Origin of the sequence: Glutamicibacter sp. BW77, from assembly GCF_002332285.1 — a bacterium.
Classification (GTDB): Bacteria; Actinomycetota; Actinomycetes; order Actinomycetales; family Micrococcaceae; genus Glutamicibacter; species Glutamicibacter bergerei.
This window is the reverse complement of the sequence record NZ_NRGT01000073.1, coordinates 241,840-299,510: the sequence shown is the minus strand read 5'-3', so window position 1 is coordinate 299,510 and position 57,671 is coordinate 241,840. Positions and strand designations below refer to the sequence as shown.

Annotated in this window: 53 protein-coding genes and 4 tRNA genes (2 of these 57 only partly in view); 28 read left to right on the top strand and 29 right to left on the bottom strand. The window is 55.5% G+C overall.

The genetic code is table 11. The annotated features are described in order from the left end of the window. Positions 1 to 277, bottom strand: partial view of a pyruvate dehydrogenase (acetyl-transferring) E1 component subunit alpha gene (pdhA, locus tag CIK74_RS13790; RefSeq protein ID WP_141392965.1) — the beginning only. 842 nt of this gene lie to the left of the window's left edge; 277 of the gene's 1,119 nt are visible here — the first part of the coding sequence; the start codon lies at positions 275 to 277; its stop codon lies beyond the left edge, outside the window. A 152-nt stretch (positions 278 to 429) separates the two neighbouring features. On the opposite strand from pdhA, the gene CIK74_RS13785 reads away from it, so the two are divergent. Next, positions 430 to 918, top strand: a complete 489-nt coding sequence (locus tag CIK74_RS13785; RefSeq protein WP_096256756.1) for an Lrp/AsnC ligand binding domain-containing protein — start codon at positions 430 to 432, stop codon at positions 916 to 918. Positions 919 to 929: 11 nt separating this feature from the next. Here CIK74_RS13785 and CIK74_RS13780 read toward each other — a convergent pair whose 3' ends face one another. Then, complete coding sequence (locus CIK74_RS13780; protein ID WP_170947886.1) at positions 930 to 1,445, bottom strand: MarR family winged helix-turn-helix transcriptional regulator; 516 nt, start codon at positions 1,443 to 1,445, stop codon at positions 930 to 932. A 130-nt stretch (positions 1,446 to 1,575) separates the two neighbouring features. On the opposite strand from CIK74_RS13780, the gene CIK74_RS13775 reads away from it, so the two are divergent. Then, positions 1,576 to 2,109, top strand: coding sequence for an NADP oxidoreductase (locus tag CIK74_RS13775; protein WP_096256754.1), 534 nt, complete (start codon positions 1,576 to 1,578; stop codon positions 2,107 to 2,109). Positions 2,110 to 2,126: 17 nt separating this feature from the next. Then, positions 2,127 to 3,170 carry an LLM class flavin-dependent oxidoreductase gene (locus tag CIK74_RS13770; RefSeq protein ID WP_096256753.1) on the top strand — a complete coding sequence of 348 codons (1,044 nt, stop codon included), beginning with the start codon at positions 2,127 to 2,129 and terminating at the stop codon, positions 3,168 to 3,170. Between the two features lie 96 nt (positions 3,171 to 3,266). On the opposite strand, the gene CIK74_RS13765 is transcribed toward CIK74_RS13770, so the two are convergent. Further along, on the bottom strand, positions 3,267 to 4,889 hold the full coding sequence (locus CIK74_RS13765; RefSeq protein WP_096256752.1) for a sodium/solute symporter: 1,623 nt from the start codon (positions 4,887 to 4,889) through the stop codon (positions 3,267 to 3,269). After that, positions 4,889 to 5,233, bottom strand: a complete 345-nt coding sequence (locus CIK74_RS13760) for a DUF485 domain-containing protein (protein WP_096256751.1) — start codon at positions 5,231 to 5,233, stop codon at positions 4,889 to 4,891. The genes CIK74_RS13765 and CIK74_RS13760 overlap by 1 nt, the downstream gene beginning before the upstream one ends. A 198-nt stretch (positions 5,234 to 5,431) precedes the next feature. On the opposite strand from CIK74_RS13760, the gene CIK74_RS13755 reads away from it, so the two are divergent. The 5 genes from CIK74_RS13755 to CIK74_RS13735 all read left to right on the top strand — a co-directional run bounded on the left by CIK74_RS13755 (position 5,432) and on the right by CIK74_RS13735 (position 10,345). Next, the gene (locus CIK74_RS13755) at positions 5,432 to 6,619 is read left to right on the top strand and encodes a histidine kinase (RefSeq protein WP_096256750.1); all 1,188 of its coding nucleotides are present in this window, start codon (positions 5,432 to 5,434) and stop codon (positions 6,617 to 6,619) included. Between the two features lie 20 nt (positions 6,620 to 6,639). Further along, a complete protein-coding gene (locus tag CIK74_RS13750) occupies positions 6,640 to 7,356 on the top strand; it encodes a LytTR family DNA-binding domain-containing protein (protein WP_096256749.1) in 717 nt (238 codons plus the stop codon). Then, entirely contained in the window at positions 7,353 to 7,724 is a 372-nt protein-coding gene (locus CIK74_RS13745) for a hypothetical protein (RefSeq protein ID WP_229677046.1), read from the top strand. Before CIK74_RS13750 ends, CIK74_RS13745 begins: the two co-directional genes overlap by 4 nt. After that, positions 7,721 to 9,190: a cation acetate symporter gene (locus CIK74_RS13740; RefSeq protein ID WP_096256747.1), complete on the top strand. Its 1,470-nt coding sequence runs from the start codon at positions 7,721 to 7,723 to the stop codon at positions 9,188 to 9,190. Before CIK74_RS13745 ends, CIK74_RS13740 begins: the two co-directional genes overlap by 4 nt. Positions 9,191 to 9,745: 555 nt before the next feature. Then, positions 9,746 to 10,345: a hypothetical protein gene (locus CIK74_RS13735; protein WP_096256746.1), complete on the top strand. Its 600-nt coding sequence runs from the start codon at positions 9,746 to 9,748 to the stop codon at positions 10,343 to 10,345. Positions 10,346 to 10,419: 74 nt separating this feature from the next. Here the strand turns inward: CIK74_RS13735 and CIK74_RS13730 are convergent, their stop codons facing one another. The 6 genes from CIK74_RS13730 to rpsB form a co-directional block, all read right to left on the bottom strand. Beyond that, on the bottom strand, positions 10,420 to 10,998 hold the full coding sequence (locus tag CIK74_RS13730) for a DivIVA domain-containing protein (protein ID WP_096256745.1): 579 nt from the start codon (positions 10,996 to 10,998) through the stop codon (positions 10,420 to 10,422). A gap of 137 nt (positions 10,999 to 11,135) precedes the next feature. After that, a complete protein-coding gene (locus CIK74_RS19095; protein WP_240520547.1) occupies positions 11,136 to 12,635 on the bottom strand; it encodes a phosphatidate cytidylyltransferase in 1,500 nt (499 codons plus the stop codon). After that, positions 12,635 to 13,192, bottom strand: coding sequence for a ribosome recycling factor (gene frr, locus CIK74_RS13720; RefSeq protein ID WP_096256744.1), 558 nt, complete (start codon positions 13,190 to 13,192; stop codon positions 12,635 to 12,637). Before frr ends, CIK74_RS19095 begins: the two co-directional genes overlap by 1 nt. Positions 13,193 to 13,306: 114 nt before the next feature. After that, entirely contained in the window at positions 13,307 to 14,029 is a 723-nt protein-coding gene (gene pyrH, locus CIK74_RS13715) for a UMP kinase (protein ID WP_096256743.1), read from the bottom strand. A 170-nt stretch (positions 14,030 to 14,199) separates the two neighbouring features. Then, positions 14,200 to 15,036 carry a translation elongation factor Ts gene (gene tsf / locus CIK74_RS13710; protein WP_096256799.1) on the bottom strand — a complete coding sequence of 279 codons (837 nt, stop codon included), beginning with the start codon at positions 15,034 to 15,036 and terminating at the stop codon, positions 14,200 to 14,202. Positions 15,037 to 15,178: 142 nt separating this feature from the next. Next, entirely contained in the window at positions 15,179 to 16,057 is an 879-nt protein-coding gene (rpsB, locus tag CIK74_RS13705) for a 30S ribosomal protein S2 (RefSeq protein WP_096256742.1), read from the bottom strand. A gap of 407 nt (positions 16,058 to 16,464) precedes the next feature. Between rpsB and CIK74_RS13700 the strand changes: the two genes are divergently transcribed. Beyond that, positions 16,465 to 16,986, top strand: coding sequence for a M23 family metallopeptidase (locus CIK74_RS13700; RefSeq protein ID WP_096256798.1), 522 nt, complete (start codon positions 16,465 to 16,467; stop codon positions 16,984 to 16,986). 94 nt (positions 16,987 to 17,080) lie between these two features. On the opposite strand, the gene CIK74_RS13695 is transcribed toward CIK74_RS13700, so the two are convergent. From CIK74_RS13695 to CIK74_RS13675, 5 genes are all read right to left on the bottom strand, one after another. Beyond that, a tRNA-Ile gene (locus CIK74_RS13695) sits at positions 17,081 to 17,154 on the bottom strand. Between the two features lie 99 nt (positions 17,155 to 17,253). Next, a complete protein-coding gene (locus CIK74_RS13690; protein WP_096256741.1) occupies positions 17,254 to 18,435 on the bottom strand; it encodes a glycosyltransferase in 1,182 nt (393 codons plus the stop codon). Between the two features lie 53 nt (positions 18,436 to 18,488). Then, positions 18,489 to 19,403: a DMT family transporter gene (locus CIK74_RS13685; RefSeq protein WP_096256740.1), complete on the bottom strand. Its 915-nt coding sequence runs from the start codon at positions 19,401 to 19,403 to the stop codon at positions 18,489 to 18,491. A 91-nt stretch (positions 19,404 to 19,494) separates the two neighbouring features. Then, complete coding sequence (locus CIK74_RS13680) at positions 19,495 to 20,334, bottom strand: phage holin family protein (protein WP_096256739.1); 840 nt, start codon at positions 20,332 to 20,334, stop codon at positions 19,495 to 19,497. Positions 20,335 to 20,866: 532 nt separating this feature from the next. Then, positions 20,867 to 20,939, bottom strand: a tRNA-Asn gene (locus CIK74_RS13675). A gap of 269 nt (positions 20,940 to 21,208) precedes the next feature. Between CIK74_RS13675 and CIK74_RS13670 the strand changes: the two genes are divergently transcribed. Continuing rightward, positions 21,209 to 22,132: an isoprenylcysteine carboxylmethyltransferase family protein gene (locus CIK74_RS13670; RefSeq protein ID WP_240520546.1), complete on the top strand. Its 924-nt coding sequence runs from the start codon at positions 21,209 to 21,211 to the stop codon at positions 22,130 to 22,132. A 54-nt stretch (positions 22,133 to 22,186) separates the two neighbouring features. Here CIK74_RS13670 and CIK74_RS13665 read toward each other — a convergent pair. The 3 genes from CIK74_RS13665 to CIK74_RS13655 form a co-directional block, all read right to left on the bottom strand. Next, positions 22,187 to 22,259 (bottom strand) — tRNA-Asn (locus CIK74_RS13665). An 82-nt stretch (positions 22,260 to 22,341) separates the two neighbouring features. After that, positions 22,342 to 23,427 carry a glycosyltransferase family 1 protein gene (locus tag CIK74_RS13660; RefSeq protein ID WP_096256738.1) on the bottom strand — a complete coding sequence of 362 codons (1,086 nt, stop codon included), beginning with the start codon at positions 23,425 to 23,427 and terminating at the stop codon, positions 22,342 to 22,344. A 47-nt stretch (positions 23,428 to 23,474) separates the two neighbouring features. Then, positions 23,475 to 24,746 carry an MFS transporter gene (locus CIK74_RS13655; RefSeq protein ID WP_170947885.1) on the bottom strand — a complete coding sequence of 424 codons (1,272 nt, stop codon included), beginning with the start codon at positions 24,744 to 24,746 and terminating at the stop codon, positions 23,475 to 23,477. Positions 24,747 to 25,064: 318 nt separating this feature from the next. Here CIK74_RS13655 and CIK74_RS13650 point away from each other — a divergent pair, with 318 nt between their 5' ends. The 8 genes from CIK74_RS13650 to CIK74_RS19085 all read left to right on the top strand — a co-directional run bounded on the left by CIK74_RS13650 (position 25,065) and on the right by CIK74_RS19085 (position 36,218). Further along, entirely contained in the window at positions 25,065 to 26,585 is a 1,521-nt protein-coding gene (locus CIK74_RS13650) for an aspartate aminotransferase family protein (RefSeq protein WP_096256736.1), read from the top strand. Next, positions 26,582 to 27,934 carry a SidA/IucD/PvdA family monooxygenase gene (locus CIK74_RS13645; protein ID WP_096256735.1) on the top strand — a complete coding sequence of 451 codons (1,353 nt, stop codon included), beginning with the start codon at positions 26,582 to 26,584 and terminating at the stop codon, positions 27,932 to 27,934. Before CIK74_RS13650 ends, CIK74_RS13645 begins: the two co-directional genes overlap by 4 nt. A gap of 13 nt (positions 27,935 to 27,947) precedes the next feature. Next, the gene (locus CIK74_RS13640) at positions 27,948 to 30,293 is read left to right on the top strand and encodes a GNAT family N-acetyltransferase (protein ID WP_096256734.1); all 2,346 of its coding nucleotides are present in this window, start codon (positions 27,948 to 27,950) and stop codon (positions 30,291 to 30,293) included. 169 nt (positions 30,294 to 30,462) lie between these two features. Further along, entirely contained in the window at positions 30,463 to 31,665 is a 1,203-nt protein-coding gene (gene bioB / locus CIK74_RS13635) for a biotin synthase BioB (RefSeq protein ID WP_096256796.1), read from the top strand. A 165-nt stretch (positions 31,666 to 31,830) separates the two neighbouring features. Then, complete coding sequence (locus tag CIK74_RS13630) at positions 31,831 to 32,853, top strand: LLM class flavin-dependent oxidoreductase (RefSeq protein ID WP_096256733.1); 1,023 nt, start codon at positions 31,831 to 31,833, stop codon at positions 32,851 to 32,853. Between the two features lie 151 nt (positions 32,854 to 33,004). Beyond that, positions 33,005 to 33,442 (top strand): 6,7-dimethyl-8-ribityllumazine synthase, encoded by a 438-nt coding sequence (locus tag CIK74_RS13625; protein ID WP_096256732.1) that lies wholly within the window; start codon positions 33,005 to 33,007, stop codon positions 33,440 to 33,442. A 368-nt stretch (positions 33,443 to 33,810) separates the two neighbouring features. Next, positions 33,811 to 35,667 (top strand): MFS transporter, encoded by a 1,857-nt coding sequence (locus CIK74_RS13620; RefSeq protein WP_096256731.1) that lies wholly within the window; start codon positions 33,811 to 33,813, stop codon positions 35,665 to 35,667. Continuing rightward, positions 35,664 to 36,218, top strand: coding sequence for a TetR/AcrR family transcriptional regulator (locus CIK74_RS19085; RefSeq protein ID WP_096256730.1), 555 nt, complete (start codon positions 35,664 to 35,666; stop codon positions 36,216 to 36,218). Before CIK74_RS13620 ends, CIK74_RS19085 begins: the two co-directional genes overlap by 4 nt. A gap of 71 nt (positions 36,219 to 36,289) precedes the next feature. On the opposite strand, the gene CIK74_RS13610 is transcribed toward CIK74_RS19085, so the two are convergent. Next, entirely contained in the window at positions 36,290 to 37,099 is an 810-nt protein-coding gene (locus CIK74_RS13610) for a DUF4352 domain-containing protein (protein WP_096256729.1), read from the bottom strand. 329 nt (positions 37,100 to 37,428) lie between these two features. Further along, a complete protein-coding gene (locus CIK74_RS13605; protein ID WP_096256728.1) occupies positions 37,429 to 37,746 on the bottom strand; it encodes a thioredoxin family protein in 318 nt (105 codons plus the stop codon). Between the two features lie 176 nt (positions 37,747 to 37,922). Here CIK74_RS13605 and CIK74_RS13600 point away from each other — a divergent pair, with 176 nt between their 5' ends. Beyond that, the gene (locus tag CIK74_RS13600; RefSeq protein WP_096256727.1) at positions 37,923 to 38,771 is read left to right on the top strand and encodes a hypothetical protein; all 849 of its coding nucleotides are present in this window, start codon (positions 37,923 to 37,925) and stop codon (positions 38,769 to 38,771) included. Positions 38,772 to 38,848: 77 nt separating this feature from the next. Here the strand turns inward: CIK74_RS13600 and CIK74_RS13595 are convergent. From CIK74_RS13595 to dusB, 4 genes are all read right to left on the bottom strand, one after another. Further along, a tRNA-Asn gene (locus CIK74_RS13595) sits at positions 38,849 to 38,921 on the bottom strand. Positions 38,922 to 38,975: 54 nt separating this feature from the next. After that, entirely contained in the window at positions 38,976 to 40,856 is a 1,881-nt protein-coding gene (gene dnaG / locus CIK74_RS13590; RefSeq protein ID WP_096256726.1) for a DNA primase, read from the bottom strand. Positions 40,857 to 40,924: 68 nt separating this feature from the next. Then, positions 40,925 to 42,208 carry a deoxyguanosinetriphosphate triphosphohydrolase gene (locus tag CIK74_RS13585; protein ID WP_096256725.1) on the bottom strand — a complete coding sequence of 428 codons (1,284 nt, stop codon included), beginning with the start codon at positions 42,206 to 42,208 and terminating at the stop codon, positions 40,925 to 40,927. Positions 42,209 to 42,245: 37 nt separating this feature from the next. Beyond that, entirely contained in the window at positions 42,246 to 43,442 is a 1,197-nt protein-coding gene (gene dusB, locus CIK74_RS13580) for a tRNA dihydrouridine synthase DusB (RefSeq protein WP_229677035.1), read from the bottom strand. Between the two features lie 102 nt (positions 43,443 to 43,544). Here dusB and CIK74_RS13575 point away from each other — a divergent pair, with 102 nt between their 5' ends. The 6 genes from CIK74_RS13575 (at position 43,545) to CIK74_RS13550 (ending at position 50,224) form a co-directional block, all read left to right on the top strand. Next, on the top strand, positions 43,545 to 44,012 hold the full coding sequence (locus CIK74_RS13575) for a hypothetical protein (protein ID WP_141392963.1): 468 nt from the start codon (positions 43,545 to 43,547) through the stop codon (positions 44,010 to 44,012). 2 nt (positions 44,013 to 44,014) lie between these two features. Then, complete coding sequence (locus tag CIK74_RS13570; RefSeq protein ID WP_096256723.1) at positions 44,015 to 45,679, top strand: DUF5671 domain-containing protein; 1,665 nt, start codon at positions 44,015 to 44,017, stop codon at positions 45,677 to 45,679. A gap of 369 nt (positions 45,680 to 46,048) precedes the next feature. After that, entirely contained in the window at positions 46,049 to 47,194 is a 1,146-nt protein-coding gene (locus tag CIK74_RS13565) for an iron chelate uptake ABC transporter family permease subunit (protein ID WP_240520545.1), read from the top strand. Further along, positions 47,191 to 48,273 carry an iron chelate uptake ABC transporter family permease subunit gene (locus CIK74_RS13560; protein WP_096256722.1) on the top strand — a complete coding sequence of 361 codons (1,083 nt, stop codon included), beginning with the start codon at positions 47,191 to 47,193 and terminating at the stop codon, positions 48,271 to 48,273. Before CIK74_RS13565 ends, CIK74_RS13560 begins: the two co-directional genes overlap by 4 nt. A gap of 56 nt (positions 48,274 to 48,329) precedes the next feature. Next, positions 48,330 to 49,157, top strand: coding sequence for an ABC transporter ATP-binding protein (locus CIK74_RS13555; protein ID WP_096256793.1), 828 nt, complete (start codon positions 48,330 to 48,332; stop codon positions 49,155 to 49,157). A 77-nt stretch (positions 49,158 to 49,234) separates the two neighbouring features. Then, positions 49,235 to 50,224: an ABC transporter substrate-binding protein gene (locus CIK74_RS13550; protein WP_170947884.1), complete on the top strand. Its 990-nt coding sequence runs from the start codon at positions 49,235 to 49,237 to the stop codon at positions 50,222 to 50,224. A 249-nt stretch (positions 50,225 to 50,473) separates the two neighbouring features. On the opposite strand, the gene CIK74_RS13545 is transcribed toward CIK74_RS13550, so the two are convergent. The 3 genes from CIK74_RS13545 to CIK74_RS13535 all read right to left on the bottom strand — a co-directional run bounded on the left by CIK74_RS13545 (position 50,474) and on the right by CIK74_RS13535 (position 53,874). After that, positions 50,474 to 51,460: a DMT family transporter gene (locus CIK74_RS13545; RefSeq protein ID WP_229677033.1), complete on the bottom strand. Its 987-nt coding sequence runs from the start codon at positions 51,458 to 51,460 to the stop codon at positions 50,474 to 50,476. A gap of 96 nt (positions 51,461 to 51,556) precedes the next feature. Continuing rightward, on the bottom strand, positions 51,557 to 52,483 hold the full coding sequence (locus CIK74_RS13540) for a GNAT family N-acetyltransferase (RefSeq protein WP_096256720.1): 927 nt from the start codon (positions 52,481 to 52,483) through the stop codon (positions 51,557 to 51,559). 5 nt (positions 52,484 to 52,488) lie between these two features. Next, the gene (locus CIK74_RS13535; RefSeq protein ID WP_096256719.1) at positions 52,489 to 53,874 is read right to left on the bottom strand and encodes a glycine--tRNA ligase; all 1,386 of its coding nucleotides are present in this window, start codon (positions 53,872 to 53,874) and stop codon (positions 52,489 to 52,491) included. Positions 53,875 to 54,075: 201 nt separating this feature from the next. On the opposite strand from CIK74_RS13535, the gene CIK74_RS13530 reads away from it, so the two are divergent. After that, positions 54,076 to 54,303 (top strand): RNA-binding S4 domain-containing protein, encoded by a 228-nt coding sequence (locus CIK74_RS13530; protein WP_105678708.1) that lies wholly within the window; start codon positions 54,076 to 54,078, stop codon positions 54,301 to 54,303. 70 nt (positions 54,304 to 54,373) lie between these two features. On the opposite strand, the gene CIK74_RS13525 is transcribed toward CIK74_RS13530, so the two are convergent. Continuing rightward, on the bottom strand, positions 54,374 to 55,039 hold the full coding sequence (locus tag CIK74_RS13525) for a dienelactone hydrolase family protein (RefSeq protein ID WP_096256717.1): 666 nt from the start codon (positions 55,037 to 55,039) through the stop codon (positions 54,374 to 54,376). A gap of 201 nt (positions 55,040 to 55,240) precedes the next feature. On the opposite strand from CIK74_RS13525, the gene CIK74_RS13520 reads away from it, so the two are divergent. Then, positions 55,241 to 55,630, top strand: coding sequence for an SHOCT domain-containing protein (locus CIK74_RS13520; RefSeq protein WP_096256716.1), 390 nt, complete (start codon positions 55,241 to 55,243; stop codon positions 55,628 to 55,630). Positions 55,631 to 55,678: 48 nt separating this feature from the next. After that, a complete protein-coding gene (locus CIK74_RS13515; protein ID WP_096256715.1) occupies positions 55,679 to 56,545 on the top strand; it encodes an SGNH/GDSL hydrolase family protein in 867 nt (288 codons plus the stop codon). 92 nt (positions 56,546 to 56,637) lie between these two features. On the opposite strand, the gene CIK74_RS13510 is transcribed toward CIK74_RS13515, so the two are convergent. After that, positions 56,638 to 57,671, bottom strand: partial view of a homoserine O-acetyltransferase gene (locus CIK74_RS13510; RefSeq protein ID WP_096256714.1) — the 3' portion only. Its footprint extends 112 nt past the window's final position; only the last 1,034 of its 1,146 coding nucleotides appear in the window; the start codon falls outside the window, past its right edge; the stop codon is at positions 56,638 to 56,640.

The window sequence follows — 57,671 nt, the reverse complement described above, 5'->3', positions numbered from 1 at the left end:
CGGTGGCGCGGATTGAACCAATTTGGGCAGCTTCTTGGCCAAGCAATGGCGCCCAGAGGCCCAACTGTCCTTGGCGTTGCAGCGCCGTGGCCTCATTATCTAGGCGACGCAAGACAACCATGTCGCGGAGGAAATCTGCCAGGTCTTGCTCGGTGAGCCCGGTCAGATGATGGTCTAGTTCTTCGTCTGGAGTTCGTTCTCCAGAGACGTTGAGCAGCTGGTGCGTGGGTAGGCATCCGGCGGCTACGTCGATGTGCTGGGTGGACACGATCGGCATCCTTACTCTCGCGTAGTCAGTGGTGGACGGCTAATTCAGCGCGACCACTTACCTGTGATGCTACTCACATGGCGCAAGTTGCACAATGGCAAGAAAGTAAATAAAGCAAAACGCACTATCCAGACCCGTGAGCGGGTGCTAATGTGCGCATTATGCAACCTTTAGACACCACTGATCGACGAATCCTGCTCTCGCTATCAAAGCTCACCCGAAGAACCGCTTCATCGCTGGCAACAGCGCTTGGCTTGGGCAGAAATACCGTGCAGTCAAGACTCAATCGTTTAGAAACCGAAGTCCTCTCCCCCATAGATCGACGGATCCCACCGACGGCTCTGGGCTTTGGCTTGTTGTCCTTTATTGAGCTGCACGTGGACCAACGTCATTTGGAGGAGATTGCCAAGAAGTTGGCGCAGATCCCCGAAGTTTTAGAAGCTCATGGGCTGACCGGTTCGGCCGATATTTTAGTGCGTGCCGCAGCCGCAAACGCCGAGGAACTTTTCCGCGTGCATGGGTTGCTGTTGAATATCGAAGGAGTCAACCGCGCCGATTCGGCCCTATCCATGGCTGAGCTAGTTCCTTATCGCACCACTAAACTCATTGAACTCTCGCTGGCCCAAGATTTGGAGGGCAAGCGCGGCTAAGAAGGCACTAGTTACCCCAGCGCATCCATCGCTTCGCAAGGGTTCATCCCCGGTTGCGCCCGATGAATACTTGTCGAAAGCTCCGAGACCAGATGCGCTAATTGCGCGGATTGCTCTACATTCAGGCCTACCAAAAGTTCTGCCTCCGCCTCACGCACTTTATTTTCGAGTTCTTTCAACCGCTCTTTACCGTGTGGTGTTGCAATAATCTTGCGCGCTCGTCGATCACTCGGTGCAGGCACTCTTTCCACCAGCAGGGCCTCAACGAGGTCATCGATGAGATAGGTCAGCACTGTGCGGTCAATTCCAAGATGGGCACCGAGCGCCTGTTGGTTGGCGGGGTCACGATGGACCACCGTGGAGAGCAGCTGAAACCCACGCACCGAACCTGGCAGATCCCCCACGCAGTGCGTAAGCGCCAGTTGGTGTCCACGCAAGATCATTCCGAGATGCCACCCAAGGTCTCCGGGCAGGAAATCGCCGAGGGCGGTGTCGTTATGGTGCGCGGCAGTGCGTGAGGTACTCATGATCACCAGCATATCCGAATTTACGGGGTTGCACAGATGTTCTGTTATCAATATAGTCTGCTTTACAGAACAAATTGCTGAAAGGCGGCTCAGCTCGTCATGCAAGAAACCGGTCGATCAACACAAACCATTGGCATCCTCGGCGCCGGGCGCGGAAGCGGTCTCGGCAGGCGAAGTAGCCTCCACCGACATAGTGATTATGGCAATGCCGCTGCATAAATACACGCCGCTCGATGCCCAAGCGTTGCATGGGAAAACCGTCGTAGACGCCATGAACTACTGGGCTGGAGCCGACGGCCAGATTGCAGATTTTGCCCAGCCACTTTTGCCTTCCAGCCAGGTCGTCGCAGGACATCATTCCGGCTCCCACGTTACAAAGTCCTCTCACCACGTTGGTTACCACGAGCTGGAACCTGATGCCTCGCCTGCGCACACCACAGGCCGCCGGGCTCTTGCCGTCGCCGGAGATAATGCACAAGCTAAAGCTAATGTCCTGGACTTCATCCACCGACTCGGATTCGACTGCGTTGATGCCGGAGCGCTCAGTGCTGGCCGCCAATTCGAACCGGGCAACCCACTGTTCAACGGCCGCGTTGATACGGCGCAGTTATCCGCACTGTTCGCGGACTCAAAATCTCAATCTGATGACCAATTCGGCGAGTAACCAAGGACGGCAAACTTATGGAAATCGGCTCTTACAGTTTCGGTGATACTCAACGAAACTCTGACGGATCATTAGGTTCAACAGCCCAAGCCATCACCAACCTTTTTCAAGCGATCAAGGTGGCTGACCAAAGCGGACTGGATTACTTCGGTATTGGTGAACACCACACCACTACGATGCCAGCTTCTTCTCCTGGCGCACTGATCAACGCCGCCGCGGCAGCAACTAAGCAGATTATCCTAGGAAGTGCCGCCAGTATTATCAGTACCGATGACCCGGTGCGCGTATACCAACAGTTCGCCACGGCAGATATCATCTCCGGCGGCGGACGCGTTGAAATTACCGCCGGCCGTGGCTCTTCGGTCGAGACGTTTCCGCTCTTTGGATATGACCTCCAAGAGTATGACGAGCTCTACGCTCAGAAGCTTGACCTGCTGATGACCATCAACAATTCAACGAATGAAAATGTCACATGGTCTGGCAGTAAACGTCCGGCGTTAGCCGACCTCGCCGTGGTACCTCGCCCAGTTCAAGGAACGCTGCCCATCTGGCTAGCCACCGGCGGAAACGCGGCATCTTCTGCTCGCGCCGGTCAATTAGGTCTACCCATCTCCTACGGAATTATCGGCGGGGCACCACACCGGTTTGCCCCGCTCGCTGAGCTCTACCGGAAGTCTGGTGCTGCTGCCGGACGCAATGAACAAGACCTGAAGATTTCCGTCGCTGCCTTGGGACTTGTCGCACCCACAAAACAAGAAGCGCTGGATCGTTTCTACCCGGGTTGGTACAACTTGAACGTGGAAATGGGCAGACTACGGGGCTGGCCGGCACCGGATAAACGCGCCTATGATTCCCAAGCCGAAGCCCCGGGCGCCTACTACGTCGGGTCCCCCGATGAGGTAGCCGAACGAATCGTGCATTTGCACGGCTACCTCGGACATATGCGCCATTTCTTACAGACCGACATTGGTGGCCTACCGCAAGAACACCTCTTAGAATCCATTATCTTACTGGCCACCGAGGTTAAACCACGGGTCCAACGCTTATTGGCCCAAAAGTAGATTTTCTCCACAGCACAAAGCAGTGGCCGGGACCGGTCTTGACGACTGGTCCCGGCCACTACCGGTTGTTCACCTACAAACTAGATTGTTGATCGTTTAGTGATCAACTGCCTTCTCGGCACCCACACCGGTCAGCGAACGAACTTCCATTTCTGCCTGCTTGGTGATGTCTTCGGTACCTGGATCGGTAATCGAACCCAACCAACCGAGAATGAAGGCCAATGGGATGGACACAATGCCCGGGTTAGCCAGCGGGAAGATGGAGATATCGATGCCTGGAACCATCGCAGTTGGCGATCCGGAGAATACTGGGGAGAAGATGATCAGCAAGATTGCCGAACCCAAACCACCGTACATGGACCACACCGCGCCGCGCGTCTTGAAGCCCTTCCAGAACAGCGAGTACAGAATCGTTGGCAGGTTTGCCGAGGCTGCTACGGCGAAGGCCAGCGCCACCAAGAAGGCGACGTTCTGTCCCTGAGCACCGATACCACCGGCGATAGCGAAGATACCGATCACGATCACCGTGCGACGGGCAACCTTCATTTCCTTTTCCGGGGTCGTCTTGTCCTTGGCAATCACCGAAGCGTAGACATCGTGTGCGAAGGATGCCGCGGCGGTAATCGTCAGACCAGCGACCACTGCAAGGATCGTCGCGAATGCGACCGCGGAAATCAGACCCAGCAGCAGGGTGCCGCCCAGTTCATAGGCCAGCAATGGAGCCGCGGAGTTCACGCCGCCCGGAGCGGCCTTGATCTTGTCTGGGCCGATCAGCGCGCCGGCGCCGAAGCCAAGAACCAGGGTGAACAGGTAGAAAGCGCCGATCAACCAGATCGCCCAAACTACGGACTTGCGAGCTTCCTTCGCGGTAGGAACCGTGTAGAAGCGCATCAGCACGTGCGGCAGGCCAGCGGTACCAAGCACCAGGGCCAAGGCCAAGGAGATGAAGTCGAGCTTCGAGGTTTCGGACTTACCGTACTGCATACCCGGGTTCAGAATTTCCGGGTTGCCAGCTACCTCGGCGGCTTTGCCCAGCAGAGCTGAGAAGTTGAAATCGAATAGTGCCAGAGTCCAGATGGTCATGACCAATGCGCCGGCGATCAGCAGACAGGCCTTGATGATCTGCACCCAGGTGGTGCCCTTCATCCCGCCGATCAGTACATACATGATCATCAATGCGCCCACGACGATGATGACCAGTGACTGGCCAAACTTCTCATCGATGCCCAGCAACAGCGAGACCAGCGCACCGGCGCCAGCCATCTGTGCCAGCAGGTAGAACACGCATACGGCAAGAGTGGAGATCGCCGCGGCAATACGTACCGGACGCTGCTTGAGGCGGAAGGAAAGCACATCAGCCATGGTGAACTTACCGGTGTTACGCAGTAGTTCGGCCACCAGCAGCAGTGCGACAAGCCATGCGACGAGGAAGCCAATGGAGTAAAGGAATCCGTCATACCCGTTGATCGCGATCGCGCCAACAATGCCCAGGAAGGAAGCTGCCGAAAGGTAGTCGCCGGCGATGGCGGTACCATTTTGGGTTCCGGTGAAGGAACGACCACCGGCATAATAATCCGCCGCGGTCTTGTTGTTCTTACTTGCCTTCAGCACAATCACCAGAGTGATGCCGACAAAGGCTGCGAAAATCGCAATGTTTACTAGCGGGTTACCCACCTGGGTAGCCTCGGCCGCTTGGGCCAGGATCAGCGAAGAATTCATTAGTTCACGCCCTCTTTTTCAAGGCGCTTACGAATTTTCGCTGCCTTAGGATCAAGCTTTTTGTTGGAGAAGTGCACATACATGCCGGTAATGACGAAGGTTGAGACAAACTGCAACAGGCCAAGAAGGATACCCATGTTGACGTTGCCGAAGACCTTGATGGACATGAAGTCGTGGAAGTAGTCGGCAAGTAAGACGTAAGCGAAATACCAGACGAGGAAAAAGATTGCCATGGGGAAAACGAAGCTGCGGTGAGTCTTGCGCAGTTCCTGGAATTCTTCCGAATCCCTTTCCGCCACAAAATCAATGTCCTCTGAGACATCGGGTTGCGGTTCAGCACTCATTGGTGCCCTCCTTGAGCGAATTGCAAAATAGTGATGATGCACACATGTGCGTTGTGACTAAGTTCACTATTGGCTATTTGTGTCCAGCTCACTAGGGGTTGCGTAACATACGTGGCCTAACGGATAAATTCTTGCGCCCAACGGCAGGTTGCCTAACGACGAACGGTTAGCGGTATTGGGTGGCTTTAGGATGGGCTTATGTCTCCCGCGTTGCAGATCACCCTCATCGTCACCATCGTGATTGTTGGCATCGCCATTGTTGGCTACCTTGGTTTTAAGATTTCCCGCTCCACTAAGGAGCTGGGTACCTACGCCGAAGAAGCTACCTTCCAGGCCCTGCACCATATGTCTGTAGCGGTACCGCACCTAGGACGCGGCCTCACCGAAGAAGGGGCTGCAAAAAGTGCCAAGGCGTTACGTAAACTTCTGGGCTGCTCAGCATTTGTGATTAGTGATTCCCAACAAATTCTCGCTACCGACTCGGCTATTGACTTTACGCCCGGGCTTGAAGAGCGCGCTCAGGCTATCGGCATCTCGGCAATCACTAGTCAGAAAACGCAAGTTCATCGCACCCCCGGCTTTGATCTTGTGGCCGCCCCCATATTGGCCGGTGGGCAAGCAGTAGGCACCGTGACTGCGTTGTCCGAACGCGCTGGAGCAAGCTTCGTACGCGCCGTATCTGAGGTAGCGGTTTTCGTTTCTGCCCAGGTCAGCACCGCAGAACTCGACGAGTCAAAAGCGAAGTTGCTCGAGGCGCAGATGCGTGCGCTACGTGCGCAAATCTCCCCACATTTCATCTACAACTCGCTGAACGCCATTGCCTCATTTATCAACACCGATCCGGCCAGGGCACGTGAGCTAGCGATTGAATTTGCTGACTTCACCCGGTATTCGTTCCGCCGGCGTGGTGAATTCACTACTTTGGCCGAAGAGCTCGAGGCAATTGACCGGTACCTGCTGTTGGAAAAGGCGCGTTTTGGGGACCGCATCAAGGTCTCCTTGCAAATCGCTCCCGAAGTACTTACCACCCAAATTCCCTTCCTCTGTCTACAGCCATTAGTGGAGAACGCCGTCCACCACGGTTTGGAAGCACGCCCCGATGGCGGGAGAATCTCGATTACCGCCACCGAGGACGGACTACACGCGGTGATTAGCGTCGAAGACGACGGGGCAGGTATGGATCCAGAGCAGCTAGCCTCTGTTTTGGCCGGAACTACCGTCAATATGCATGTGGGACTGCGTAACGTGGATGTCAGGCTACGTCAGCTCTATGGCAACGCCAATGGCCTGATTATCGATACCGCGCCAGACGAGGGAACGCTTATCACCTTAAGAATCCCGAAGTTCCGCCCCCCACAGACCTTAGAACCAGACGTAATGCCCTAAGCAAAGGTAGAGTTTTAGGCATGATTAATGTGGTCGTTGCCGATGATGAACTTCCAGCGGTAGAAGAAATATCTTTTCTGCTCGGACAAGACTCGCGAATCGGAAAAATTCACCGAGCAACCTCCGGCGCCGCAGCGCTCAAAGCCTTAGAAGAAAACGATGTAGATGCCCTGTTCTTGGACATCCACATGCCAGCACTGTCTGGACTGGACATTGCCCGAGTAATCTCCCGTTTCACTCATCCGCCACTGATCGTATTTGTCACCGCAGACGAAGACCAAGCCTTAGAGGCCTTCGAACTGGCGGCTATCGACTACGTGCTTAAACCCATCCGCCCGCAGCGACTGGCCGAATCCGTCCGCCGCATCTGCGAATTGGTTGAAGACGAACCGGCAAAGCCGGAAATGATCACCGTTGATCAAGGTGGCATCACCAAGCTCATACCGCGTGACGAAATCGGTTTTGTACAGGCTCAAGGTGATTACGCCCGGCTACACACTCGCGAGTCCAGCTACCTGATTCGTGTACCGCTCAACGATTTGGAACAGCAGTGGGCAGAATCCGGTTATGTGCGCATTCACCGCTCCTATTTGGTCTCCATGGACAAGATCGAGACTGTGCGGTTGCAAACTGGTAAGGCTGCGGTAGTGGTCAACGGCGTTGAACTGCCGATTTCGCGCCGGGCGCTGCCCTACCTTCGCGAACGCCTGGCCGCAAACCGGGTTCGTCCATTGTGAGCGAACCTTTAGGTCGCTTTGCCCAGCAACGTCCGCAACGTGTGCGGGTACAGGCTCCGCAGGACGCAAGCCTAGACATCCCCGCTACGCGGCCCGAGCAGAGCGCCGAGAACTTTTATGTACGCCAGTTGATCAGCTCCCAGCTACGTCTGGCGGTGGCCGTAGCTGCTGGGTTACTGATCATGCTGGTGGGGATCTCCGCGATCTTGGTTTTTTGGCCTGTGGTCTCGCAGATCATGCTCTTTAATATTCCACTGCCTTGGTGGATTTTGGGTGTAGGTATTTACCCATTGATCATCATTGCCGGCTTGCTTTATAACCGGGCAGCAACACGTAACGAACGGCGCTACCGGAGTATCTCTCGATGACTAACTTGTTTTCCGTGTTGGCTTTGGTTCTTGTCAGCCTGACCACCATGCTGATCGCCTTCTACGGGCTGCGACTATCTCGCACCACCAGTGACTTTTATGTTGCTTCGCGTACCGTGCGACCGTGGTGGAATGCGTCTGCCATCGGTGGCGAGTACCTCTCGGCCGCCTCATTCTTGGGCGTCGCAGGACTGATTGTGCTCAGTGGACAATCCGGGCTGTGGTTCCCGATTGGCTACACAGCCGGATATTTGATGCTCTTGTTATTCGTTGCTGCACCGTTGCGCCGGTCGCAGGCTTATACGATTCCGGACTTTGCCCAGATCCGCTTCGAAGATTCGATCATGCTACGTAAAATCACCACCTACTTGGTGGTGATCATCTGTTGGTTATATATCGTCCCCCAGATGCATGGGGCGGCATTAACGCTGTCCATTGCCACCGGGCTCCCTGGCTGGATTGGCCCACTTATTGTCGCCGCGGTGGTGTGTCTGACGGTGGTATCCGGTGGCATGCGTTCGGTGACGTTTGTGCAGGCATTCCAATACTGGTTCAAACTTGCGGCCTTAGTGATCCCCACACTTTTTGTACTCTTCCAAGTCTTGCCCGAGTATTCGGTCCCCGAGCGAGCCGCGGCGGTTGCTGGGCAATTAAAATCGATCAGTTCGATGAGCCTGTATGAAACCATCTCGATTATCCTGGCTCTGCTCTTTGGCACGCTCGGTCTACCGCACGTTCTGGTGCGCTTCTATACAAACCCGACGGGACACGCGGCACGCACCACTACGGCGATAGTGCTCTGCCTGCTCTCTGTTTTTTACCTGTTGCCGACCACCTTGGGTGTCTTGGGAATTCTCTACACCAAAGATCTTTCGGCATCCAACGCTGATGCCACCATCTTGCTCTTACCGCACAGTGTCTTTGACGGGGTCCTTGCAGATTTATTGACCGCCGTGGTGGTGGGGGGCGCGTTTGCCGCGTTCTTGTCTACCACCTCCGGGTTGGCAGTCTCATTGGCCGGAGCACTTTCACAGGAGTTCTTCAATGGCACCGTGCGCGGTTTTAGGATCTCCACGGTACTTGCCACCGCGATTCCGGTAGTTGTGGCCTTACTAACTAGCTCGTTGGCGCTAGCCGGTGCTATTGGCAACGTCTTCGCGTTTACCGCGTCGACGATCTGCCCGCTGCTACTACTGGGCATCTGGTGGCGTTCTTTGACTGCGCGCGGGGCGATTGCCGGCATGTTGGCAGGTGCTGCAAGCTGTGGGCTCGCTCTGCTCGGTTCAAGCATGATGCCGAACAACGACTCGTTCTGGGTGTTGTTGCTCCGCCAGCCGGCCGCATGGAGCGTCCCACTAGCCTTTGTGGTGATGATCTTGGTATCCAAAAAATCCACACGGAAGATTCCCACGAATGTCGACCGCGTCATGGCATTACTGCACGTGCCAGAACGCAGCTACAAGTAGCCTGTTTCAGACCCAAAAGTTCGCCCAGACCAGCCGGTACGAGTCGCTAACGAGCTTTCCGTAGTGCAACCAAGCAGGCATCGTTACGCCCCCCCTAGTACTTAAGGACGATGTACTGATTTCAGTGAGACTGTTAGCCTCGAATAAATAGTTCATCTAACGAAAGTTCGCGTAATCCGCATGTCGAAGTTGAGATGTAAGAATCTGCTTTGAGCGTTGCTCACGTATCGGCTGTCAGAGGGAGAGGACAGGAATGTACGTTTTTATTGGAATTTTTTTAATGATAGTCGTTGCCTTTGGGAGCCCATATTTTTGGAATTCCTCTGCTGATCCTTCACTGTACTCAGCGATCACGACCTCAGTTGCTTCGGTACTGTTCATTGGAACAGGGTGGCTCATTGACCGGCGGATACAGCAGAACAAGGCCAAACGCGCAGCGGCTGAGATTTAGGGGGCCACGGCCCCGTTTTGATGGCTATGTACTAGCGCATTCAGATCTCAGGGATCCTAAACTGAAACCAGAAAATCTCTAGCGACTCACAGGGAGGATCACAGATGCCCACAGAACACCCTGTTAACGACCCCGCATGGACTCCGCCCCGACTGATCCACACAATCACCGGTCATTTGTTCACCGGAACACTGAAACTATTGGTTGTTGCGCTGCTTTTCTGGGTGTCCACCCTATTCGGTGACTCTATGACCGCAAGTTTGGGAACTAGCATAGGCGTGCTGGTGGCGACTCTGCTCCTCGGAGAGCTTCTCGCCGTAGGTATTGAACGTCCCTTTGTGATTCGAGGAAGACTCAACGAACCTGGCGGCTGGGGTTATAGCGTACTGCCGTTGCTCGCATACCTTCTGACCGGGGCCGTGTTTGCCTTCATTGCGTGGGGCAATTCAGTCACCGCAGTGGTCTTTGGAATTATTCATGCGGCGGTGAACATGGGTTTATTTTTCCTGATTAGGCCCTGGCAGGCAGGTGAAACTCAGCAGGAGACCGACGCGAAGTTGGCCGAGTTCAAAGCCATGACTAAGGAGCACTTCGCAGAGGACATCGTGGAAATCAAAACACGAGCCCGGGAACGAACTAAAAACGCCTACTACGCTACAAAAGACAAAAAACGACGTCAGTCAAAATCTGAAGACCAAGACTAAACGCTTAAACTACATCGCGGCCGCTACGGAACATCTGTTCCCTAGCGGCCGCGGCGTGTTTTGTGCGTGAAAATCTAGTCTATCGAGGCCATCAGCTCGACCACACGGTCCAAGAAGGCATCCACCTGCGACTCTTCATAGCCTTCTGTACCCACCGCAGAGCGGAACTCCACGCGACGTACCGAGTCGACTGCCATAGGCACGTCACGCTCGAAGTAATCGATGAGCTGATCACACAGGCGGTCAACGTCCTCAATGTTGTAGCTCGCTGCGTTTGCTCGAGAAGGGCGACGGAAACGCTCACCCTTAGAACGGTGCAAACGTCCGCGTAAGATCGCTGCGAGGCGGCCGACCTGTTGCAGCCACACTTCTTCACCTTGGTGGGCAATCAGGTCATCACGCTCGCGCTTAGCAAAGACGTCTTCTAGACGGTCCAATGCACCATCAACTTCACGGGCCTGGTAGCCGCCCTTTTGCGGCGCAAAGGTAGTGCGACGGATTAGGTGGCTAGTCACCACGGCATCATCGTTTCCGCCGCCGTTGAAGGTGGCACGCGCCCGGCTCAGAAACGCATCAACCTGCTTAACGTTGTAGCCGAAGTCCTTTTCCGGGACCCGGGAGAACGGAGCATCTTGTTGCTGCGACACGACTATTCCTTAGTTCTAGACGAAAAGTCATCAGGCGTACCGCGATGACGCGGCACCCTTCAATCTTATGTGTTGTGAAATATTTTGGTGCCATAGGCACACCGAATGGTGCAGATCCGTGTGCGGGTCCACACCATTCGGGTTTAGAAGACTGCGACGCTCCACTCCAAGAAGTGCGAGACAAGGTAGGCCAACGGGATAGCGAAGAGCAACGAATCGAGTCGATCCATAATGCCGCCGTGACCCGGCAACAGGTTACTCATATCCTTGATCCCCAGTTCACGCTTAACCATCGACTCGGCGAAGTCGCCAGTTGTCGCTGCGATGGTCGTGAAGCAAGCGAGAATGACACCAGACCACCAAGGCATGTCCAGCCAGTAGTTCGCGGCCAGCGCGCCAATGACCATGGAACCAACCATGGATCCGGCAAAGCCTTCCCAAGACTTCTTGGGAGAAATCTTTGGAGCCATAGGATGTTTACCGAAGAGCACGCCCACCGCGTAGCCAAAGGTGTCGTTACTGACCACAAGCAACAAAATGGTGGTAATCAGTAGGTTGCCGTTATCCCCGCGCATCACCAGCAAGGCGAAACTAAGTAGTAATGGCACCCAACTGATAATGAAGACACTGCTCATCACCGAGGCCACGGCGCCCTTGAGTCCATCCAAAATTCGGAAGACCAAAGCAAGGACCAGACTACCTAAGTAGGCAAAGCTCAACGCATCTAGTCCCCCGAGGATCGCGCTTACGGGAAGGAGCACAGAGGCCAGATACAGCGGGAACTGCTGCACCTCAGTTTTCGCATAGGTTGTCGCACGAGCGACTTCCCACGAGCCGATGCCCGCCAAGACCACGATGAGGGCAACCAGTAAGGCAGGTACCCAGAAAAGTCCCACCATGGCCAGGCCAAGCATGCCCAAACCTACGCCGATGGCAGCTGGCAGGTTTCGTCCCGCCCGCGACTTCTTCGGCGGTCCACCGATGAGCAGTTCGGCTGGAATCTCAGCTTCTTCAGGCTCGGCATGTCCAGTTTCGGCTAGGTCTTTGCTATCCGAGTGCGGCGGAGCCGGTTGAGCTTCTGCCGGTGACTTTGAAGCCTGAGTTTTTTCAACGGACCGTCCGGTGGCCGGTACCGGGGCGAGAAGTTGAGCTTTCGCCTCGGCCTTCGCCTTCGATTTGGACGCATCACTTGCCGGTGTCGGAGCCTGAACCGGCTCCGGCGTTGCTGACTGCTGCGTCTTTCCTACAGGCTTGGATGTACCTGGCGTATCAACCGGCGCCTTCACATTAGCCGGACGGATCACCGGCACCGGCTTTGGTGCGACGTGATCCATCGGCTTTGACTTTTCCCCTACCGGGATCTTTGCCTTGGCTTCTGCCTGAGGTTCGATACTTTTTGGGGTCGCCACAGGAGTTTGAGGCGGCACTGTCTCGGGGGTGTTCGGTGCTGAAGCCTGTGGCTGCACGCTCTCGGACTTCTCCCCCGACAAAGCACGCTTAAGTTTCGAGGCGCGGGAATTTCCGCGTTCGGCGGCTTCGCGCTGTGCGCGAGCTTCTCGCCGAGTCATAGGCTGGTTTTCGCCGGATGCCACTGAGGGCACCGCCGAAGCGTTGCCCTCAGTGTTGTCTGTCGAGCCTGGCATTAGACTTCCAGCAGCTCTGCTTCTTTTTTCTTCAGAATCTCATCGACCGAATCAACGTGTGACTTGGTCAGTGCGTCGAGTTCCTTTTCAGCGCGGCTGCCGTCATCTTCACCAATTTCGCCATCCTTGACGAACTTATCGATGCTGTCCTTGGCCTTGCGACGGTGGCTACGCACCGCAACCTTGGCATCTTCGCCCTTGGAGCGAGCCAGCTTGACGTATTCTTTACGACGTTCCTCGGTCAGTACCGGAAGCGTAACGCGAATCATCTTGCCATCGCTCGATGGGTTAGCACCGACCTCTGGGTCACCCAAGGCCTTTTCGATAGCTCGCATTGCGGAGATATCGAACGGGCTGATGGTGATGGTGCGTGCTTCAGGCACAGCAAAGGATGCCAGCTGCATCAGTGGGGTTGGGGAACCGTAGTAGTCCACCATGACCTTGGAATACATGCCTGGGTGGGCGCGACCGGTACGGATCGTCGCGAAGTCCTCCTTGGCGGCTTCAATGGTGCGGTCCATCTTTTCGGCGGCTTCCGCCAACGTTTCGTCAATCACCGGTACTCCTCAGTACTTTTACCTTGTGTTCCACGCTCCCCGACCCCCGCAGCACGGGCGATCCTAGGAGCGCAGAACAACTACATCTAATTCAATCCTATGTCACGAACACCCTTATGGGGTGACGGTGGTGCCAATCCGCTCGCCGCGAATGGCGCGGGCCACATTTCCTTCGCCTTCCATGCCGAAGACCAGCATGTTCAAGGCATTGTCTTGGCACATGGTCATAGCGGTCTGGTCCATCACGCGGATGTCGCGTTGTAGCGCCTCGGAGTAGGTCAGGGTGTCCAGCTTCTTAGCGTTTGGATCCTTCTTTGGGTCTGCGGTGTAGACACCATCTACGCCGCTCTTGGCCATCAGCACCTCGTCAGCATCAACTTCGAGGGCACGCTGAGCGGCCACGGTGTCGGTGGAGAAATATGGCAGGCCGGCGCCGGCACCGAAGATGACCACGCGGTCTTTTTCCATGTGGCGGATGGCGCGACGTGGAATGTAGTTCTCCGCCACCTGAGCCATGGCAATGGCGGACTGGACGCGAGTTTCTACTCCGCACTGTTCCAAGAAGTCCTGCAGCGCCAGACAGTTCATGACGGTGCCAAGCATGCCCATGTAGTCCGCGCGGGAGCGATCCATACCAGCGGCTGATAGCTCGGCGCCACGGAAGAAGTTTCCGCCACCGACAACGATGGCTACTTCTACTTCACCAACGGTCGCTGCAATCTGTTCTGCAATTCCGCGCACGGTGGTCGGGTCAACACCGACGTTACCTCCGCCGAAGACCTCTCCGGAAAGCTTTAGCAGGACGCGGCGTCGTTTAGTTTCTGGACTGGTAGGCATGGAATCTATCTCCTGAGGGTTGAGAATTCTATTTCCGGATCTCAAAACTATCTTGCCATCCGGGCTCAAGAAAAGGGAGGTGAGTCACCGAGTATGCTCGGTGGCTCACCTCCCTTATCTTGGTTAGCCGCCGTTCAACGGCGACTGTCGCTTACTGTGTGGCTGAACCCTTAGGCACCAACACGGAAACGTGCGAAGGCAACTGGCTTGGTGCCAGCTTCTTCGAAGACCTTGGCTACGGACTTCTTTGCGTCCTTAGCGAATGCCTGGTCAACCAATACGATTTCCTTGAAGAAGCCGGTCAAACGGCCTTCAACGATCTTGGTAAGGGCAGCTTCTGGCTTGCCCTCTGCGCGTGCGGTCTCATCAGCGATGCGACGCTCGTCAGCAACCTTGTCCGCAGGAACTTCTTCGCGGGACAGGTAGATTGGCGACATTGCTGCGGTGTGCACTGCAACATCGTGTGCAACGGTTGCTGCAGCTTCGCTGTCAGCGTCAACAGCCATCAAAACGCCAACCTGTGCTGGCAGGTCCTTGCTGGTCTTGTGCAGGTAAGCTGCAACCTTTGCACCCTCAATGCGGGCGACACGGCGGACAACGATCTTCTCGCCGAGGATTGCGCCCTCTTCGATAACGATCTCAGAAACAGGCTTGCCGTCTAGCTCGTAAGCCAACAGGGCTTCGGCATCTGCCGCGCCGGAAGCCACAGCGGCATCCAGAACCTTGTTTGCCAGCTCGATGAACTTCTCGTTCTTGGCGACGAAGTCGGTCTCGCAGTTGATCTCGACCATGACACCAACGGTGCCATCGACCTTAGCGGCGACAAGGCCTTCTGCGGTCGAACGGCCTTCGCGCTTGGTAGCGCCCTTCAGACCCTTGACGCGGATGATCTCGATGGCCTTCTCGGCATTGCCGTCAGCCTCGTCGAGAGCCTTCTTCACGTCCATCATGCCTGCGCCGGTACGTTCGCGCAGAGCCTTGATATCAGCAGCGGTGTAGTTTGCCACGTGCATCCCCGTTCACTAGGAGGTTTCAAGTTTATGTCGCTCGTGGGACGGGTCGGATAACCAACCCGTCCCACGAGACTTTTTGAGTATCCTTCCGCCCACGCTAGCGCGCGGAAGCAAACTCTAAGAGATAGTCAGATGACTACTTGGCTTCTGGAGCCTCTTCAGCAGCAGCCTCGGCTGGCGCTTCGGTTGCAGCCTCGGCAGGAGCCTCGGTTGCGGCTTCGGCAGGAGCCTCAGCCTTTGCCTTTGCCTTTTCGCCTTCGAGAAGCTCGCGCTCCCACTCAGCCATTGGCTCTGCTGCACCCTCGGTCTTGCCGGTTGCCTTGTTGTTCTTGGCGATGAGGCCTTCAGCAACGGCGTCTGCAACAACGCGGGTCAACAGGTTGACGGAGCGGATTGCGTCGTCGTTGCCTGGGATTGGGTAGGTTACTTCGTCTGGATCGCAGTTGGTGTCCAAGATGGCAACAACTGGGATGCCCAGCTTGCGAGCTTCGTCGATAGCCAAGTGTTCCTTCTTGGTGTCAACGATCCAGATAGCGGAAGGGGTACGGGTCAGGTTGCGGATACCACCGAGGTTGTTCTGCAGCTTGGTCAGCTCGCGCTTGAGCAGCAGAAGTTCCTTCTTGGTGTGGCCCGAACCGGCAACGTCCTCGAAGTTGATCTCTTCCAGTTCCTTCATGCGCTGAACGCGCTTGGAGACGGTCTGGAAGTTGGTCAGCATACCGCCGAGCCAACGCTGGTTCACGTATGGCTGGCCAACGCGGTTAGCCTGCTCAGCGATCGATTCCTGAGCCTGCTTCTTGGTACCGACGAACAGTACGGTGCCACCGTGGGCAACGGTCTGCTTGACGAACTCGTAAGCGCGGTCAATGAACGACAGCGACTGCTGCAGGTCAATGATGTAGATGCCGTTGCGCTCGGTGAAAATGAAGCGCTTCATCTTTGGGTTCCAACGACGGGTCTGGTGGCCGAAGTGGACGCCGCTGTCTAGCAGCTCTCGCATGGTTACGACTGGCATGTCGCAACTCCTCTCAGCAGTGGCGGACCGGACGCGTGCGCGTCCGCGGTAACTGCTCTTAGTTGTTTGGGTTGTACGCAGATTTTCATTTTGAATATCCGCCCTAGTGCGCGATCCTGACTGCTTAGCAGCCTGTCTAAGTCCACCGATTCTCTCGGACCACTGGAACTTATGACCACTTCCTCAAAAAGGATGTGGAACCTCGCACGCGAAGTCAATCCCTTGGGAGGTGAACCAATTTTGGACACACCTCTGACAAGAAACTGCAGTTTCAAGTGTACTACACCGACTTCGCTCCAGAGACCGTGATCTATGGTGATCTAGCGCCTAAAACCCGACCAACGAAGTTACCCACATCTTGCGGTCAATCACCAAAATTCCGCACCTCGTTGCCACAGGCTGAACTTATGAAACCCAAACGACTTTTATTGCTACTCCCGGCACTACTGATTCTGACTTTGGCCCCGCTGGGTGCCCGCGCAGAAACCACACAGAACTATGCGCAACCTGCAGCCGCAGCTCAGTGGCGCTGGCCGCTAGCCGGAGAGCCGAAGATCCTCAAGGCTTTTGATAAGCCGGCCGAGCAGTGGTCGGCCGGTCATCGTGGTGTGGATCTGGCGGCATCTGTTGGTAACCAAGTCGTTGCCCCGAATCGTGGACGTATCACCTTCCGGGGTGTGGTCGTTGACCGCCCCGTGGTTGTGATTGACCACGGATATGGGTTCAAGACCAGTTTGGAACCTGTGACCAGCGAGCTCTCGGTGGGTAGCTGGGTGGAATCTGGAGCCAAGCTCGGAACCGTGTCGACGGGTGCTCATTGCTCAAATCGCTGTATTCACTGGGGCGTCCGGTTAGATGGAGAATATATCGACCCAGCACTTCTCATCGAAGATTTGCGCCCCTCGATCTTGCTGCCGTTGAACGACTGAATGAGTGAAAACTATGGTTAAACCGTGATCTGAGATTTAAATAGAAGAACGCCGGGTCACTTGTTCATACAGGTGACCCGGCGTTTTCATACTGTAGGGCGTGTCGGACTTGAACCGACGACCAAGGAATTATGAGTTCCCTGCTCTAACCAACTGAGCTAACGCCCCACTATGAGAATTACCGCCGAAGCAGTAACCACACTCGAAATATTCTAGGGCATGACCAGCCAAAATCTCGATTCGAGGTCCTTGCGGCGTCGCCAAGTGCTAATGCGTAGTGACGCTCTGCCCACGATAGAGCGCTTCGAAGGAGTTCATGGTTTTCTCCTGCGCATGATTCATGACCTTTCGGTGCCCCGCAGATCCTAGGCGTTCACGTTCCTGAGGTTCGAGACTTAACACCTTGTCCAGCTTCTGCGCCAGATCTTCTCGGTTACCAGGTTCAAACATATAACCGTTCACACCGACGTCGACAAGGTGTGGCAACGCCATCGCGTTGGCTAGGATCACGGGCTTCGAGGCTGAAAGCGCTTCGAGCGTCACCAAGGACTGCAATTCCGCGGTTCCTGGTTGGCAGAAGACGTCACAGCGCAGATAAGCCTCGCGAAGCTCCTCTTCGCTGACATGCCCAAGGAATCGAACACGGTCACGCACACCTTTTTCATTGGCAATCTTCTCCAACAGTGAACGTTGCTCGCCACCGCCAACAACTTCGAGAATCGAGTTAGGTACCTGCTTCATCAATGCCAGGGCCTCGATTAGCTCGTTTACGTTTTTCTCGACGGCTAGTCGACCAACAAAAAGTATGGTTGGTGCTTCGTTGCGAACAATTTCTTCCTCGTTGCCCAGCTCATAGTTGCCAACTTCGATTCCATTGGATAAAGGCAGCACCTTCGTCAGCCCCGCGTGCTCCTTCATGGCTTTCGCAGCCAACGGAGTCGGAGTGGTCACCGCATCCGCTCTTCCGAAAATCTTCCCCATATCTCGCCACGAGTTGCGGGCAACGATCTTCTTAAACCACTTAGGAAAGGGTAAGAAAGGATCAAGATTCTCCGGCATAAAATGGTTCGTCGCGACGGCTCGCACCCCATGTTTACGTGCGTAAGCCAAGGTCTGCTGGCCAATCATGTAGTGGCTCTGCGCGTGCACGACGTCAGGTTTGATGTCTGCCAAGATCTTGTTGATTTGCGAATTAACTTCCCAAGGAAATGCGATACGGAAATACTCGTGGGTTGGTACCCCGTGTGATTGCAGTCGGTGCACGATGGCTTCGGGGCGAACCTCAGTGTAGGTCTTGCCCTTTTCGCCGCGTACCGCCAATACGTGCACTCGGTGTCCGCGTTCTTTCATGGCACTAGCCAATCGGTAGCAGAACATTGCCGCACCATTAATATCAGGCAGGTAAGTATCGGCGGCGATGACTATCGTCAGCGGTTTTTCCTCGGCCATGTATTGTCCTTGTTCGTTCAACATATTGTCTTGTGGAAGATTTTCTACTGCTTTTATGCATCTTTATGAGACATTTTTTGTGAATGTCTTGCTTTAGCTTTGCGTTCTAGAACATCCGGGTGGTGGCGAGATAACGCCACCACGCCGATGATGGCCAGCACGGCGGCTACCACCATCAAGATCGCCAACACCGCAGGAACATCTGGGCGAAGCTCTCCAAGAATAGAGATGCCGATGGCAATGCCGACCATCGGATCGATCACGGTCAGTCCGGCGATCACCAAATCTGGTGGCCCCTTCGAATAAGCCGTTTGTACAAAATATGACCCGAGTAAACCTGCCACTACCACTGCGGCCAGTGCAATCCACGGTAGCGACTTCCAATCTTGTACTTCGAAATTCAATATCGCAATCGCGATGGTGCGCACGAGCACCGCTACAAACCCAAAAAGTACGCCCGCCCCGACGATATAAAAGAAGGCTCCCAGTTTGTGCCGGAAGAGAAGCACAAGAATTCCAAAGAGCACAACCACGACGGCCAGAATCATCTCAATGAGTAATGCCTCGGCGTTATTTACAAGGTGCTGCTCGCCAGTGACGTTGATAGCCATCAAAACGAATGCGGCCGAACCGACCATGCAACTAATAATTGCCAGCACCGTCGGCCTGTTCATGGTGAGCTTGTGTTCTCGCGAATTCACCACGGTGGTTACCACCAGGGCAATAGCCCCAATGGGTTGCACCACGGTCAACGGGGCGCTTGCCAGAGCAAATACGTTAAGCACCATACCCAGCCCCAGCAAGAGCAACCCGCTCATCCACCGCCTGTTGCCCGCCAGCTTCCCCAAGTTTTTCAGGGTGAGCTCTAGCCCGCCCGAAGCTTTCCTCACCGCGCTCGATTGAAATTGAGCTCCAAAGGCAAGGCAAAAGGCACCGCATAGTGCCGCTGTAATAGCGATCCAAACCATGTCAGTGCCTTTCCCAAGAGTTCTTTATTGTCCGAGAGGTCATGCCGCCGGATGGCGTGAAGTCTGCGCGTCACCTCATCGGTTCAGGAACCTAGGAACGCTTGATCCACTTACGGATAATTGCAACAAGCGCAGCCGCCGAGGCAGCGATGATCGCGAAAGGCTTAGCTTTTTCTGCCCGTTCTTGGCCTGCCCGACCAGCCTCGTTATTTTCTCCGGTATTTGCGGAAGGTGTGACGAAGCTACGTGCCTTAGCAGCAGCGTTGGTCACTGATTCTCCGGCATTCTCGGCAAAATGACGTGCTTTATCCAATTTTGCTTTGGGACCCAGAACGCTCTGGCCCAAGTTGTCACGCAGTGCCTGAATCTGACGGCGGCGACGCTTGGTACGAAGAATCAGTTCGTCCGCGCTTGGAGCAGGAGGTTTAGGCTCCTTCTTCTTGTCCTTCGCGTCCTTGTCTTCCTCGTCCTTCTTACGCATAGGCTCATCCAAGGTGCTGACGTCAAAGTTGCTACCGTCCTTGAGCACACCAATATCGTGGCGGATGCCTCGAATTGCTGCATCAGGAGTCAGTGGCAAGGCCTTCTTGATCTTCAGGTACATCACTAGCGCCAGAATTAATGCCACGATCAGGAAGAACCCGGCAACTATCAATCCTGCGGCCCAGCCAAGGAACCAAATTTCTAAAACATTCACTAGAGTGACGACTACCGCAATCACGAATAGTAAAACAACGACGAGCGCGCCAGCGCCCAAACCCGCTGCCATGCCCAGGCTGATGCCTTTTTTCTTGAGCAGGGTGGTGCCAAGCTTGAGCTCGTCCGTCAGCTGCTGTGGGACAAGCTCTTTGAGTCCATCAACTTGAGCCTTGGCACTCTTCACGCTTGACTTCAGGCTTTCATCTGCTTGCGTCGATTCAGCTTCAGACATGGTTTCTCCATATTCTCGATCGCTCGGCAACCGGTGTTTCCACGCTAGCACCCCGGTTACCGTCTACGTATCAGTCTTCAGGCGTAAACCCCACAGCTCTATCTCATGCCACGGGTGTAAGTGTTAACGATTTGAAAGTCTATCGTCTATTCACTTGAGCTTATAGGAAGCGACCCAATCAATATGTGCGCTTCATTGTTCATAAGCTGTTCATGGCTAATCTGCAGACTAATCGTGTTGTAGAGAAGACAAGCTTTCACCCGATCAATACCTTCATCACGCTGAATGAAGGAAAGTATTAGTACTATTCCCATCAGTCGTCTCCACCTAGCAAGCGGATCAACCAAAACCCACGTGCACTGAAACTGGCGATTATCTAGTAAATATCCTAGCCAACTCGATATGGGCAGTGATATCCGGGTTCCCCCTGATTTTTTGCGGGAAAACCCTAGGCAGCCGAACTCTGAGCTACGCTGCAGCGTTAAGAAAAATAAAACCCCAACCGTTCGAAACGGTTGGGGTTTTACGAGAGCTCCTCCAACTGGACTTGAACCAGTAACCCTTCGATTAACAGTCGAATGCTCTGCCAATTGAGCTATGGAGGAATGCAACGTGTAATACCTTAGCACTGGCCAAGATGGGTTTTCAAATCGACCAACTTCTACGCTTGAAGACGTAAATAGCCCCGACGTTCAAGGGGTTCGGCAGCGATTTTGGACGTTTGGTTCCGCAACACCTCAGTAATTCACTTAGTGATGCGCAGCATAAAAAGAAACGATCATATAGGTCAAGAAGTTGCACCAGCCATGGTTCACCTAGGCTTGTCTCCATGTCTAACAGACTGGTGAACTCCTCAGCTACAAACGAACCACACTTGCAGCGCAATAATCAGTTAATGCTCGCCAGGACGTATTTCGCGGTTCAGGGGGTTGGCGGGTTGTTATGGTGGTTCGCGGTTTTCGTAAGCCCGACCGTCACCATGTTGACGCTTGGCGATCTGCCGCCGCTCTTATTGGCATGGTTCGACATCCCTTTGTTTGCTCTCGCCTCACTGCTAATCGCCTGCAATATACGTGCGGCATTATGGGTGGCGATACCGTGGACCTGGCTCATGACAGGGTTGATGCTTGTCTACGCCCTGATATCCACCAATGCCGGCTGGGGCGCCTTGATCATGCTGGCCGCAAGCTTTGCTTCCGGAGCAGCCGGTCTGGTCTTATGGTTCGGGCGGTTTCCCTCGCAGTGGTTTGCATCTGGCCCTTTTCGCTTCAGGACTGCACGATCCAAACGTACCCGAGCCCACATACGTCAGACCTTCGCCCAGCTACTTTGTTTTTGGTTTGTGTTCCTTGCGCTCTTTCCTTCGCTCATAATCTTTGCTGAACACCGATTCGCAGTGCACGTGAGCTTTGCTGACTGGGTTCGTTTGACTGGTTATGTCTTGCTCTTACTCGCCAGCGCGTTGGGTGTTTGGTCGGCAACCATTATGGCCAAATTGGGACAGGGCACTCCCCTGCCCTCTGCAATGCCACAGTATCTGGTGGTCCGTGGCCCTTACCGATATGTTCGCAATCCTATGGCGGTTGCAGGCATCGTACAGGGAGTCAGTGTAGGGCTGATCGCAAATTCATGGCTCATAATCCTCTATTCTTTGAGCGGCTCAATCATCTGGAATTTGATTGTACGCCCACTGGAGGAAAGGGACTTGGAAGAAAAGTTCGGTGAAAGTTTCACTCGCTACTGCGCAGAGGTTTCTTGCTGGTTGCCAAAGTTCAGACATACTTCAAAACGAGGATAAACAAAATCACCCTGTTGCTAGCTTTCACAAGCTGACAACAGGGTGATTCTTCGGCTCCTCCAACTGGACTTGAACCAGTAACCCTTCGATTAACAGTCGAATGCTCTGCCAATTGAGCTATGGAGGAATGCTACGAGAACAACCTTAGCACTAGCCAAGTCCCGTTTTGAAATCCACTCTTAGGTGCTGCTCCAGTTAATGCTTGAAGGCTAGTTTGTGGTCTTTGCTGAGTTGTTGATGGCAAACTGTGCCAGCTCAATCAACTGGTGCGCAGAGGTTTCCCATGAGTAGTGCGCGGCACGGCGCAGTGCACGCTCTGAGTACTTCCGCCATTCTTCTGGTGCTGAGAGCTGGTGCACCCGGTCTGCGAAGGCCTGGGCGCTATCGGGATGCGCGTAGAGCGCCGCGTCCTGAGCTACTTCTCTAAAAATGGGCATGTCGGTAACGACCACAGGTGTTCCCATGCTCATCGCTTCAACCAGTGGAAGACCGTAGCCCTCTTCGCGAGAAAGCGTCACCAGCGCGGTGCACTCGCCGAGCATCTTCGCATACTGCTCGTCGCTGACCCCATTGTGGAAGATTATTTGGGTACTATCAGGGGTTTTCGCTTCCAACTCCGCGCGACGCTCCGCGCTGATACCGCTAAGCAAATGCAGCTGATATTCAGGAAGCAAACTCATGGCTTGAATCAAGGTCTCGACATTTTTGTATTCCATGAACGAGCCCATATATAGCAACGTCTTGGCCGCGACACGATTTTGGTCACGAACAGAGGTTTGTGCCGAGGCGGCATTTGAAACTAAACCAATATGTCGTTTAGTCAACCGATGCTCTCGCATGAGTGTGGCCGTGGTATTTGAAACTGTCGCGACGGCGTCCGCGCGGTTCAGCAATAGTCGTTGAGGGAAGTAGACCTGATGAAACAGGAACCATCCCCATCGAATCGGGGCAGGCAAGAATTTTGGCGCATTCGGGTGCGAATAGTAGATCAGATCATGCAGGGTGAGGATTACCGGAAATTTTCGTCCCAGTGTTCCCATGGTCTGCATCGGGGAGAAAACCACGTCTGGTTGCAACTTATTAATCTGCAGGGCAACGAAGGGTTCTAGGACGCTGGTCGGACCGGAAATTTTTAGGTACGGGACCTCTGGCAGGAGTGCAAGCTGTCGCATGTCATTGATCAGCATCGTTACATCGGCAATTTTCGAGGTAGCCTCAATGAGTCCTGCGGTGTAACGGCTAATTCCATCGTGATGGGTGACCCTGGTATATCGGGCATCAATGACGAGTTTCACGGGCGTATTAGCCTTCTGTTGAGGACGTAGTACTCCAAGCCTATCGGTTACCGCCGGCGCACTTGCGCTACCTCGAGCTGCACTTTGCTGGGCCGAACAATCAAGTAACCGATGAGTCCTACGGCAATAGATAGTGGCCACAGCGCGAGCGCAGCCGGCAGCCCGAACGCTGAACCAATGGCGCCACCAGCCAAGCTTCCTATCGGAACCGCGCCAAAGGTAAACAACCGGCGAGCGCTACTAACCCTACCTAGCAGGTACTCGGGAGTAATATCAGCAACCCACGCAGTGACCGCGACGTTAAAAATGATCAAAGCAACGCCCCAAAATACTGATTGCACCGCGAGCAGGGTCATAGAAATTGCAGGAGTGGTAAAGGCCGCCAAAAATACCATTGTGGCCAACGCAAGTTTGATCATCATGGTGACCGTAGTCAGTTGGGTCGTACTGAAACGAACAGCGATCCGCGTGGCTAGTGCAGCTCCGAGTAGTCCCCCAGCACCGCCAAGACCAGCGAGGATACCAAAGCCGAAGGCTCCAAAGCCTAGATAGTTGATAATGAACAGCGCTTCAACCGCACTGCCTAAGGCCAAACCGAAGTTTGAGCACATCATTGCCAAAGTTACGGCGATCAATATTCGGTTATGGCGAAGGTATGTGAGGCCGGAGCGCCAATGGGTGTCGTGCTCGGCGTTCTGCCCCGTATCTTCCTCCCTCCGCTGGCCGTCTTGGCGAGGAAGTTTGACCAGACAGGCCAAACTCAGCGCGATCAGCGCCAAGACTGCGCTCACGGTCAAGAGTGCTGAGGCCCCGAGGAGAGTAAATGCGGTGCCTGCGGCCACTGGAACGATGATCGCCAAGGACTGATCCGCAGCCGTCAGCCGGGCGATCAATGCGCTGATGGAGCTGGAGCGCTGGGCACCCGAGACCGCATTGAGTTGTGGGACTGCGGAAACTTGAGCGGTTTCACCTACGACATTGCACATTCCCAGTATCGTCACCAGCAAAAATCCGTAGCCGATACTCAACGTGCCGGTGACGGTCAGCAGGAAAAGGCAAACGGTGAGCGCGACCTTCACTGCGAGTCCAATGCGCAACAGTCGCAAAGGTCGATAACGGTCCACCAAATAGCCGATGGGAATTGTCGCCACGAGGAAGGCCAGAGAACCCAAGGTGTTCAGAAGCCCCATTTGCCATGCGCTCGCACCCAAGGTGGTGACAAAAATGAGGTCCACAGTGAAATCCGCCAGTGAACGGCTGGCCGCATCACCTGCATTCGAATAAAGGAAACGACGCTCGCTTCGCACATTAGATTTCACCACAGCTCCTGAAAAAGTGTTAGGAAGCTCACCTGACCCGAGGTTGGCAACGATACCGCATTTCCTCTTAAGCGAATAAGAGTTTTGGTAGTTCACTAGTTCTTTTAGGTTGCATCTGATCCATAATTCTAAAAAACTTTCCCCCTCGGGCACTGAACCCACCCTGCCGAATTCTCGGTGTTTTTGAATTACCTCAACAGCGTCCACCGACCAGTCAAATACACACTGGGGTTGCAATACATTACTTACTTGTGATGTTAATAGTCTGCAGTTAGGGAAGACTAACCAAACTACATAATTACCATGCGAGGAGTATCCGTGGGAACCTCACTTGAGACCCTGCACATCCCCCAGTCTGAATCACAGCTTTTTGATAATTCATTACTCTGCTCAGACACCTTAGACCGCTACGAAGCCGAAGCTCGTGAAGCATTATTGCGCGTCACCGACCAACTGGCAGCCGTCGAGTCTCCCACCACGGGACCGAGTCCACACGACCTTCAGAAGCTGGTGTCGGGGATTGACCTCGACGCACCGTTGGGAAACCACGCCGACTCCTTTGATGAACTGAAGAAGATTTACCTCCGTGACGCCGTCTACTTCCATCATCCGAAGTACGCCGCTCATTTGAACTGCCCGGTGGCCATTCCCGCAGTCGCTGCCGAAGCGTTTGTCACCAGCTTGAATACCTCCATGGATACCTTTGACCAGAGTGCCGGAGCAACATTGATTGAGCGCCGACTCATCGACTGGACCACACGGCTCATCGGATACTCAGCAAACACCGCCGATGGTATCTTCACCTCCGGCGGAACCCAGTCCAATCTGCAAGCGATGCTCATTGCGCGCAATATCGCGGTATCCAAAATGACAGGTTCGCTACCGCAACGCCTACAGAATTTGCGTATCTACACCTCCCATGACGCACACTTCAGCATCTCCAACGCAGCGATGATGATGGGTCTCGGCCATGAAGCCGTGATCGCTATCGGCACCGATGCGTGGCACCGCATGGACGCAGACGCACTTCGCACACAGCTCACCAATGACCTACAGGCCGGCCTGGTCCCCATGGCCATTTCTGCCACCGCAGGAACTACCGACTTCGGTTCCATCGACCCGCTTGCGCCGATAGCTGCCTTGGCTAAAGAAACCGGCGCCTGGTTCCATGTCGATGCCGCTTACGGTGGCGGACTGCTGCATTCGGCGGTGCATCGCCAGCGATTAGCCAATATTGAACTGGCAGACTCGGTCACCGTGGACTTCCATAAGTCCTTCTTCCAGCCCATCGGCTCCAGCGCGCTGCTCCTCAAGGACACGCACTCTTTTGAATCAATCACTCATTTCGCTGAATACCTCAATCCGCGGTCGCAAGCGCAACAGACACCGAACCAGGTAGATAAATCGCTGCAGACCACCAGAAGATTTGATGCGCTGAAACTTTGGGTCACTCTGCGCACCCTTGGCGCGCAACGTCTAGGTGCCATGTTCGATCAGGTCCTCAAACTCGCAGAAAGTTTGGAGGCTGAAATTACGCTGAGACCACAGCTAACGCTGGAAGCCCCGGTGCAGCTAAGCACCCTCGTCTTCAGATTCACTGTCCCCAATACCCAGTTGAACCAAGCCGAGCATAACGAGCTGACAAATCAGATTCGTCACCGGCTCTACCAAACCGGTGAAGCAATGATCGCGGCAACCACCGTCCGCGGGGAACGCATGCTCAAGCTGACCTTGTTGAATCCAAACACCACCATGAAAGACCTCACCGAGATACTCGACGCGATCTGCCGGGTCGGCAACGACCTACTGTTCGAACGCACAGAAGGAGCCCGCGCATGACCCGTGCACTAGCCCAAGAACACTTTGACGTCATTGCCATTGGCGCTGGACCGTTTAATCTCGGATTTGCTGCCCTCACCGCTCCGCTCCCGGAGCTGAAGGTCGCGGTATTAGACGCCAGCGACCACTTCGTCTGGCACCCCGGCATGATGCTCGATGGTGCACATCTTCAGGTGCCGTTCATGGCAGACCTCGTCACCCTCGCAGACCCCACCAATAAATTTTCCTTCCTGAACTATCTGAAGGAACAGGGGAGAATTTACCCGTTCTATATTCGCGAAAATTTCTACGCCTTACGCAACGAATATAGTAACTATCTCGCTTGGGCTTCGCGCCTACTGCCCAGCGTCCGATTCGGACATCGCGTGCTCTCGGCCGAATACACGGACGGGGCTTACCAGCTATCGGTGCTCACCGCTCAAGGGGTTACCCATTTCAGTGCAGACAAGCTAGTCCTTGGCACCGGATCCAAGCCTTACCTCCCACCGATTATTGACGAAGCAGCCCAAGCAACGGGCAAGGTCATGCATTCAAGTGATTACATGTTCCATCGCGAAGAAATCTTCGCTCCACGCCAACAAGCATCCCGCCCGCAGATCGCCTGCGTGCTGGGCAGCGGACAGAGCGCAGCCGAGATCTTTTTGGACCTGCTGCGTAATTTGCCCGAGGAAGACCATCTAATTTGGGCCACCCGCTCGGAACGCTATTTTCCACTGGAATACACCAAACTCACCTTGGAAATGACATCCCCGGAATATATCGACCACTTTCATGCGCTGCCCGTGGAAAAGCGTGACGCGCTCAGCGCCGAACAAAAGGGACTCTACAAGGGCATCAATGCGGATCTGATTGATGAAATCTACGAAGAGCTCTACCAGCGCAGCATCAGCAAAGCGGCCAATGTCCACCTGCGTACCGGCTGCAGTGCAAGCGGTATCGGTGCACTAGGCGAGGGCCTGTCGGTCAGCTTGCGCCACGAACGTACCGAAGAAAACTTGGAGTTCTGCGCCGATACTTTGGTAATGGCTACCGGCTACCGCTCCCGAACCCCTGACTTCCTCAATGGAATCACCCAGCGGATAACATACCTCGCCGACGGGCGGGTCGACGTGGACCGTGAATACTCCATCGGGGCCTGTGAAGATATTTTTGTGCAAAACGCGGAACTGCATACTCATGGGTTTACGGCCCCTGATCTGGGTATGGGCGCCTACCGAAACTCGGTGATCATCAACCGAATCACCGGCCGTGAGGTCTACCCGGTCGAAGAGCGCATTGCTTTCCAACGATTCGGCGCGGCAAAACTGACCGACCTGCCGACCGTAACCACCTCCAGCTCACGCGACTAAGGAAAGAAGAACCATGACCACCTACACCTTCCGCACGCTCATCCTGCCCGAAGATACCGCGTTGCTCCACGCGTGGATCGCTACCGAACATGCCACCTACTGGGGGATGCCCACCGCAACCGCGACAGAAATAGCTGCCGAATACCGTGGCCTGCTGTCCACAGCGGACTACCAAGTATTGCTGGGCCTTGATGAGACCGGCACCGAAAAATTTCTGCTCGAGCTTTACAACCCGGAGAGCACTGCGTTGGGCGAAGCCTACAATTACGTTCGCGGAGATCGCGGCTTGCACTTCTTAGCGCCGCAAACCAGCGAACCGCAACCGGGCTTCACCTTGGAAGCACTCACCCAAGCAATGCGCCACGCCTTCACCCGCCCCGGAGTCGAACGCGTCATCGTGGAACCAGACCTACGCAATAAAGCCATCCAGGCTCTCAACGCTCGGGTGGGTTTCCGCCCGGTCCGCCCGATAGCTCTGTCAGAACCAGACGGATCAATCAAGCAGGCGTTGCTTTCCGTCTGTACCCGAAATGATTTTGAACAAGCAACCGGCCACAGCCTAGGTTCCTCATTCCTCACTCCACCACGCTGGGAGGCCGCCAATCGTCATGTGCTGGCCAAAGCACTCGGCGAATTCTGTCACGAACGCCTCCTTGATCCGGTCGAATACGGCGAGCGGCGCTACTGCGTGCAGAAAGATGGACACCGCTTGATCTTCTCCGCCGGCCGCTACCAACTTAATCACTGGCTTGTCGCCGCAGAATCACTGCAATACCAGCAGCTCGTCAATGATTCATGGCACGAAGCGGAGGTTGATGTCATTGATTTCATCACCTTGTTCTACCGTGAGTTGACGCTCTCCGAAGCTCAGCTGCCGGTCTATCTGGAAGAACTCTCTTCCACCTTGTCTAGCTACTGCTACAAGCAGGCGCACGCCACCCATACCTCGGCCCAGCTAGCCCAGTTCCCGGGCAGCGCGGCCCAGTCCTTCCAGCTTGTGGAATCTTCGATGACCGAGGGCCACCCCTGCTTTGTGGCTAACAATGGCCGCATGGGTGTAGGCCGCAGCGACTATCTGCGTTACGCTCCGGAAACTGGCTCGGCCCTGAAGCTCGGGTGGGTCGCGGCACACACGTCGCGTGCCCAATTTGATGCCATCGACACCCTCGATTACGAGACACTATTGGCTACACAGTTAGACCCGGAGGAACGCGAATACCTTGATGAAACTCTTGACAGTGCACTGTTCGGTACCGGATTGTCGCCGAGCGACTACATTTACATGCCCGTTCACCCTTGGCAGTGGGAAAACCGTTTATCAATCACTTTCGCGAATGACATTGCGCGCAAGCACCTGATCTGGCTCGGCTATAGCCAGGACGAATACCAGGCACAACAATCGATTCGCACCTTCTTCAATCTTTCTGACCCCACACGTCACTACGTCAAGACCGCGATGTCGATCCTGAATATGGGCTTCATGCGTGGGTTGAGCGCGGAATATATGAAGGTCACCCCCGCTATCAACCAGTGGCTGGGTGAATTGTTTGACAACGACCCGGTGCTCTCCACAGCACCGGTGGCTCTGTTGCGCGAAATCGCCGCGGTGGGCTATCGCAACCCACAGTTTGAAGCAGCTACTAATAAAACCGCACCGCAGCGCAAGATGCTCGCGGCACTTTGGCGCGAGTCGCCCATCAGTATGCTCAAATCTGAAGAAAAACTGGCCACGATGGCCAGTCTGCTCCATGTAGATTTCTCCGGGAACTCCTTCGCCGGGGCGCTAATCCGCCGCAGTGGTTTAGCGCCGGCCGACTGGTTGACCCGCTATCTAGATGCTTATCTGGTGCCCTTGGTTCATTGCCTGGCCGCTTATGACTTAGTCTTCATGCCACATGGCGAGAACGTGATTATGGTGTTGGAAAACGGTGTAGTCAAGAAGGTCCTGCTGAAGGACTTGGGAGAAGAGATTGCGATTTTATCCGATCGTGTCGAGCTTCCAGAGGAAATCCGTCGGGTGCGCACCGGCGGAGATCCAGTGTTGTCGGTATTCACCGATGTCTTCGACTCCTTCTTCCGTTTCCTTGCACCGTTGCTAGACACCGAGGGGCTCCTGGCGGAGGGGGAATTCTGGACTATCGTCGCGGAACGCTTGTTGGAGTACAGGACGCAGCATCCACAGTTCGCGCAGCACTTTGATGACTTGGGCTTGTTTATCCCAAGCTTCCCGCTGTCTTGCCTGAACCGTTTACAGCTTCGCAATAATCAGCAGATGTTAGATCTCACGGATCAATCCGGCGGCCTGCTCTACGCCGGTGATTTGGATAATCCGTTGGTTCGGGTGGTTTCCCCGGTTTAGCGGACGTAGGACAATGCTCGCGTCGTTTGGCCTGTGCCGAATGACGCGAGCATTTTTGATTAACCTTGCAGCCTTATTACTGAACAGTGTTCAATGATTGAAGAATTCCCTGTACAGTGAAGTCAAACATTCTTGAACACCGTTCAATTGGAGATTTCTCATGGCTACTATGACCGCACCAAAACGCATCCCGGTTGACCCTTTTGCCCTAGTCTCAAGGATCAGCGCGGGACATCGACTCACCGTCGCCGAAGCCCACATGATCATCTCGACCTCAGATGAGCAGACACTCACGCTGGTGTCCGCCGCAGGCCTCCTGCGCCGCAAGCACTTCGCCAATACCGTCAAGGTGAACTACTTGGTCAACCTCAAGTCCGGACTATGCCCCGAGGACTGCACCTACTGCTCCCAACGACTGGGGTCCAAAGCAGAAATCCTGAAATACACCTGGCTCAAACCGGAGGAAGCGGTCCGCCAAGCAGGGCTTGGAATTGCCGGTGGGGCCTCGCGGGTTTGCCTCGTGGCCTCGGGCAAGGGACCCAGCGACCGGGACGTCAATCGTGTGTCCACCATGATCGACCAGCTCAAAACCGAGCATCCCCAGATCGAAGTCTGCGCATGCCTCGGCATCCTGAAGGACGGGCAGGCCGCACAGCTTAGGTCCGCCGGAGCCGACGCCTATAACCACAATCTGAACACGGCGGAATCCCTCTACCCTCAGATCTGTAGCACCCACAGTTACCAGGAGCGCGTGGAAACCGTCGAGCAAGCGAAGACAGCCGGACTGTCCCCATGCTCCGGATTAATTGTCGGAATGGGCGAAAGCACCGACCAACTCATCGAAGCCGTCTTCGCGCTGCGCGCCCTGAACTCGGATTCAATCCCGGTCAATTTCCTCATGCCTTTTGACGGCACACCTTTGGAAGGCACTTGGAATCTCAGCCCGCTCGCTTGCCTGCGCATCCTCGCGCTAGTACGACTAGCTTGCCCAGACAAGGAGCTGCGTATTGCTGGTGGCCGGGAAATGCACTTGCGTTCGATGCAAGCCACAGCCCTAGAAGTAGCCAACTCAATTTTCTTGGGCGACTACCTGACCAGCGAGGGGCAAGATGCCCGCACCGACCTAGCGATGATCGCCGATGCCGGTTTTGTAGTACTCGGGCAGGAAGGCCAGGATTCAGCGCAGATCGCCCAAGCGCTGCACGAAGCCGCTGACCATGCCTCCCGCCAGCCGAGCGATGCCGGCAATGCCAACTCCTCCGGGTGCGCAGGATCCTGCTGTTCCGGTGCGACCGCCGGTTGCGGCACTGGCAAGGCCGAGCCGGTGCTGCGCCGTCGCGGCGCCGGAACTCCAGAAATTCCCAACGCGTGATGGTCAAACAAGAGAGTCTACTTACCGGTAAGACCGGGGTGCTCTGGCTGCCCTTTGCCGCTCCAGATTCGGTGGCACATTTACTCACCGCGGTACATGGCTTCGAGTTGATCTGACCACCAGCCCCCAAGGAATAATGATCAGAAACTAGTTGTTGGATCAAGTATGAAGAACATAGGATTCCTGTCCTTCGGACACTGGACTGACCACCCACAGTCAGGAACTCGCAATGCCTCGGACGCGTTGCTGCAAGCCATAGATCTTTCGGTCACGGCCGAGGAGCTCGGAGCGGATGGCGCGTATTTCCGAGTGCATCATTTCGCTCAGCAATACGCTTCCCCATTTCCACTGCTCGCGGCAATTGGGGCCCGCACTAGCCGCATTGAAATCGGTACCGGTGTGATCGATATGCGCTACGAAAACCCGTTGTACATGGCCGAGAACGCGGGCTCCGCAGACCTCATCTCTAATCGTCGCCTACAGTTAGGCATCAGCCGCGGTTCACCGGAACAGGTGATCGATGGTTGGCGTCACTTCGGCTTTGAACCGCGTGATGGTGAGTCGGACGCAGATATGGGACGCCGTCATACCGAACGCCTCCTTGAAGTGCTTTCCGGCGAAGGGTTTGCCCAGCCTAGCCCGAAACCAATGTTCCCTAATCCCCCAGGACTGCTACGCATCGAACCGTATTCGGAAGGATTACGCGAACGTATCTGGTGGGGGTCCGGCTCTAATTCCACTGCTGTGTGGGCCGCGAAGCTTGGCATGAATTTGCAAAGCTCTACGCTCAAGGACGACGAATCTGGCAAGCCGTTCCATGTTCAGCAGGCCGAACAGATTGAACTGTACCGTCAGGCATGGAAGGAAGCCGGCCACCAGCGCGAACCACGCGTCTCGGTGAGCCGAAGCATTTTTGCACTCACCGATGAACGCGACTGGCAGTACTTCGGGCGTGACCGATACAGCTCAGACCAGGTCGGCAACATTGATGCAAAAACTCGTGCGGTCTTCGGCAAATCCTACGCTGGTGAACCCGACGAACTGGCAAAGAAGCTCGCCGAAGATGAGGCCATTGCCGCGGCAGACACCTTGCTACTCACCGTTCCTAATCAGCTGGGCGTTGACTATAACGCGCACGTCATCGAATCGATCCTGAAACATGTGGCTCCGCTACTTGGTTGGCGCTAAGCCAAAGCGCATTGCAGCCCAGCAACTGAAATGATCAAGCGATAATGACGTGGGTTGTCGACGCCATTAAGCCAATGAGATGCAGGACACTAAGCTGTCATTAGTGAGCCAAAAATTTAGCTATCAAAAGACCTGACCTACGGAGAATTATATGAGCAAGCAACTCAACATCGCGTTTATCAAAGCGAGCTGGCATGCAGATATTGTCGACCAAGCTTTAGCCGGCTTCGAAGCCGATATGGACGAGTCCGGCACCGACTACACGCTGAACGTGGTCACCGTACCGGGTGCCTATGAAATGCCGCTTCAGGCGAAGCGCCTCGCACAGAGCGAAAAGTACGATGCCGTAGTGGCTGCCGCACTTGTGGTGGATGGCGGCATTTATCGCCATGATTTTGTTGCCCAAGCAGTGGTCGACGGGTTGATGCGAGTTCAGTTGGACACGAATGTGCCAACGTTCTCGGTGAGCCTGACCCCACATCATTTCCACTCAAATGACGAGCACCAGACGTTCTACTTTGAGCACTTCGTCAAGAAGGGTGCAGAGGCTGCGCGCGCGGTGCGTGCCATCGCTGCGTTAGATCAGTAGCGCTAACAAATTATTCAAAAACATTGAAGGTGGAGCCGCGCTTGCAGAGCGCCGCTTCACCTTCTTTGCTTTTAGCTATTTGAATACCAGACCTTTAAGGTCTCATACATACTGCGACGGCGGTTCAGTGAGAACGGGCATGCGACGCATAGTTCGAGACTAAAGTGTTCCCGACAAGCTCAGATGCCACAATTTTCCGCCACGGCACGCTTCAAACCCACTTGACAGTAGCTGAAGAAACAGTGTGTTCTTACCAAGGGTAAACAGCTGTTTACCCTTATTTGATTCAGCTATTTTGTTAGGCCACCGCCGTGCCGATTCGTTCCGTCCCCTCATGGGCTACCACCACCGTCCTAGCCCTGTGAGGAATGGTAGTTGCGCTCCAGCAAACCCTTGTTGTCCCGCTCCTACCGGATTTTCCGGTGATCCTCGGTGTCTCCGCAGAAGACTCATCGTGGCTGGTCACCGCCACACTGCTCAGCGCCGCAATTTTCACCCCGGTCATCTCACGCATGGCCGACATGTACGGCAAACGCAAGATGCTGATACTGGCGCTGGCCGTCATGACCGCGGGCTCGCTAGTGGCAGCAATTGGCGGAAGTTTTGGCTCACTGATCGCAGGCCGAGCAATGCAGGGATTTGCATCTTCCTTAATTCCTGTCGGCATCTCAGTACTCCGTGATGAACTACCCAAGGAAAAAGTAGCCTCCGCCGTCGCATTGATGAGTGCAACCTTGGGCATTGGTTCGGCCTTAGGCATGCCAATGTCGGGCTTACTTTACAACGCCTACGGTTGGGAATCCCTGTTCTGGGTTTCCGCCGCGCTGGGACTAGTTTTCCTCGTGGGCGTGCTGCTGCTGGTCAAAGAATCAAAGATCACCACACCGGGCCGCTTCGACATCGCCGGCGCGCTAGTGCTCTCAGTTCTTTTGACCGCCGCATTGCTCGCAATTTCCAAGGGTGCCAGCTGGGGTTGGACCAGCCCTCTCACGCTGGGTCTTTTTGCCCTTTCGCTCGCATTGCTTGCAGGCTGGATTCCGTTGCAGTTACGCGTCAACCAACCCATGATTGACCTGCGCACCGCCGTCAAACGCCCAGTGTTACTAACCAACGTTTCCTCGTTTTTCCTCTGCGTGGCGATGTTCGTTAACATGCTCATCACGACTCAGCAGCTACAGATCCCCGAACAAACGGGCTATGGCTTTGGCCTCTCGGTACTAGTTGCAGGTTTGGCCATGGTGCCCTCGGGATTGGCCATGGTCGCGCTCTCCGGCGCGGCCGGAGCAATGCTCAATCGTTGGGGCGGCAAACCTACCATTATCTTTGGTGGCGCCATCATGGCGTTAACCTATATTGCCAGAGTCTTCCTCGATGATGCAGTTTGGCAGATCATTGTGGGAGCCACACTGGTCAACGTTGGCGTCGCGTTCTCCTACGCGGCGATGCCAACACTGATCATGAGTGCGGTACCAATTACCGAAACCGCCTCCGCCAACGGCGTGAACGCACTGATCCGCTCGCTAGGCACCACGGTGGCCAGTGCTTTGACCGGACTAATCCTTGCCACGATGGTCGTGGAGTACAACGGCGTTCCCTTGCCCTCGCTTAACGCAATGCACTTATCCTTTTGGCTCGCCGCGTTGGCCGCCATCATCGGTATCGGTATTGCGCTGTTTATCCCTAGTAGCAGCCCAGTGCCTAAAATTGAGACCGATGTCGAAGAGACCATGGTTCATGGCCGGGTCATCATGACTCCGCGACCCGGGACCCAACAACCTGCCATCGTGACTTTTGTCCGCGAGGATGGAGTACCTGGCGACTGGGCTCGTACCGACCACGAAGGTCAATTTAGCGCGGTACTGCCTGGACCTGGCCGTTATGTGGTGGTCGCCAACGCCGCTGGATGGGTTCCCAGCTCCCATTTAGTAACATTCTCCGAAGGCATCACGGAACATGACATTGACCTGCACCATATGCTCTCGCTCAGTGGCGTGGTAGCTTCCGGTGAAACCGTCGTAGCCGGTGCGCTGGTAAGCCTCAGTGCAGGCGCCGGTGACTTCATCGCTGCGACCCACACCGATGATCTAGGTGGTTACACCTTAGATCTTCCTCCGGTGGGTACCTATGTGCTCACGGCAGCTTCGCCGCAGACCGAGACAGCTGCGTCAGTCAAGGTCATTTTGCGTGCCCGGACCGAACGGGTTGATATCGAGCTCCCAGCATGAGCACGGACAATGGGCGGGCACGAATTCGCAAAGCCGCTGCCGGGCTCTTTGGCGAACGCGGATTCCACGATGTCACCGTGCGCGAGATCGCCGAAATTGCCGAAGTCTCCCCCGCGTTGGTGATCAAGCTTTTTGGATCCAAGGCCGAGTTATATACGGTCGCGAACACGGTCACGGTTCCACTCGCAGATTTGGATCTTCCGCGTGAGAGTCTTGGCCGGGCCATGGTGCAGCAGATCCTGAATCGTCGCGAGGATGACGTTATCGATCCGTGGCAAACGCTAGTTCCACGGATCAGACAATCCCCTACCCCGAAAATCACACAACAGGAGTTGCGTGAAAAGTACCTCAACGGGGTCGCTCGGATCATTGGAGACACCACCGAAGACCGTCGCCATGCCTCCGCCGTGGCCTGTCAACTGCTTGGGTTGGCTGAAGGGCTACGAGTGTTGGGATATTTCCCGTCCGAAGAATTTGATCCTGATGAAGTGGTTGAACAGTACGCATACACTGTGCAGATCCACATCGATAGAGCAGCTACTGCGGGCTAATACAGAGATGGGCCAGGCCGCACGGGATATCCGTGCGGCCTGGCCCATGCTCATTAGCAGATTTCGCTAGATTACTTGGTAGCCCAAAGTCCTGCAGCATCATCAAATGACAGGCTCTCAGTGACACGAATTTTCGCGTCGCTCAGTGCCTTTTCAGGCACGTCGAAGACGACCTGGTAAACACCCTTGCCACCATTGGTCAGGGTCGGGACATCCATCGCCGGCTTGGCTGGCGTGGCCATCGAGGTGGTGGTGCTATAGATACGCGAGTCGGCTCCCACAAGTTCTGCTTGCAGGTCAATCCATGCGTCGCCCTCTTCGTCCCCGTTGTAGACCACCGAAAGGTCTACCAGGACGTACTGTCCCTCGGCTTTGTCGTTGTACGGGTTCGCCTTGGCGATTGCCGCGTCAGCGTTCAGATTTACCGAACTAACGTTGACGGAATATTCGCCTATCGTTATTGCCTCGCCCACCTTGAGCACAGCGGATTCATCCGCTGCCTGCTCGATAACCTTCTCAGGGGCTGCGACCTCACCGTCCGCAGCATCTTCAATGGCTGCTGAGGCACCATCTATGGCTTTGACGTAGGCGGCCTGTGTAACAAAAACCAGGATGATTGCCACGATAGCGATCACGCTTGAGGCAATACCCAGTCCTTTGCTGCCGTGACGCTTGGCAGCGAGGACCAGTGAAACAATACCCAAGATTAGGGCGACAAAGCCGAGCACCGCAGCAAAATTATTAACAATCGGGACCCAGCACAGGGTTAAGGCAACAATCGCGATGACCAAGGCTGCAATGCCTAGACCTTTACCTGCGGTGGACTTAGCCGGCGGGACCGGCGAGTGTGGTGCGGGCTCCAATGGAGTTCCAACAGTCATGATTTTTCCTCAAGTGATGGCAACGCTAAGAAAAGCGTTGAGGTGAACCGCTCACTACCCCATGGTCGTGAGACGATTTGAATCTTGGTTGATCCATCAATGACATTACGGTCAGGCTCCGACACTTTAGCCTGAGCGAGCTTTGAAAGAGCAGATGCTGGATGATACGTCGCATAGGAAATCACACACTGACCAAGGCAATAGGGGCCAGGAATCAACGCCGTACGTGATGATCAGCTGCGCTGGTGGCATCGGCATCAACGAAGCCGCAGGTGGACACTTTATGGCGTGCTCCCAGCTCTGTTAGGCAACGTACAGCACCACTGTAGCTAGCGCTTTCTAAGGCCTCGGGCGGTGAATGCGGCGGCCAATTGTTCAACTGTTGGTGCACCTTGCAGACCAAGCGGGGTCGAATAGACACGGCAGGTTAGCTCTTCGGTTGGGGTACTTGGGAAAAGGTCTAAACCATCGACGGTAATCGTTGGAGATCCGGCAAATTCGGTGCCAAGCACGTCTGCGCTCGTTTTCATCACACGGTGCACCACTGAGGCTCCATCGATTCCTAGCAACTTGAACGCCGCCTCAAGGCGATTAGATGCCACGGCGGAATTGGGACAGTCCTCAATGACCAGCAATTGAACACGCAAAGTTTGATCTTCCTCGAAAAGTCCTTGGTGGATAACTAGTTACTGAGTCCATCTTCGGCCATGGATGGGCCGGAAGTTGATTCCTGACACCGCAACTCCTGCAAACTATCGCCACGCCGACACGCTGAGTTGCAAACAATTCCTAGCCAACGCAGCGGCTGTTGCAGAATTCAAGTATGAGTAGCGCAGACGAAATCCTCTACGGCCGAGACACCCTACGCTATGTCAGGCTGGCCCTACTGGTGGTTCCGCTACTGCTCATGGTGGCCATCGTGATCTATGGTCTGTTAAACGGAAAAGTCGAGGACTCGATTAGTTCCTACTATCTGGGTCCCAGCCGAGATCTCTTCGTCGCGATGCTCGTTTCCACCGGAGTCCTGCTGGTGGTCTACAAGGGCGCTCCCCTAGAAGACTACTCACTAAACCTCGCCGGATTCTACGCAATCTTTGTGGCGTTAGTACCGACAAGACTCGGCCAAACGCTGTCGTCGCTAACCTCATCCGCGCAAATTCAGCTCATTCGGTCAGTGCAAATCTCGATAGTCGCGGTCTTAGTCGTATCTGCGGTGTTTGTCTGGCTTGAATGGAATACCAAGAAGTGGACTCCACGCGCGCTGCACACGAGTAAACTCAGTACGATTCTGAGCCTTTCGAGCACCGTGGCGCTAGTTGCATTCATCGGCTTGTTGTTTTGGCGAAGCATAGAAGGCACGGACTTTGCCGGCGTTCATTACGCTGCAGCCTTGTTGCTGATCCTCAGCATGGGCGTTGCGATTGCCAGCCATCTTGGACGAGAAGACCTCTGCGAGGTAGATACCAGCGGCGGACGCCCAATACATTATGCGGTGTTACTGATCCTGATGGCACTGGGCATCATCGGTTGGTTTGTACTCAATGCTTTAGGGATAGCCCAGGCGTTATTCATCGTCGAATGGTACGAAATCGGCCTGTTTAGCTACTTTTGGTATTTAGAGTCCCGCAGGTTGTGGGAAGCTCCCACGCCCCGAGAAAAACTTGGCGACTAACCCTCGGATCCAGGATCCCAAACTTGCGTGCAAATGTGAAAAGTCCCGATCCGCTGTGCGGATCGGGACTTCGTAAGCTCCTCCAACTGGACTTGAACCAGTAACCCTTCGATTAACAGTCGAATGCTCTGCCAATTGAGCTATGGAGGAATGCAACGAGATATAACTTTACCCGAAGCTCAATTAAAAACCAAAACCAGATACTTAGGTGCCCCGGAGTATTCGCCGGCGCATTTCAAGTTCCATTAGTTCCCTGTTGATCTGGGCGTATTCCTCACCCTCGGGTTCCATTTCGGCACGTTGCAACCGCCCAATAAGCTCCGCCTTGCGGTGTGTGATTTGAAGCTCAATCAGACCATTGATGATGTCGGAGCAATAGCGTGCAAGGTTATGTTCATCCGATGCCGGAATACTCGTCACCGCGACCTCGGAGACGTAGGAACGCAGCTGCTCCGGAACCTCATCACGAATGACTTCAACCCATGACGAAGCAGAAGCTCCGGCGGCGCTGGCGGCCACGATGCCGTCATGCACTGCTGCATGCACTGGAGCCATGAAACGAGCCTCGTAGAAGGCCTGCCACTGTTCTTCGTTGAGCCGGTGCGGCTGCTGAATCACTACTTCCAGTGCCTGTCGTTCTAATCGCATGACCGGGTCGCGACTATCGGGACGCTCAAAAGCGTTAGCCGATGCTTGTTGCCCCTGTCCTTCACTCTGGTTACCCCGCGTATCTGGCGGAGTATTTTTTGGCAGCCTGGCTCGCTTGATGGAGGCCGCCACCGAACGGTTGACGTCTTCGTTGTTCATTCCCAACCAGCCGGCAAGTTCCCTCGCGTAGGCCGGGCGAATCGACGAATCACGAATTTGTGCAACGATGGGTGCGGTCTGCCGCAAGGCCTGCACTCGTCCCTCGACGGTGTTCAAATTGAACTTCTTCAGCTCGGCACGGATCGCAAATTCAAAGAGCGGGCGTTTTAGTTCTATGAGTTCGCGGACGGCCTCATCACCGCGATGCAATCGTAGATCGCAGGGGTCTGCGCCATTTGGCTCCACGCACACGTAGGTCTGCGCGATAAAACGCTGGTCTTCGTCGAAGGCACGCAATGCGGCTTTCTGTCCGGCGGCGTCACCATCAAAGGTGAAGATGACTTCACCACCGGTGCCATCATCTTGCAGGAGTCTTCTGGCTATTTTGATGTGGTCGGTACCAAAGGCCGTGCCACAGGTAGCGACCGCCGTTGTGATGCCCGCAAGATGGCAAGCCATCACGTCCGTGTACCCTTCAACCACCACGATCTGTCTGGTCTTGGAAATCTGCTTTTTTGCCAGATCCAGGCCATAAAGAACTTGAGACTTCTTATACAACTGTGTTTCAGGGGTGTTCAGGTATTTAGGTCCCTGATCATCGTCGTAGAGTTTACGTGCACCAAAACCGATGGTGGCTCCGGACAGGTCGCGGATGGGCCACACTAAACGCCCACGGAAACGGTCATAAATTCCGCGGTTTCCTTCCGCGAACATGCCAGTTAGTTTCAATTCTTCGTCAACGAAGCCTTGAGCACGCAGGTGCTTGAGCAACGCGTCCCAACCCTTGGGTGCATATCCGACGGAGAAGTCCGCAGCAGCCTGTGGTTCAAAACCACGCCCACTGAGGAAGTCACGGGCGGTCTGAGCTTCTTCGGAGGCCAGCTGGGCCTGGAAGAATTCCTCAGCTACCTTGTGTGCATCGACCAGGCGCTGACGCTTGCCATAGTCTTCGCGGCGTGGCCCGGTGCCACCATCTTCGTAGTGCAGTTCGTAGTTGATACGAGCGGCCAGTGACTCGACGGTTTCGGAGAAAGATGAGTGATCCATCTTTTGAATGAACGCGAACACGTCGCCCGATTCACCACAGCCAAAGCAGTGAAAGGTTCCCAGCTGGGGACGAATGTGGAAGGACGGACTGCGTTCGTCGTGGAACGGGCACAGTCCTTTATAGGAGCCCACGCCCGCAGATTTGAGCGTGACGTAGGATTCGACGACCTCGCGGAGGTCGATGCGGTTACGCACCTCGTCGATATCTTCTCGTTTAATCAGCCCTGCCATGATTCCCATTCTAAGAAGTTGCGCTCGGCATAGGCCGAGCGCGTCACGGGCTGTGCATGAAGCTCAGCCTAGAAAAGCTTTGGTTCGTAACTTTCGCCTTTGACCAGCGACGCATGCCATTCCAGCGCCGAAGCGTCGGTCAGTGAGGCCACCTGGTCGATGACCACGCGCAGTCGTCCTTGTTCATTCGCGGCATCCTTGTAGTCCGCAGCGAAGATCGGTTCGAGGTATTTATCTTCATTATCCGACAATAGATCCACTAGATCAGTCAGTATTTGCCGTTGATTCAAATACATCGGCTGAAGCTCTTCTTTAGTCATCACGAAGTTTGCGGCAATACCCTTCATCACCGCAATCTCGTGTTCGGTCTCCTCCGGGACGATCAGCTGTGCGTTGTACCGGGTGAGGTTTCCCTGCCCAAACTCGCTGCGCGTGGCATCCATTGCTGCCTGACAGAACCGTCCAATAAATTGGCTGGTCATGTCTTTGAGCGCGGCCCGTGCTCGGCGCGAACCATCTGCATGGGAAACCCATTCTGCTGATGCTTCTAGCCGCGTCAGGGCCGCATCGATATCCGACTCATCCGTGGTGGGCAGGTACCAATCCTTGGTCACCTGCAACGCACGGTCACGTACCGAAGATTCCAACAACCAACGCAGCTGAAAGCGTCCGCCGACAATAGCGTCTTCCACGTCATGGACCGAATAAGAAATATCATCGGCCAAGTCCATCACTTGGCCTTCCATGCACACTCGTCCAGGGACCGAATCCGGTCCACTACGCAACCAATCAAAAACCGGCTGGTCATCGGTGTACACACCAAACTTCTTGGTCTGCTTTCCATTGCGCAGCGGCGCCTCTTCGCGTAACCAAGGGTATTTACACGACGCGTCCAAGGCTGCCCGTGACAGGTTTAATCCTGCCGAGTGTCCGTTGTGCCGAAAAGTTTTAGTTTCCAAGCGGGTCAGCAAGCGCAGGGTCTGCGCGTTGCCTTCAAAACCGCCAATGTCTTTGGCCAGTTTATTTAATGCTTTTTCACCGTTATGTCCGAAGGGTGGGTGCCCCAGGTCATGGGCAAGACAGGCGGTATCAACGATGTCTGGATCACAGCCCAATGCCGCGCCGAGTTCGCGTCCCACTTGCGCTACTTCCAAGGAATGAGTCAGCCTGGTGCGCACAAAATCGTTGAGCGTCGGAGAGACCACCTGGGTCTTGGCGCCCAGCCGGCGTAGCGCCGAAGAGTGCAAAACCCGAGCGCGATCACGTGCGAACGCGGTGCGATACGACTTCTTAGCCGGCTCGGGTACCCAACGTTCCTGATCAGCTTCGGTATATCCGTTGATCTGGGTCATATTACGAGTCTAGTGACCTTTTGGGTCACTCGCTGACTTATCCACCGGAGATGTCTAACTCAGCGGCCTTAATCATCACTCGGTGCTCGTCACTCATCTCCCGAGTGGACAACCATCCGTCGGGTAGGTGAGTTTTCTTCGGCGTTCCGGCGCGGCCGCGAGTTCCTTCTGCGGCCGTACCCGGGTAACCCAGATCGAGATCGAGTTCATTCAGCAGTTCACGCAGTCGTTCCAAGGAAGGCACCTGCGCCAGCTGTGAGCGAATGTCGCCACCGACCGGGTAGCCCTTAAAGTACCAGGCGATGTGCTTGCGAATATCGCGCATCCCTTTGCCTTCATCTTCAAAGAATTCGGCCAGCAGTTCCCCGTGACGGTACACGGTATCGGCGACCTCACGTACACCGGGACGGAACCGATCGGCGCGGCCTTCGAAGGCTGCCTGTAGGTCACCAAACAGCCACGGACGACCCTGGCAACCACGGCCAATGACCACTCCGTCTACACCGGTCTGTTCGACCATCTCGATCGCGTCTTCGGCACTGAAAATGTCGCCATTGCCCAAGATTGGCATATCGGGTATTGCTTCACGCAGGGTGGCGATGGCTTCCCAATCAGCCTTGCCCGCATAGTACTGACGCGAGGTGCGCCCGTGCAGGGTTACTGCGGCGGCGCCGTGGTCACGAGCGATCTTGGCTGACTCGATATACGTCAGGTGATCGTCGTCGATGCCTTTGCGCATTTTGATGGTCAACGGCACCTCGCCCTTGGCGGCCTCCGAGGTGGCAGCTTCAATGATGGAGGTGAACAGATCCGTTTTCCACGGTAGCGCCGCTCCCCCGCCCTTGCGGGTCACCTTGGGAACCGGGCAACCGAAGTTCAGGTCAATGTGGTCCGCTCGGTTCTCGTCGATCACCATGCGCACCGCGGCGCGCACGGTGTTCGGATCCACCCCGTAAATCTGGATGGAACGGAAGTCTTCATCCGCGTCATGGGAGATGATGCGCATCGATTCGGTATTACGTTCTACCAAAGCGCGTGCGGTCACCATTTCGGTGACATACACGCCACCACCGTATTCGCGGCACAGTCGACGGAACGCCCGGTTAGTGATGCCTGCCATCGGAGCCAAGATCACCGGTGTTTCAATGGTGTGCTTGCCCAGTTGCAATGGAGGCAGTTCGAGGGTCGGAACGTCGGTCGACGTACTAGTTTGGGTGGGAGAAAGAATCGTCACTAAACAAGTATCTCAAATATGAGCAAATCGCGGGTGAGATCTTTATCAATTCGGAACATTTCATTGCTAGGTTATTCACCTTGGAAACGGCAAAATGAGGGTATGACAAGTAATTTTTCACGAGTGCGCTGGGTCTTAGCAGGCTTAGCGGCGCTATGTGTGGCGTTGGTTATAGCCGCGCTGATCTCGGTGGCACTGCGCCCCACTGCTCCGCTACTTCCACCGAATACCCCCGAGGGGACCATCCAGCGTTATGTGATGGCCATCGCGGATGGAGATTTCGCCGAAGCGAAGGGGTATGTGAAAAATTCTGCCGCCACCGGGCTGTGCGACCCCTACTCGGTGGACAGTCAAGACCTGAACCTTGACCTGGTCAATACGTCGGTCAACGGAAACGGTGCCGTGGTCACCGTGCACTTTGTGGAAAGCTCCAGCGCCTTTGGTTCCCTGCTCGGCATGGGAAATTATCCAGAAACCTTTGAACTGTCCAAGAGTGGAAATGAATGGCGGATTACCTCCGCCCCGTGGCAGGTCACCCTGTGCACCGACGAAGAAATGTCCGGGTACTGAGCATGAGCACGTTATCCGCCCCCCGCTCAAATCAGGTAGTCACCAGCCTGCGTCAGCTCATCTTGCATGGGTTGTTATTCGTATTGCTGATGGTGCTCGGTTCGGGCCTGTCCACCCTGATCACCATGGCTCTTCGGGGGTTTGTCCCCACCTATCCCGGCTCCTCCGAAATCGCGATCGGCCTGTCCTTCACTCTCATTGCCGGGCCGTTGGCCTGGCTCTTATGGCGAGACCTGAAGGAAAAAATTGCTACGTTGCAACCGGCCGATTCGGCGATCTGGACGCTACAGGCCGCGTCGGTCTACGTCATCTCCCTGGCCATGTCAGCGGTGTCCTTCCTGCGTCTTTGTTCCGAACTGATCAGTCCGACACGCGCCGCCGACTGGCAACCACTACTGGGTGCCGCGCTTGGCTGGGCGTTGATTTTCATCTGGCAATACCGGATCCTGAAAAGCCCCAAATTTGCGCCGACTCAGCTGCCTTCCCTGCCCGGGGCTTTGGGCAGCGCCTTCGCTCTGGTGCTGTTCGCCCTGTCAGCGGTGGTGCTGGTGGAGCTAGCTTTGGACGAAATCATCTCACCGCAACCAACGCTGATCGGCCCGGCCTCGGCACTGCCAAGCCTCTTCAGTGCCACCGCGTGGACTGCAGGCGCCGGATTGTTGTGGTGGTGGTTATGGATCGTTCAGCGGGTTCATCAGGCAGTGGACGAATTCACCGACTTCCTCTTTGTTTTGCTCTTCCTCGCGATCCCGGGGGTTCTGACCCTCTTGAGCGCGTGCCTGCTGCTCGGGCTGGTACTCCCACTACCGGGTACAGCCGGTCTCTTCTCCGAAAACTTGTCGACCCGAGCCCCGCTCCTGCTCGCTGCGGTTCTGGTTGGCCTGATGGTTTGGACCTATCATCAGGCCAAGGGTGCCTCGCGGCCCGCACGAGTCGCCGAGGCTTCACGCCAGCTCATCAGCGGTGGGGCGCTGGCGCTCGGTGCCAGCGGTCTTGGCATGGTGATCAACGCCCTGCTCGCCGGCCTGGCGACCAGCTATGCATCGGAAACTTCAAACAACGTCCTGCGCTATGGCCTCGGCCTGCTGATTGTCGGCGCTATCGCGTGGGTCTATTTCTTCCGCCCTCAGCGAGCGTCAGACCCCGCCAGCCGGCGGGTATATCTGGTGTTGTTCTTCGGTTGCAGCGCCGTGGTGGCGTTAATTTCCTTGCTGGTCATCGCCTACCGGGTATTTGAATTCTTGCTGGTCACCACCGGCTCGGGAAGCTTACTGGACTTAGTTCGCGCACCCTTCGGTTGGCTGATCGCCACCGTGGCCGTGGCCGTGTATCACTTCGCTTTGTGGCGCTCGGACCGCGCACGCATGTCTACCGAAACTCCGCAGATTCCCACACCGTCCGCGGCATCTACGCCATTAAAGACCTTGATGATTGTGGCGCCATATGGCTGTGAGCCGCTGATGGATGAACTTCTAAAATTGCATTCCGCGCAGCTTCACTGGATACCCAGGGTCGGCCAGCCACCTGAAAAAGAGAAATTACTGGCGCTGATTTCCGAGATCTCCACATCGTTCACTACCGAACCGTCCGGTTTGATGGCGGTGATTAGCCCCTCTGGCGACATTGAGTTCATCTCTCTTGCCGCGCCGCCGGTTCTAGCTGAATAAAATTTCGCCAAGGTTTTCTCCTAACGACCACCCGTCATCGCTGCCATAAGGCTGCGATGGCGGGTTTCGTTTTCTCCAGCTGGCTATTCACCTCCCATCAGCGAGCAAAGAGTTGGCGTTTTTCGGACTGTTCTTGGGTTGGTCTTCTTGAGCAAGTTGCCATAAATCAGGAAACTTGACGCTCCTTTTGGCGCAGGATCCAATTCACCGATCGCCGACACTGCGTACTCCCTCCGCGCATTCCCGCTCATTAAACCCATAGGTCTTTGGTCTGACGGCCGTAATCGTGAAATACAAAATAATAAAGAGATGATATCGTGTGCTTTTGTGCCACTAAATAGGTGAGCACAACCTAACCGAAGGGGCACGATGCGCGCTCAACTGCAGATCTCCAGTGGCTCTATGGCCGGCCGGGACGAGGACCCGACTGCTCTGAGCGCCATTGATGATCCGTCACGACAAGAGCCTCCAAGTGCCCCCGAAACCGATTCCGAACCAGAACATGCCGGTCTAGCCACCAGCAATGCAAAACGAATGCTTGGATTTGTCCTGGCTATGCTGGCCCTCAGCTTCTGCGTAGTTCTGTCGCTCGCAGTCGGAGCCAAGTGGATTGCCCCCGTGGATGTCTTAAACAGTGTTCGTGGCATCGGCACACCAGAAAATATGGTCATAGTTAACGATTTGAGAGTCCCCCGTACCCTGGTTGGGCTCCTGACCGGATTGGCGCTGGCCGTAGCAGGAGCTTTAATTCAGGCACTGACACGCAATCCCCTTGCCGATCCGGGGATCCTTGGAGTCAACGCTGGTGCCGCATTCGCAGTGGTGATCGCCGTTGCCGTTTTCGGACTCGTGAGTATCACCGATTACATCTGGTTCTCATTTGGCGGGGCAATCATCTCAACGGTGCTGGTGTATCTCATCAGTTCGCGTGGCCGTGCCGGAGCTACCCCGATTAAGCTCACGCTCGCGGGAGTCGCGCTGGGAGCTGTACTAGGCGGTGTCTCAAGCGGTATTACCTTGCTCAACCCAGAGGCTTTCGACCGAATGAGATATTGGGGCGCTGGGACATTAAATAACCGGAGCATGGAGATGGTTCTGGTGGTACTGCCATTTATTCTTCTCGGCATCTGCCTGGCGTTTTTCTGCACCCGGTCGTTAAACGCGATTTCCCTGGGCGATGATCTGGCCCAGGCGTTGGGGAGCAACGTGCAACGGACCCGAATAACGGTCATCGTTGCCGTCACCTTGCTGTGCGGCGCGGCAACGGCCGCGGCTGGCCCCATAGGCTTTGTTGGATTGATGATTCCGCACATTGCTCGCTGGATCGTCGGTGCAGATCAGCGTTGGATACTGAGCTACAGCCTGGCGTTGGGTCCGGTTTTACTGTTGCTCGCGGATGTCATTGGCCGCATAGCGGTTCCACCGGGCGAATTGCAGGTAGGCATCGTGACCGCGTTTGTCGGCGCCCCGGTACTAATTTTGCTGGTCCGGCGTAAGAAAGTTAGTGGGCTATGAGCATCGAGCCGAGCATCAAATATCAGGCGCAACGGGTAAATTTCGGTCCCAGCCAAATTATTCTTGCATCGCCTAAGGGCCGCTTTTCCATCCGAATGCAGCGTCGTTCCGTGGTTGCCGGCGTCGTAATTGCCGCGGTCGGCATGGTGCTAGCGCTGTGGTCCTTGGCTATGGGGGAAATTAGTTTCACGGCCGCCGAGCTGCTGAACACGATCTTCGGCAATGGCACCGCAGCAAGCGAACGAGTGGTGCTCTCGTGGCGCCTGCCACGGGTTGTCATAGCCCTAGCCCTCGGCGCGGCCTTGGGTGCTAGCGGAGCCATTTTCCAATCGCTGACTCGAAATCCTTTGGGCAGCCCGGACATCATCGGTTTTAACACCGGAGCATATACCGGCGCTCTGGCAGTTATTTTTCTTGCCGGCGGAGGGTACTTCCAGATCGCTGCCGGAGCCTTAGCCGGTGGCCTGATCACTGCGGCGCTGGTTTACCTGCTGGCCTACCGCCGCGGGTCACAAGGTTTTAGATTAATCATCGTCGGCATTGCGTTTAGCGCGCTCCTTGCATCATTTAATTCTTGGCTGATTATTCGTTCGGAGCTGGAAGAAGCGATGTCTGCCGCCGTTTGGGGTGCGGGCTCGCTTAATGCCATCGGGTGGGAACAGGCAAAGCCTGCGTTGCTCGCAGCCATCGTATTTTTTATTGCGGCCGCCATGATTGCCCCGAGAATGCACATGCTGGAGTTGGGAGACGATGCTGCCAACGCCCTGGGTATCCGGGTTGAACGATCCCGTCTACTGCTAATGGTTGTCGGTGTAGGACTCACCGCACTGGCGACAGCTGCGGCCGGGCCCATCTCTTTTATTGCCCTCGCGGCGCCCCAAGTTGCCCGTCGGATAACTCGCAGCGCGGGTGTCCAGCTGGGTTCTTCGGCCATTCTGGGTGCAGTATTTCTGCTCCTCAGCGATGTGATCGCCCAACGCATTGTCCCTGATACGTCGCTGCCGGTTGGGGTCGTCACGGTCAGCGTTGGTGGGGCTTATTTGATCTGGCTATTGCTCCGGGAAGCGAAACGAAATTGAGAAAGACGAGTGAATTGATACAAGCTGATCTGCCGAAGGTAAAGAGCCACCAGCACATCATTAATGCGGAGAATCATGAGGATTTAAGTACTTCCCGGTTGAATGGGCACGATCTGACTCTGGGCTACGAACAGCGAATTGTCTCCCAAGGACTCGACGTGAACATTCCCGATGGTTCTTTTACCGTCATTATTGGGCCAAATGCCTGTGGGAAATCAACGCTTTTACGCGCGCTTTCGCGTCTGCTTAAACCAGTGGCGGGACAGGTGATCCTGGATGGAAAACCCATCCACAGGTTGCCGGCCAAAGAAGTAGCCAAACGATTGGGATTGCTACCCCAATCCTCAATTGCCCCGGAAGGAATCACCGTCGCAGATCTCGTTGCGCGCGGCCGGTACCCGCATCAGAAATTGCTCTCGCAGTGGTCAGCGGCCGATGAGCAGGCGGTATTGGAGGCCCTGCAGGCCACCAAAACCGGCCCCCTGTCCCACCGACTGGTCGATGAACTTTCCGGCGGGCAACGTCAACGAGTCTGGGTTGCGATGGTGCTCGCGCAGCAGACTCCCCTGCTGCTTCTGGATGAACCGACCACATACCTGGATATCGCTCATCAAATAGAGATCATGGAGCTATGCCGACAGCTCAACCGCGGCAATGGGCACACCGTCGTTGCGGTACTGCACGATTTGAACCACGCCTGCCGCTATGCCAGTCATCTGATCGCCATGAAAGACGGCAACGTCGTGGCAGCGGGGGCACCTCGAGAGATTGTTACCGAAGAACTCATTCACGAAGTCTTCGGGCTTCACAGCCAGATCATCGAGGATCCCGTTTCACGGACTCCCCTGGTGATCCCCTTGGGCGAATCCGGCAGCTGGGATTAAGCACACATCTAGAAAACAAGCCACACATCAGGCGGTCCCAAAAAACCGCATCGCATCACATGAAGGAAATACCGAACATGAATGGTTCCACCCGAGTCAAGCTACTCGCAACTCTTGGCCTTGCCGCCGTCATCGGGCTAACCAGCTGCGGGGCGCAAAGCATGAGCTCCACGCAGGACGACCCGTCGTCAAAGGCTTCGCAGGACGCTTGGTCATTTACCGACTCGTCCTATCAAAAGACAACCACCCTGGAGCAGGCACCGGATTCGATCGTCGTCGATTCCTACTCTGCTGCCGCCTTGTGGGATTACGGGGTCCGTCCAACGGGCGTCTTCGGATACGGTCTGACCGAAGACGGCGGACTATCGGTAGGCAATGCGGACGTCAGCCAGATGACCATCATCGGCAAAGACGCAGAATTTAATCTGGAGAAGCTGCTGTCTTTGGACCCCGACGTGATCATCGGCTACGGCAATGCCGAGGGCACGGGTTGGACGTGGTGGGATGAAAAAGTACAGTCCGAAGCCACCTCCACTGCTCCATACCTGCCCATCAAATCGGGTGGACGCCCCGTCCAAGCGGTCATTGAAGACTACGCAGAGCTCGCAAAAGCCCTTGGCGGAGACACCAATTCCGCGTCAGCCGTGCAAGATAAAAAGGAGTTCACCGATCGGCTTAGCACCCTAAAAGAGATTGCGGAGCAAAAGCCCGGGCTGAAAATCATTGCACTGAACGGTTACGACGACCTGTATGTCGGACAGAAAACCATCGGCCAGCTGGCCCTGCTGGAAGACCTCGGATTCGAGATCACCGGCCCAACTGACACGAGCGCATGGGCCTCACTCAGTTGGGAAAAGGTCGGCGATTTTCCCGCAGACGTGGTGCTGAGCTATTCCGGGACGGCGGAACAGGTTAAAGATCATCCGGTGTTCTCCTCACTTCCAGCCGTAAAGGCTCAACAAGTTGTGGAGTGGGATGACAAACGCCCATATACCTATGGAAGTTACGTGCAATGGTTCGATCAGCTGATCGATGTCCTCCAAGACGCCAAGGCTCTGAACTCCTAACGGCTAGGGGGCCCAGCTTTTGCTGAGATCAAGGCAGTGGCGGTTCCCGAGCGGGTCAGCGCTGAACCGTTCCGGAATCGCCACTCGTTGCTGGCATATCCCCTGCCACCTGTCCGGTTTTGCGCCTCGATGACTGGCTGCCCCAAACGCACAAGCCGGCACGCTACATCATCGATGAAGTAAAAAACTGATAGCCCCGCAACGGAAAACCCGGCCAACTTCATTCGAACCGAGAAGCCAAAAGTCAGCCTAGCGGCGGCGTGTCTTGGCACTTCCGCCGCCGCTGACCGAAGCCAGGCCAACCGCCAGCAGGGTGAGCACGGTACCGGCAACGGTGGCAAAACCTATCTGCGAACCTGCGGTAGGCACCACCACATCAAGCAGCAGCGACCCGAGCAGCTGACCGCAAATCATGCACAGGCCGGTAAAAAGCACTCCCAAATGCCGGACCATAAAGGCCGAGACTCCAATAAACACGCAGCCAAGAAGCCCTCCGATGTAGTACCACCACCCAGTGGGGAAGGCCCCGTCGGTCGAGACCAGAGGCAACCGGACCAGCAAGATCAGCCCCAACATCAGCGTGCCGACCACAAAGTTCATCAGGGTTGCGGTCAACGGATTTCCATAGGCTTGGGCTTGCACCCCATTGGACGCCGATTGATAGCCCATGAGCACTCCGACGATAAGAGTAAAAATCATCGGAAACAGCAGCGAGCCAAGTTCCACGTCGGTGATGATTCGGGGACTGACCGCCCACAGCACCCCCACCAGGGTTAATAGCGCACCGATCAGCCGCAAGGCACTAATTTTCCGCGGGCCCGCCGGCCCAAATCCAAACCGATCCACAACCATTGACCCCATGGTTTGACCGGTCACCAGACTCACCGTAAACAGCGCCACACCAACTATGGGCACCGCAGTGGACTGACTGACCACCACAAAGGCACCGACGGCTCCAGCGCCCAAATACCACCAAGGAAACCGACGCTGCGCAATGACCCTCGGGATGGATTGGGCGGCCCGGCGAGGCCCGGGAAACACCAAGTGAATGAGCGTTAATGCCACAAGCCCCACCACAAAACTGACAAGCGCCGCGGCAAAGGGGTCGTCAAGCTGCACCCCCAACGCACCATTAACGCGGCTTTGAATCGGCATCAGCAACCCGGTAGCCACCGCGATGATCAGATATGCCAGCTTTGTCCCTGGGCGCAAGGCCGGGCTTGCCGTTTGATTCACTACTCAGTCTTCCTCAAATTTGCTACACAAATTTTGTGCAGGGAGAACAAAAACGGGACCAGTTCACACAATGAATTGGTCCCGTTTTTGGTTGGTTTAGCTACTGTGGTCGCTCGCCAGAATATGCGTCGTCGAGATGACCGTCGCCTGCTCCACGCTTGCCAGTGCATCCACCAAGGAAGAGAGCACAAACATCGAGGAGTCGACTTCGAGCTTGACCGGGTATTGGTACACCAGCATGGCTACCAGGTCACGGATCGACTCGGCAACCTGATCATCGCTGTATTCCGGGTTGAAGCCCACCAACACGTCGGTTGGTGACTCTTCGCGCGCCGGAATGTAGCTGATCGCGAAGGCCAAGATCTTGCCGCCGTCAACACGTGGCCGGTCACGCAACACGATAGCCCCCTGGGCACCGGTGCGGTCATCCAGCAACATCTTCTGTGCCGAGCCCAAGGTCATCTTCGCCGGGTCCCACTGGTGGGTAGCGTTGTAGAAGTCCATCACCAGTTTGGTCAGCTCGACGCTGCCGGTGGCGATGTCCTCGATCACGCGGTCATTGGTGTCAAACACCGGTTCGGCCAGCGCACCGGGTTCAACAATCACGTCACGCGAAACCTGAATCTCACCCAAACCCAGCGCGGCGCAGAAGCCCTGTGCCGCGGTTGCCGGGTCCCCGGCAGTAACCGTGTAACGCGACTTCAGCTCGGTGCTCTGCCCCGCAGGAATCAGTTCACGTAAACGTGCCACCAAAGCCGTGCCCACACCTTGTCGACGCTGCCCCGGAGCCACCTCAACATAAAGCCACAAACGCTGCGGGTGCAACGAGGAAGCAAAAATGACGCCGGCGCCGATGGCTACCGATTCACTGGTCGCCACCAACGTGCGGGAAAACGGCGAATCGCTGTTCTCGCGCAGCATCGTGCGGTCCTGATGGGCGTGCGGGGACAGCGGATCACCAAAGAGCTGCAGCAGTTCGAGGTCATCGCCCGAACGCCAGGGACGAATCTCTAGGTCGCTCATGCGCTCTAGGCTCCGTTCAGACGCTCGGATAGGTAGGTCGTGACCTGGTCCAAGGCCACGCGTTCCTGCGCCATGGTGTCGCGTGATCGGATGGTCACGGCCTGGTCTTCGAGGGTGTCGAAGTCCACGGTGATGCAGAACGGAGTACCGATCTCATCCTGACGGCGGTAACGACGGCCAATAGCCCCGGCATCATCAAAGTCGATATTCCAGCGCTTGCGCAGCTCCGCGGCCAGGTCCTTAGCCTTTGGCGACAACGATTCGTTGCGCGAGAGCGGCAGCACGGCGGCCTTGACCGGAGCCAGACGTGGGTCCAGCTTCAGCACGGTGCGCTTGTCCACGCCACCCTTGGTGTTCGGTGCCTCGTCCTCGGTGTAGGCATCCACCAAGAAAGCCATCATGGAACGGGTCAGACCGAAGGAAGGCTCAATGACAAAAGGTACGTAGCGTTCGCCCGATGCCTGGTTGAAGTAGGACAGGTCGGTGCCCGAAGCGTCCTTGTGGCTGGTCAGGTCGTAATCGGTACGGTTGGCGACGCCCATCAGCTCGCCCCATTCCGAACCCTGGAAGCCAAAGCGGTATTCGAAGTCGATGGTGCCGGCAGAGTAGTGCGCACGATCATCTTCGGGCACATCAAACTGGCGCAGGTTTTCTGGGTTCAGGCCTAGATCCAAGAACCAAGCCCAGCAAGCATCCACCCAGTGCTTGAACCATTCATCGGCTTCTTCTGGTGCGGTGAAGAACTCGATTTCCATCTGTTCAAACTCGCGGGTGCGGAAGATGAAGTTACCTGGGGTAATTTCGTTACGGAAGGCCTTGCCAATCTGGCCGATGCCAAAGGGTGGCTTCTTGCGGCTGGCGTTGAGCACGTTGGCGAAGTTCACAAAGATACCCTGGGCGGTTTCCGGGCGCATGTACGCCATGCCAGCCTCGGTATCCAGCGGACCCAAGAAGGTCTTCATTAGGCCGGAGAACTGCTGTGGCTCGGTGAACTGGCCTTTAGTTCCGCAATCTGGGCAGGCGATTTCGCTCATGCCGTCTTTTGGATCGCGACCCTTCTTCGCAACGAATGCCTCGATGAGGTGATCCTCGCGGTGGCGCTTGTGGCACTGGGTGCACTCAATGAGTGGATCGGTGAAGGTCTTCACGTGGCCGGAGGCTTCCCATACTGCCTTAGGCAGGATGATGGACGAGTCCAGTCCCACCATATCTTCGCGCCCACGCACAAAGGACTGCCACCATTCGCGCTTGATGTTTTCTTTCAGCTCGGTGCCTAGTGGCCCGTAATCCCATGCGGAACGGGAACCACCGTAAATTTCACCAGCCTGAAAAACGAATCCGCGACGTTTCGCGAGGGAAATAACCTGATCAAGCTTGGACTGTGGCGCCATCTTCAACTCCAAAGGAAAGTACGAGGCCGCTGGTTGCGGTCCGTAGGAAACACATACCGCTTAAGCCTATCGCGTCCATCTCGTGGGGCGCACCCTTCTCGGGTGACTCAGCACCGTCTGTACTGTGTTTGATCCGCCACAAAAGCCGGTGCGTGGCTGAAAAGCATTCACAGTCCCTCCTCGATGCGAGATGATGGAACCATGGCAAACTCCGAGGTATTCCCCATTCAGATCCGTGACGAATCGATTCGCCTAGGACAGCTACTGAAGCTGGCGTCCTTAGCCGAAGACGGAATTCACGCCAAACAGTTGATCGAAGACGGTCAGGTACTGGTTAACGGCAAGATCGAAACTCGCCGCGGTGCCCAGATGCGCAATGGAGACACGATCTCCGTACGCGGCGAATCGGTAGTTGTCGAAACCGCGTAGTTCAATTTATATTCTGCGCTTGTGGCGGTGTCTTGTTTTATTGGAGACACCGCCACAAGTTTTTGTAAGATTAAACTTCTTGCTCGGCCTCGGTTTTCAGGACCACGGCGCTGAGAAATTCATGTACGTGAGCCATCTCCTGCGCATTGACCGAGTGCAACATATTTGAGTAGAGCACCTTGGTGAGATGAACGTCGGTGGTTGCCCATCCATGGGTGTACTCAACTTTTTCCGCCGTAATCACCGGATCTTCTTGATCGCGTCCCCAGAAAAGTGGCTTGCGCAGCTGGCGAAGCTTTTCGTCGTTAAAGAAGCCTGTTCCTTCTTCGGGAACGGCAAAACCGGAGAGTCCCACGACGGTTTTGATGGCCTCCGGCTGATAACGCAGCAACGAAGTTGCCACGGCCATGCCCATAGAGAACCCAAGCAAGCTCACCGAGGAATGTTGCTTGCTAATTGGCTCTAGCCAACTCCACAAATCCGTGATTGCTGATTTCACTTCATTAAAGGAGTAATCCAGATCTTGCATCAGTGGGAACCAGGTGAAACCCGGCCCCAGTGCTTGAGGTGCACGCACGGAGACAATCGTGAATTCCTTGGGCAGCATAGGAGCCAACCCCATGAGGTCTTCTTCATTGGATAGGTAGCCGTGCAAGAGCACGAGCAACGGTGTACCCGCCCGTTCTTCCTCGGGACGAGACCAGATAACTGTAGGATTCCAAGTTTTTTCGTTCACCCAACAAGTCAACCAGAATCTTGCGCACTTTGATCCGCAATAGTGGTCACAAGTCTTTTGTTGCAATAGCGTAAACTTCAAAAATCATCTTACATTCTGTTCATAAACATGTTTGACTAGTGATAATTATTCAAATACGCAGCACCAGCGGTCATAGATCTTTGTGGTCGACAGGGGCCAACTCGCAGAATTACGGGACTCATGGACGAGATGGATATAACACAGCTGATCGATTCTAATGAATTGCAGGATTTCGGTTTCATCGACGAAGACCCACTGGGTGGTTCAACTTTCGTGGAAACGACCTTTAGCGCTATTCCGTTACTAACGGGAATATTTGCCGTGCTCTTTATCCTTTTCGTGGGCTTCATCATTTACATCGCAGTTCGAAATTACAAGGCAACCAGAAAAGCGGGATTTGATCCATTCACCCTACAGACAGACGTCGCCACCCGGTTGGCTCGCTCGCAGATGCTAGCTCCGAAGAAAACTACGGAACAGAAACTATCCGAGCTAGACGATCTGCTTACACGCGGAATCATTTCTCGCGAAGAATATACGCAAGCGCGAAGCCAAGCGCTGCGCGATTAATTGTTCTCATCCGTTGACATAAAGTTACCCAAGAGTAACAATGTAGGAGTGTCTGAAAACCCAATCTCCGGCCCGGCAGCCCCACCCCAAGAAGTACATCATCCATGGCGGCGTTACGTTGCGCTCGGAGATTCTTTTACAGAGGGAATAGGTGACCCCGATCCGCACAATCCGGGAAGACATCGTGGGTGGGCTGACCGCGTCGCCCAGCAATTAAGTACCACCGTTCCGGATTTCGCCTATGCAAACTTAGCCATCCGCGGACGGCTAATCAATCAAATAGTTGCAGAACAGCTTGAACCAGCAATCGCGCTTAAACCGGATTTGATCAGCATTTGCGCGGGCGGAAATGATGTCATCCGGCCCGGCGGCGACCCGGATAAAATCGCCGAAAAGCTAGATGGCGCCATCAATGAGTTAAGTGGCACTGGGGCCACCATTGTTTTACTGACCGGCCCGGACATTCGCGACACCCCGGTACTTGGTGGGATTCGTGGCAAGGTCGCAATTTACAACGAAAACGTCCGTGCCATCGCCCAACGTCATGACGCAGTCGTGGGAGATCTCTGGGCATTGAGCGAGCTGCGCCAAACACAAATGTGGGATCCGGATCGCTTGCACTTTTCCCCCGCGGGCCACCAAGTGATCTCCGCAATGGTGCTCGATGCACTGAACGTTCCCCACGAACGCGTCATGGACGCGCAATTAGAACACGCAACCCGAAGCTGGCGCGAAGCACGAATTGAAGACCTGCAATGGGCTCGCGAGTACTTTGGTCCGTGGATCCTGCGCAGGATTCGCCACCAGTCTTCCGGTGATGGAGTTAGCGCAAAAAGACCGCTTCCCACGCCCTTCGCCGTGCAGCCGCCGAATGCCTCGCTGGGTGCTGGAGATAGCGCTCCCGGACAAAAATAAAGACACAAAACAAATGGGACGTGGTTTGTTGCACCGATTACTGGTGCGAAAATCCACGTCCCAAATGTATATGACTGCTTAGTTTTTAGCCCTTAGTCATCAAAGACTAGGGCGGTCAGTACCGGTCCAAGTTGCTTGGCGTCCGTCAGGAAACCGTCATGTCCAATCGGTGAATCGATGTAATGCACCGGCTTAGGCTTCGGCAACGAGGCGGCGAGCAGTTCAGACTGCGCCGGGAAGTACAACCGGTCGCTGTTGACCGCGGCGACCACCACATTCACCTTCTCCAGTCGAGCCAGCGCAACCGTGAGCGATTCGTAACCGCGCGCCACGTCATGGCTCATCAAAGCCTCGGTGAGCACCAGGTAGCTATTCGCGTCAAAACGATGAACCAGCTTGGTCGCCTGGTGATCAAGATAGCTTTCCACCTGGTATCGGCCGCGTGGGCCGCGTGTTGTAACAAACGGCTGTTCGCCGGTCTGCGCATTACGCGCAAACCGCGCTTCAAGCTCAGCCTCCGAACGATAGGTAATATGCGCCAGGCGTCGAGCCAGGCCCAATCCGGCATCCGGGCGCACTCCGTTGGCATAGTAGTCGCCCTGCGCAAAGTTGGGATCGAGGCGAATGGCCTCGGTCTGCACCTGCGCAAAAGCGATCTGTTCTGCCGTGGCTTGCGCCGTGGAGGCCATCACCACCACGTTCTTTACGCGTTGCGGGAATTCAACCGCCCATTCAAGGGCTCGTGCCCCACCCATGGAACCGCCGATGACCGTATGCCAGGAGTGCACCCCGAGCAGGTCGGCCAACCGCGCTTCGAGGCGCACGGAATCCTTGATGGTAATAAAGGGGAAGCGTGAACCCCAGGCGTTGCCGTGCTCATCTGGCGAACTAGGTCCGGTGGACCCATTGCAACCACCGATGATGTTGATGGCCACGACAAAATACTTGTCGGTATCAACAGTTAGCCCGGGGCCGACAAAATCTTCCCACCAGCCCGGGGTCTGCGAATCTCCGCGCGATACGTGCGCATCACCGGTCAACGCGTGCTTCACCAGCACCGCGTTGGTCCCCTCCGCGTTAAGCTGGCCCCATGTTTCGTAGGCCAACTCGATCTGCGGTAGGTAGC

Bases quoted from the DNA above. Each gene is read 5' to 3' on its own strand.
- CIK74_RS13700 (WP_096256798.1), top strand. From the start codon at position 16,465: ATGAAACCCAAACGACTTTTATTGCTACTCCCGGCACTACTGATTCTG.
- CIK74_RS13540 (WP_096256720.1), bottom strand. From the start codon at position 52,483: ATGAGCGACCTAGAGATTCGTCCCTGGCGTTCGGGCGATGACCTCGAA.
- CIK74_RS13600 (WP_096256727.1), top strand. From the start codon at position 37,923: ATGAGTAGCGCAGACGAAATCCTCTACGGCCGAGACACCCTACGCTAT.
- CIK74_RS13680 (WP_096256739.1), bottom strand. From the start codon at position 20,334: ATGTCTGAAGCTGAATCGACGCAAGCAGATGAAAGCCTGAAGTCAAGC.
- CIK74_RS13760 (WP_096256751.1), bottom strand. From the start codon at position 5,233: ATGAGTGCTGAACCGCAACCCGATGTCTCAGAGGACATTGATTTTGTG.
- bioB (WP_096256796.1), top strand. From the start codon at position 30,463: ATGACCGCACCAAAACGCATCCCGGTTGACCCTTTTGCCCTAGTCTCA.
- rpsB (WP_096256742.1), bottom strand. From the start codon at position 16,057: ATGCCAGTCGTAACCATGCGAGAGCTGCTAGACAGCGGCGTCCACTTC.
- CIK74_RS13690 (WP_096256741.1), bottom strand. From the start codon at position 18,435: ATGGCCGAGGAAAAACCGCTGACGATAGTCATCGCCGCCGATACTTAC.
- CIK74_RS13585 (WP_096256725.1), bottom strand. From the start codon at position 42,208: ATGACCCAGATCAACGGATATACCGAAGCTGATCAGGAACGTTGGGTA.
- CIK74_RS13520 (WP_096256716.1), top strand. From the start codon at position 55,241: ATGGACGAGATGGATATAACACAGCTGATCGATTCTAATGAATTGCAG.
- CIK74_RS13535 (WP_096256719.1), bottom strand. From the start codon at position 53,874: ATGGCGCCACAGTCCAAGCTTGATCAGGTTATTTCCCTCGCGAAACGT.
- CIK74_RS13630 (WP_096256733.1), top strand. From the start codon at position 31,831: ATGAAGAACATAGGATTCCTGTCCTTCGGACACTGGACTGACCACCCA.
- CIK74_RS13750 (WP_096256749.1), top strand. From the start codon at position 6,640: ATGATTAATGTGGTCGTTGCCGATGATGAACTTCCAGCGGTAGAAGAA.
- CIK74_RS13780 (WP_170947886.1), bottom strand. From the start codon at position 1,445: ATGAGTACCTCACGCACTGCCGCGCACCATAACGACACCGCCCTCGGC.
- CIK74_RS13620 (WP_096256731.1), top strand. From the start codon at position 33,811: ATGGTAGTTGCGCTCCAGCAAACCCTTGTTGTCCCGCTCCTACCGGAT.
- CIK74_RS13570 (WP_096256723.1), top strand. From the start codon at position 44,015: ATGAGCACGTTATCCGCCCCCCGCTCAAATCAGGTAGTCACCAGCCTG.
- CIK74_RS13765 (WP_096256752.1), bottom strand. From the start codon at position 4,889: ATGAATTCTTCGCTGATCCTGGCCCAAGCGGCCGAGGCTACCCAGGTG.
- CIK74_RS13735 (WP_096256746.1), top strand. From the start codon at position 9,746: ATGCCCACAGAACACCCTGTTAACGACCCCGCATGGACTCCGCCCCGA.
- CIK74_RS13550 (WP_170947884.1), top strand. From the start codon at position 49,235: ATGAATGGTTCCACCCGAGTCAAGCTACTCGCAACTCTTGGCCTTGCC.
- CIK74_RS13530 (WP_105678708.1), top strand. From the start codon at position 54,076: ATGGCAAACTCCGAGGTATTCCCCATTCAGATCCGTGACGAATCGATT.
- CIK74_RS13560 (WP_096256722.1), top strand. From the start codon at position 47,191: ATGAGCATCGAGCCGAGCATCAAATATCAGGCGCAACGGGTAAATTTC.
- CIK74_RS13685 (WP_096256740.1), bottom strand. From the start codon at position 19,403: ATGGTTTGGATCGCTATTACAGCGGCACTATGCGGTGCCTTTTGCCTT.
- CIK74_RS13755 (WP_096256750.1), top strand. From the start codon at position 5,432: ATGTCTCCCGCGTTGCAGATCACCCTCATCGTCACCATCGTGATTGTT.
- CIK74_RS13645 (WP_096256735.1), top strand. From the start codon at position 26,582: ATGACCCGTGCACTAGCCCAAGAACACTTTGACGTCATTGCCATTGGC.
- CIK74_RS13770 (WP_096256753.1), top strand. From the start codon at position 2,127: ATGGAAATCGGCTCTTACAGTTTCGGTGATACTCAACGAAACTCTGAC.
- CIK74_RS19085 (WP_096256730.1), top strand. From the start codon at position 35,664: ATGAGCACGGACAATGGGCGGGCACGAATTCGCAAAGCCGCTGCCGGG.
- pyrH (WP_096256743.1), bottom strand. From the start codon at position 14,029: ATGCCTACCAGTCCAGAAACTAAACGACGCCGCGTCCTGCTAAAGCTT.
- dnaG (WP_096256726.1), bottom strand. From the start codon at position 40,856: ATGGCAGGGCTGATTAAACGAGAAGATATCGACGAGGTGCGTAACCGC.
- CIK74_RS13575 (WP_141392963.1), top strand. From the start codon at position 43,545: ATGACAAGTAATTTTTCACGAGTGCGCTGGGTCTTAGCAGGCTTAGCG.
- CIK74_RS13740 (WP_096256747.1), top strand. From the start codon at position 7,721: ATGACTAACTTGTTTTCCGTGTTGGCTTTGGTTCTTGTCAGCCTGACC.
- CIK74_RS19095 (WP_240520547.1), bottom strand. From the start codon at position 12,635: ATGCCAGGCTCGACAGACAACACTGAGGGCAACGCTTCGGCGGTGCCC.
- CIK74_RS13640 (WP_096256734.1), top strand. From the start codon at position 27,948: ATGACCACCTACACCTTCCGCACGCTCATCCTGCCCGAAGATACCGCG.
- CIK74_RS13625 (WP_096256732.1), top strand. From the start codon at position 33,005: ATGAGCAAGCAACTCAACATCGCGTTTATCAAAGCGAGCTGGCATGCA.
- CIK74_RS13785 (WP_096256756.1), top strand. From the start codon at position 430: ATGCAACCTTTAGACACCACTGATCGACGAATCCTGCTCTCGCTATCA.
- CIK74_RS13565 (WP_240520545.1), top strand. From the start codon at position 46,049: ATGCGCGCTCAACTGCAGATCTCCAGTGGCTCTATGGCCGGCCGGGAC.
- CIK74_RS13610 (WP_096256729.1), bottom strand. From the start codon at position 37,099: ATGACTGTTGGAACTCCATTGGAGCCCGCACCACACTCGCCGGTCCCG.